The sequence below is a fragment of the Brevundimonas sp. UBA7506 genome (genome assembly GCF_002479495.1).
In the GTDB taxonomy this organism is placed as follows: Bacteria; Pseudomonadota; Alphaproteobacteria; order Caulobacterales; family Caulobacteraceae; genus Brevundimonas.
In genome coordinates this window covers 306685-361800 of sequence record NZ_DLNQ01000005.1, presented here as the reverse complement: position 1 = coordinate 361800, position 55116 = coordinate 306685, and the positions used below count along the sequence as shown (strand labels likewise).

Sequence of the window (55116 nt, the reverse complement as noted above, 5' to 3'; positions counted from 1 at the left end):
GCTACTATGTGGACGACCCCTATTATTACGGTCTTCGCCCCGCGCCGCGCGGTTATCGCTACGTCCACGCCAACAACGACATCCTGCTGATCGCCGTCGCCACGGGCCTGATCGCCAGCGTTCTGCACGACGTCTACTAGGCCAAACGATAGGCCTCCGCTTGCGGCGGAGGCCTATGACGTCAGAACCAGGCCTTGATCCCGACCACGAGGCGCGTCGCATCCACGTCGTCGCCGCGCGCCCTGGCGTAATCGGCGGTGTCGCCGAACGAGCGGCTCCACTGGACCCCGACATAGGGGGCGAACTCCTTGCGGATTTCGTAGCGCAGCCGCAGCCCCGCCGTGACCGATGTCAGACCCGAACCGATCTCCAGTTCGGGGATGTCGCTGGCCGAGAAGGCGACCTCGATCGCCGGTTGCAGGATCCACTTCTGGGTGATGCGCTGGTCATATTCCGCCTCGGCGCGAGCGGTCAGATCGCCCTCGGTCGACAGGAAGGCGGCGGCGCTCATTTCGAACCAGTAGGGCGCGACGCCCTGCACCCCGACCGTCAGATGGGTCGTGTCGTCGCCGTCAGGACGGAAGTCCTGCCGTACGCCCGCCTGCACGTCCCAGAAGGGCGCGACGGCGCGACTGTAGAGGGCCTGAACCTCGGCGTCATGCAGCTTGCCGTCGAAGGCGCCCTCGCCCTCGGTCTTCCACCAGAAGCGGTTGATGTCGCCGCCGGTCCAGCCCTGGGCGTTCCAGCTGTAGCCCTTCTCGCCGTCGCCGAATCCAGCCTCGAGCGTGTCGATCAGGACGGCGGTGGTGCGCACGTCGCCGTTCTCGGCCAGCAGCTGCTTGCGCGACGCCGCCATGACGGCGGGATCGAACAGCAGGTCCGCCGCATGGGCGGGCGCGGCGCGGGCGGCGGCCGGCGGCGGCGTCTCGACCATGCGTCCGCCGACGGCGTCCACGCTGGTCGGGATGTTGGGCGCGCCGCCGGTCATGGCCGACATGTCGTGTCCGGCGTGCGGATCAGTCTGGGTCGGCGCCATGTTGTGACCCGCGTGCGGGTCGGCGGCAGGCGTCTGAGCCGGAGCCCTCTGCATCCCGCTCATGTCATGGCCGGCGTGCGGGTCCGCCGTAGCTGCTGGGGCCGGGCTCATGGCGTGACCGGCATGAGGATCGACCGGGGCCGCTTGGGCGCCGTGCCCCGCAAGGCCGCTCATGTCGTGACCCGCATGGGGATCAGCGGCGGGCGTCTGGACCGGAGCCGCCTGCATCCCGCTCATGTCATGACCAGCGTGCGGGTCCGCCGCCACCGGGGCCGCAGGCGCAGCAGGCCGAGGCGCAGCGGCGCGCGGCTTGGGCGCGGGCCTCGGGCGGGCCTGCTGAGGGCGAGCTTGCGCAGGGCGTGCCGGCGCGGCGTGGGCGCCGTGGCCTCCGTGCCCGCCATGCGTCTGGGCGACGGCGGAACCGGCGGCCAGCATCAGGGGCAGAACCGCGACAGCGGCGAACAGGGCGCGGCTCATCGGGCGGCTCCTTCCAGCGGACGAACCGTGACGACGTTGAACATCCCCGCGTGCATATGCATCAGCAGGTGGCAGTGGAAGGCCCAGTCGCCCGGTGCATTTGCGGTCAGGTCGAAGGTCACCTTGCCCCCCGGCGCCACATTGACCGTGTGCTTCAGCGGCTGATGCCCCTCGTGACCGTTGACCAGCTCGAAGAAGTGGCCGTGCAGGTGGATCGGGTGGGCCATCATGGTGTCGTTGACCAGGGTCACGCGCACCCGCTCGTTCAGCTCGAAGCGGATCGGCTCGACCAGCTCCGAGAACTTGCGCCCGTCAAAGCCCCACATGAAGCGTTCCATATTGCCGGTCAGATGGATCTCCATCAAACGCGACGGCGCGCGCGTGTCCTTGTTCGGCGTCAGCGAGCGCAGGTCGGTATAGACCAGCACCCGGTGATCGACGTCCTGAAGCCCTTGCGGGCGGTCGCCCAGACGGTTGGCGGGCGCGGGCGCGATGGCGTCCACGCCGACCCCGACGGCCATGTCGGCAGGGGCGTTGTTCGGATCGCGCATGCTCATGGCGCCGTGGTCCATCGGCGCGGCGGCGGCGGCCCCGGTGGCGGCGCCGTGAGCAGAATGGTCCATCCCGGCCATACTGCCGTGGTCCATGCCGCCCATGCCCATGTCCTTCATGGTCAGGTTCGGCGCCTTGCGCAGCGGCGGAACTTCCGCCGTCATGCCCAGACGCGGGGCCAGGGTGGCGCGGCCCATGCCCGAACGGTCGATGGCTTCGGAGACGATGGTGTAGGCGCGGTCCTCAGTCGGACGCACGATGACGTCATAGGTCTCGGCGACCGAGATCTGGAACTCGTCCACCTCGACCGGATGCACATGCTCGCCGTCGGCCTGGACCACGGTCATGGCCAGACCCGGAATGCGGACGTTGAAGATCGACATGGCCGAGGCGTTGATGACGCGCAGGCGCACCCGCTCGCCGGGGCGGAACAGGCCGGTCCAGTTCTCTTCAGGGCCATGGCCGTTGACCAGATAGGTATAGGTGGTGCCGTTGACGTCCAGAATGTCGCGCGGGTCCATGCGCATCCCGCCCCACATCCGGCGCTCGGCCAGGTTCATGCCGTCCGACCCGTCCAGCAGGCCAGCCAGCGTGGTCTTCTGCATGTTGAAGTAGCCGGGGCTCTTCTTCAGCTTGGCCAGGATTTCGTGCGGATGCATGAAGCTCCAGTCCGACAGGACCAGAACATGCTCCCGGTCATAGCCGACCGGATCGACGCCCGCCGGGTCGATGACGATGGGGCCATAGTGGCCCATGGCCTCCTGCAGGCCCGAATGGCTGTGATACCAATAGGTGCCCGACTGCTTGATCGGAAAATCATAGACGAAGGTCTCGCGCGGTCTGATGCCGGGGAAGCTGATCCCCGGCACCCCGTCCATCTGGAACGGCAGCAGCAGGCCGTGCCAATGGATCGAGGTGTCCTCGTCCAGGGTGTTGGTCACCGACAGACGCACGTTCTGCCCCTCGCGCATCCGCAGCAGGGGCGCGGGCAGCAGGCCGTTGACGGTGAAGGCATGGCCGGTGCGCCCGCCGACGGTGAAGTTCGAATGACCCACGGTCAGGTCGATGTTCGGCCCCGTCAGCGTCGGCAGGTCGGCGCGCAGGCCCGGCGAACCCGTCTGGGCCCAGGCGGGCATCAGCCCCGAAAGACCAAGCAGTCCGCCGCCCGCGGCCGCGCCGCGCAACAGGGACCTGCGATCGAGAGCCATGCTCGACATAGGGGGGTCATCCTTCTTGTACCGTACCGCGCCTGACGATTTCGACGCGGGCTTCACTGCTATTACGCGGATCAATCCATCGCCCCTTGCGACAGGACGCCACAGACGCGTCTAAGACTACCACGCTCACCGCGAGGGATGGTCGCGAGCGGCGCGTAGAATCATGAAGGGACGCGCTCCAGAGCACGAAATGGGACGCGTGAGGGGGCGCATCGCCATGAAACTGCTTCGACTTTCAACACAGATCCACAAATGGGTCGCGCTGGTGATCGGCATCCAGGTGCTGTTCTGGGTCGGCGGCGGGCTGGTGATGACCGCCATCCCCATCGAGACTGTACGCAGCGAGCATCGCTTCCAGAAGCCGGACTATCCCGCCTTCGCCATCGACGCCCTGGTCCCCGTCCAGACGGCGGCGGACGCTCTGTCGGCCCCGATCGATAAGGCCGAACTGCGCCACACGCCGCGCGGTCCGGCCTGGGTCTTCACGCCCAAGGACGGCGAGCCGGTCATCCTGTCGGCGCTGAATGGACAGCCCTTCCCTGCCTTCCCCCGCGCCGAGGCCCTGCGTCTGGCTCAAGACGCCTATCGCGGCGGCGCCAAGGCGACCAAGGCTGAACTGTTCGCCGAGGCCCCGCGCGAGACGGGCCGCGAGGGGCCGCTGTGGCGCGTCGACTTCAACGATTTCGAACACACCAGGTTCTACCTGTCGCCCGAGACGGGAGAGGTCGTCACCCGGCGCTCCGGCGTCTGGCGCTTCTATGACTTCTTCTGGCGGCTGCACATTCTCGACTTCAAGAACGGCGAGAATTTCAACCATCCGACCCTGATCATCATCACCATCCTGACGCTCAGCATGGTGATCAGCGGCTTCATCCTGTTGTGGATCAAGCTGGCACGCGACTGGACGGTGCATCAGGCCACCCGCCGCAAGCTGGCCCAAAAGGGATAGCGCGAGCTTAGAGGGATGCCGGCGGCGCCAGCATCCCCATCGCCCCGACCAGAGCCAGGATCAGAAGGCCCAGGGTCAGTTCCACGCCGAGGCTGAGCCTCAACCCCGCCAGACCGCCCTGCCCCCGCTCCAGCGCCGGCGTCGAGCGGAACCGATGCAGCGCCGCCAGCCCCAGCATGGCCGCAAAGGCCGCCAGCTTGACCGCCAGCAGACGGCCATAAGGCGTCTCGCTCAGGCTGAAGACCCGCTCGATCCCGACCAGATAGAAGCTGTTGATCAGGCCGGTCACCAGCAGGACGGCGACGCAGATCGTCCCCACCCGCGCAAAGCCGCCCAGCGCCGTCGCCAGCGCGCCTTGAGCCGTCACATCCGCCTCGATCCGCCGCGTCGCCAGCGCCACAAAGGCAAAGACGGCGCCCAGCCAGATCAGGGCGGCGACAGCGTGCAGGATGTCGGCGGTCAGGTGCAGCCAGCGGCCCGGCCCCTCGGTCGCCGCGCCGTGGCCGGTCCAGGCGAAGCTGGCCGCGACCACCAGACCGAGGGCCAGACCCGCCAGCCACAGACCCCGTCCCGGACGCAGCGCCAGAACCGCCAGCAGCAACACCAGCCCCGCTCCGATCCGCACCGCATAGGCCGCGCCCAACGACGTGTCGCCGAGGACGAAGCCGAGGGCCTCCGGGTTCAGCGCCTGATCCAGCGCCCCGGCCATCAGCCCGGTCTGCAGGGCCAGAGCCGCCGTCGCCAGCAGCGCCAGCAGCGCCGCGCTTCCCCCCAGAGCCGGACGCGCCCAACCGGGCACCTGCCCTCCGCAGACCCCGCCGCCGTAAAGGATGAAGGCGGGCAGACCCAGGGCCACGGCGGCCGCCGCGTACTGGGCCGCGCGCAACCCCATCAGCCAGGCCTCCATGCTCAGCGCACGGTGAAGGGAACGGAGCCGGTCATGCGGTGGCCGTCGCTGGAGGCCAGCCGCCAGTTGATCACATAGGCGCCCGCAGCCAGAGCCCGCGCCACGGTCGCGCTCAGGGTCTTGCCGTCCTCGCTGACGGTCGTGCGCAACGGCGTCTTCACGCCCGCGGCGTTGACGACCTCAAAGGTGGAGAAGGCCGGGGCCATCTTCTCGCTGAAGGTCAGGCTGATGACGCGCGGCGAGGCCACGCTTGATCCGGCGACCGGGGTCGAGCTGACCAGACGCGCATGGGCGGCGGCGACGTCGGGCAGCATCAGGGCCGTGGCGACGGCCACAGCAGGCATAAGACGAAACAGGGTCATGGGGCGCTCCAAAGGAAAATCAGCTCTCAAAACCCCTACGCGCCGCCTCGGTCCGTCCCTCGCAAAAGGGGCGTTGACCTTACCATGACGGGAAGGTTTAGAAGGTTCAGGCTGAATAACGACGAAAGGCTCCGCCCATGTCTGACGCCTCCCTGAAAGTCCTCGATCTGCCGGTCCTCGGCATGACCTGCGCCAGCTGTGTCGGCCGAGTCGAGAAGGCCGTCCGCGCCGTGCCCGGCGTCACCGAGGCCAGCGTCAACCTGGCCGCCGAGCGCGCCCATGTGGTGCTGGACGGCGGGTCTCCCGCCGCGGTCGCCGCCGCCATCCGCTCCGCCGGCTATGAGCCGATGGAAGAAGAAGTCGGCTATCCCGTCCGCGAGATGACCTGCGCCAGCTGCGTCGGTCGCGTGGAGAAAGCCCTGGCCGCGGTGCCGGGCGTGCTGAGCGCCAGCGTCAACCTGGCGACCGAGCGCGCCACCGTCCGCTTCCTCTCGGGCGCCGTCGCCTTCCGCGACCTGGCCGCCGCCGTGCAGCAGGCTGGCTATGTGCTGGAGCAACCGGAACAGACCGGCCTCGACGCCGCCGACCGTGAGCAGGCCGCCCGCGCCGCCGAGATCCGCAACCTGGGCCGCGCCGTCCTGATCGCGGGCGGCGCCACCCTGCCCCTGTTCGTGCTGGAGATGGGCTCGCACTTCGTGCCAGGCATGCACCACTGGCTGGAACAGACCATAGGCACGCAGAACTGGCGGATCATCAGCCTCGTCCTGGCCAGCTTCGTCCTGTTCGTTCCGGGCCTGATCTTCTTCCGCAAGGGCGTGCCCGCCCTGCTGCGCCGCGCGCCGGACATGAACTCTCTGGTGGTGCTGGGCGCCAGCGCGGCCTGGGCCTTCTCGACCGTGGCCACCTTCGCCCCCGCCCTGCTGCCTTCCGGCACGGCCAACGTCTATTTCGAGGCCGCCGCCGTCATCGTCACCCTGATCCTGGTCGGACGCTGGATCGAGGCCCGCGCCAAGGGTCAGACCAGCCAGGCCATCCGCCGCCTGATGTCGATGCAGGCCAAGACCGCCCGCATCGTGCGCGACGGCGTCGAACAGGACGTGTCGATCGACACCGTTCAGGCCGGCGACATCATCGTCGTGCGCCCCGGCGAGCGCGTCCCCGTCGACGGCGTGGTGACCGAGGGCTCGTCCTACCTCGACGAATCCATGCTGACCGGCGAACCTATCCCGGTCGAAAAGACCGCAGGCGCCAAGGTCGTCGGCGGCACCCTGAACACGACCGGCGCCTTCCGCTTCGAGGCGCAACAGGTCGGCGCCGAGACCGTATTGGCCCAGATCGTCCGCATGGTCGAAACGGCCCAGGGCGCCAAGCTACCCATTCAGGCCTTGGTCGACCGCATCACCGGCTGGTTCGTCCCGGTCGTCATGGGCGTGGCCGTCCTGACCTTCGCCGTCTGGTATCTGTTCGCGCCCGATCCGGCGCTGGGCATGGCCCTGGTCGCCGCCGTGTCGGTGCTGATCATCGCCTGCCCCTGCGCCATGGGTCTGGCCACCCCTACCTCCATCATGGTGGGCGTCGGCCGCGCCGCCGAACTGGGCGTCCTGTTCCGCAAGGGCGAGGCCCTGCAGGCCCTGCAAGGAGTCAAGGTCATCGCCTTCGACAAAACCGGCACGCTGACGGCGGGCCGTCCCGAGCTGACCGACCTGAGCGTGGCCGAAGGCTTCGCCGAGGATGACGTCCTGGCCCTGGTCGCCGCTGTCGAGGGCCAGTCGGAACATCCTGTCGCACGCGCCATGGTCGAGGCCGCTGCCGGGCGCGGCCTCAGCGTCGCCCGTCCCGAAGAATTCACCTCCGTGCCCGGCAAGGGCGTGGCGGGCGTGGTCGCCGGCCGCCGCATCGAGGTCGGCGCCGACCGCTACATGTTCGAGCTGGGCCACGACGTCGCCGTCTTCGCCGAGGACGCCGCCCGTCTCGGCGACGAGGGCAAGACGCCGCTCTATGCCGCCGTCGATGGCCAGTTGGCCGCCGTCATCGCTGTGGCCGACCCGATCAAGCCGACGACGGCCGCCGCCATCCAGGCCATGCACGACCTGGGGCTGAAGGTGGCGATGATCACCGGCGACAACCGCCGCACCGCCGCCGCCGTCGCCCGTCTGCTGGGCATCGACGAGGTTCACGCCGAGGTCATGCCCGACGGCAAAGTCGCCGCCATCAACGCTCTGAAGGCCGGCGGCCGCCGCGTCGCCTTCGTCGGCGACGGGGTCAACGACGCCCCGGCCCTGGCCTCGGCCGATGTCGGCCTGGCGGTCGGCGGCGGCGCCGACGTGGCCATCGAAAGCGCCGACGTGGTCCTGACCGGTGGCGACCTGCGCGGCGCGGTCAACGCCATCGGCCTGTCGCGCGCCACCATGACCAACATCCGCCAGAACCTGGCCTGGGCCTTCGGCTACAACGTCCTGCTGATCCCGGTCGCGGCGGGCGTCCTCTACCCGGCCTTCGGCTATATGCTGTCGCCCATGCTGGCGGCGGGGGCCATGGCCCTGTCCAGCGTCAGCGTGGTGCTGAACGCCCTGCGCCTGCGCGCCTTCAAGCCCCACATCCACGGAGCCGCCCAATGAATATCGGCAAGGCCTCCCTCGCCACCGGCGTCTCGGCCAAGATGATCCGCTACTACGAGTCCGTTGGCCTGATCCGGCCCTCGGAGCGGACCGAAAGCAACTATCGCGACTTCAACGAGCGCGATCTGAACGACCTGCGCTTCATCCGCCGCGCGCGCAGCCTGGGCTTTTCGGTCGAAGAGATCGCCCGACTGTTGTCGCTGTGGCGCGATCACAACCGGCCCAGCCGCGAGGTGAAGGCCATGGCCGAAAAGCACGTCGCCGACCTCGATGCCCGCATCAAGGAAATGCAGGCCATGGCCGACGCCCTGCGCGACCTGTCTCGCTGCTGCGCCGGCGACGACCGCCCCGACTGCCCCATCCTGTCCGACCTGGCGGGCGCGCCCGCCGCCGCTTCTGAAGGAGCTTCTCAATGATCGCCCTGAACATCCCCAAGATCCGCTGCGAAGGCTGCGTGGCCTCCGTCGAAAAGGCCATCCATTCGGTGGACGCTTCCGCCGTCATCAAGGCTGACATCGACGCCCGCCGCGTCGAGGTGACCACAGAGGCCGACCGTCAGGCCCTGATGACCGCCCTTGCCGACGCCGGCTATCCGGCCGAGGCCGCCTGATCATGAACAGGATGAAGATCGCCACCCTCGCCTTCGGCGCCGCCCTCCTCGGCGGCGCGGGCTTCCTGCTGAACGGCCTGCCGAGCTTGGCTCAGGCCTCGGACATGACCGTCTACAAGAGCGATTCCTGCGGCTGCTGCGGCGGCTGGGTCGAGCATATGCGCAAGGCCGGCTACGCCATCCGCGTCGTCCCGACCGACGACCTGGCCCCGGTCAAGGTCCGCCTGGGCGTGCCGGAATCGCTGTGGAGCTGCCACACCGCTGTCGTCGATGGAAAGGTGATCGAGGGCCACGTTCCGGCCGCCGCCGTCGACGCCTTCCTGAAGGCGCCGGGCGCCGCACGCGGTCTCGGCGTGCCGGGAATGCCCACCGGCTCGCCCGGCATGGAGGCCCCCGGCTACGCCCCCGAACGCTACGACGTCATGCGGTTCGGCGCCGGCCAGACCGCCCGCTTCATGACCTTCGTCGGCGCGGAACGCGCCGGCTCGTAACACCGCTCACGTCATGCAGAGCTGACGAGGCCTCCGGGAGTTCGCTCCCGGAGGCCTTTGGCTGGGTTCTATTCAGGCAAGACCTGCAGATGCGCGGCCAGCTTCTGACGCGCTCGGGCTACGCGCATTTCCACGGCCTTCACCGACAGGCCTAGTATTTCGGCGGCTTCCGCCTGACTCCGCTCCTCGATGGCGGTCAGCAGCAGCGGCTCTTTCAGCTTGGGCGGCAAGGCCGCGATCGCCGCCTGCAACCGCCGCGACCGGGCTGCGGCGTCATGGCGATCCTCGACGCTGGCCTCGCCGTCCGCGACGACCAGGGCCTCCCATGAGTTGATATCAGGACCGCCGAGAAGCAGCCTGCGCACGCGACGGCGGCGGCTCCAGTCGCGGCACTTGTTGATGGCGATGGTTCTCAGCCAGGCTTCAAACGACCGGTTGGGGTCATAGCGACCAATCGCCAGCCAGGACGCCGCATAGGCCTCCTGAACCAGGTCATAGGCCTCCTCGGGGTCGCCGATATACCGGCGCACGAACCGATAGAGCCCCGCCTTGGTCTCGCGCATGAGCGCGTCGAACGCCGCGACGTCGCCGCAGGCGGCTCGCGCTTGCAGAGCCTCGCGTTCCGGCACGGAGACTATCGAGCGTCTGCGGACAGCGCCTCGACCATGCTCCGGTCAAAACGACGCGCCTGGGCGTCAGTCATAACGGACCGCATTTCGAAAATGTGAGCGATGGTGGCTTGCTGCAGATCGCCCATGGCGTCGTGAAAATGATCGACGGCGGGCTGAACCACCCGGCTGTCGCCGTTGCTGACCCTGATCGCCTCGGCCAACTCGCGATTGGCGGCCTGAACCCGTCCCTCCAATGTGAGGCGTTGCTCCGCGAACCTGTCTTCGATGCTGTCGATCTTCCTGTGCTGCTCCGACGAGAGGTCTAGGTCCTTGTGAACGATCTCATGCAAGGACGGCGGCGTCTGCTTGTTGAGAACCCAGGTAGCGCCGGCCCAAGCGCCAATGCCGCTGGCGGCGGCGGCCAGGGCGACCGTCACGGCGATGGATTTCCACGCGACAGCCATCAGCCGACTTCCATACGCGCCAAGGGCGACATCGCGGCCGAAGTGAACACCCTCATCTCCGACGATGACTGCGCGAACTTCGCGCCCAGTCCACCGTTCGCCACCCCGATCAGAAGCGCCATGGCGATCGCAACCGCACGCATCCGCTCGGTCGCCCGCTGCGACTGGATCGCCTTCACCCGGCTCCAGACATCCTCTTCCAGGCGATCAAGCGAAGCGCCTTCGGCCGTGGAAGCACGCGCCAGCCAATATCCCAGATCTTCCATGACCGAAGCCTTTCGCGTCCCCAATGACGAATACGCACCATTGGCGCTCATCCCTCAATACGTCGCAAAGAGGTCTGGTGCGGCCCGCGGTCTGGCCGCGATCAAGCGCCCGAATGGAAAAGTCGCAGCATGGCGCTCGCGACAGCGCCCAGCACGCCGACGCTCGCGATCAATCCAAGGATCAGCACGGCCTTGAAGTGCCGATGAAGAAAGTAGAGAATTTCACCCGCCATCTGCGTTTGCCCAGTGATTGCGGCCCATATTGGCACAATACTGGACAAACGCTGCAACAAGCGTGCGTGAACCTCGTCTTAGACGAGACGGCTCTGCACCACGGCCGCGCCGATGAAGCTGGCGAACAGCGGATGCGGCGCGAACGGGCGGCTCTTCAGCTCCGGGTGGTACTGAACGCCGATGAACCACGGGTGATCCGGGCGCTCGACCGTCTCAGGCAGGACGCCGTCAGGCGACAGGCCCGCGAAAACCAAGCCAGCCTTCTCCTCGATCGCTTCGCGATAGTTGATATTCACCTCGTAGCGGTGACGGTGGCGCTCGCTGATCTCGGTCGCGCCATAGATCTCTGCAATCTTTGAGCCCGACTTGAGGGTGGAGTCATAGGCGCCCAGACGCATGGTGCCGCCCAGGTCGCCGCCTTGCTGACGCAGGACGCGCTGGTTGCCTTGCGTCCACTCGGTCATCAGACCGACGACGGGTTCCTCCGCCGGACCGAACTCGGTGGAGGTCGCCTTGGGGAAGCCCGCCAGGTTTCGGGCGGCCTCGATCACCGCCATCTGCATGCCGAAGCAGATGCCGAAGTAAGGGATCTTGCGTTCACGGGCGAAGCGGGCCGCCTCGATCTTGCCCTCAGCCCCGCGCTCGCCGAAACCGCCGGGGACCAAGATGGCATGGGCGCTTTCCAGCCGCTGGGCGCAGGCTTGCGGATCGCCCTCGAAGGTGTCGGCCTCGACCCAGTCGATGTTGACCTTGACGTTGTTGGCCACGCCGCCGTGGTGCAGGGCCTCGATCAGGGACTTATAGGCGTCCTTCAGGACGGTATATTTGCCGACCACGGCGATGGTGACTTCGCCATCGGGGTGCAGGCGACGGCGCACGATCTCCTGCCAGCCGGTCAGGTCAGGCTGGGGCGCGTCGGTGATGCCGAAGTGGGCCAGGACTTCGCTGTCCAGACCTTCGTGGTGATAGTCCAGCGGCACGGCGTAGATGTCGGCCGAGTCCATCGCCTGGATCACGCCGCTCTCGCGCACGTTGCAGAACTGACCGATCTTGCGCTTTTCCTCCGCCGGGATCGGCTGCTCGCAGCGGCACAGCAGGATGTCCGGCTGGATGCCGATGGAGCGCAGCTCCTTGACCGAATGCTGCGTCGGCTTGGTCTTCATCTCGCCGGCCGTCTTGATGAAGGGCAGCAGGGTCAGATGGACGAAGCAGGACTGGCCGCGCGGCAGGTCCTGTCCCAGCTGGCGGATAGCCTCGAAGAACGGCAAGCCCTCGATATCGCCGACCGTGCCGCCGATCTCCACCAGGACGAAGTCCACGTCCGCGCCGTCGTCGGTCTTGGCCGGGCTGAGGCAGAACTGCTTGATCTGGTCGGTGACGTGCGGAATCACCTGGACGGTCGCGCCCAGATAGTCGCCGCGACGCTCCTTCTCCAGGATGGTCGAATAGATGCGGCCGGTCGTGACGTTGTCGGACTTTGCGGCCGAAACGCCGGTGAACCGCTCATAGTGGCCCAGATCAAGGTCGGTCTCGGCGCCGTCGTCGGTCACGAAGACCTCGCCGTGCTGATAGGGGCTCATCGTCCCCGGATCGACGTTCAGATAGGGGTCCAGCTTGCGCAGGCGGACCTTGTAACCTCGCGCCTGCAAAAGAGCGCCGAGAGCGGCGGAGGCGAGGCCTTTTCCTAGCGAGGAAACCACGCCGCCGGTGATGAACACATAGCGAGCCATGGGCGGACACCTTACTCCATGATTCGCGGCGGGAGCATGGCCCGACGCAAAACAACTGTTGAACATAATAAGAAAGCGCGCCCTGCGGCGCGCTTTCGGGGATTTCGTATCTGTAGGCGGCTTACTGAGCCGGTGCTGGCGCCGGGGCCGGGGCCGGGGCCGAAGCTGCCGGGAGGCTGGCTTCCAGATCGTCCAGCGACGGGGCGGCGGGCGCCGCCGGGGTCGGCGCTGCGGGTTCGGCCGGAGCCGTCTGCTGCTCATTGCCCACGGCGATGGCGCCGACAGCATCGGCGTCGATCACCGAGCGCGAGCCGCGGGCGAAATTGCCGGCGATGGTCAGGCTGATGGCGCAGACGAAGAAGGCGATGGCCAGGATCGAAGTCGCCCGCGTCAGCAGGTTGCCCGCGCCGCGCGCGGTCATGAAGCCCGACGGGCCTCCGCCCATGCCCAGGGCGCCGCCCTCGGAGCGTTGCAGCAGGATCACGGCCGTCAGGGCGACCGAGATCAGGATCATGGCGACGAGCAAAATGGTCTGGAGCATGGTGTCAATCATGTGGGCGCGCAGATGCGCCGATCAAGCGGCGGCGTCTAACACCGATGCGGGACCGGGGCAAACACCGAACGAAACAGGGCGAAGAAATCGCGACGCTTACGCCGCGCGAATGATGCCCAGGAAGTCCCCGGCCTTCAGCGAAGCGCCGCCGACCAGAGCGCCGCCGACTTCGGCCACGTCCAGAATTTCCGCCGCGTTCGACGGCTTGACCGAACCGCCGTACAGGATCGGAGCGACCCGACCGCCCTCGCCCAGCCTGGCGACCATGGCGGCGCGCACGGCGGCGTGCACTTCCTCGATCTGCTCTAGCGTCGGCGTCAGGCCGGTGCCGATGGCCCACACCGGCTCATAGGCCACGGCGAACGCCTTGCCTGAGAGGCTGACCGGCAGAGAGCCCGCGACCTGACGGCTGACGACTTCGACCGCCTGCCCGGCTTCGCGCTCCGCCAGCGTCTCACCGATGCAGATGATGGGCTCCAGACCGGCGGTCAGCGCGGCTTCCACCTTGGCGGCGACATCAGCGTCGGTCTCGCCAAATCCGGCGCGACGTTCGGAGTGACCGAGAATCACCAGAGAGGCTCCAGCATCGACCAGCATGTCGGCCGACACCGAACCAGTGAACGCGCCCGACGCCTCGGCATGGCAGTCCTGGCCGCCCAGTTCGACGGACGTACCAGTCAGAACGCGCCCCATCCGCTCGATCAGCGTCGCGGGCGGGCACAGGGCCACGCGACAGGCCGCAGCCTGCTCCTGCAAGGCTTTCGCCAGAGCCTCAGCCTCACCCAGGCTCGCGCCCAGACCGTTCATTTTCCAGTTGCCGGCGACCAGCTTCACAGATTGTTTCATGGCCGCCTCTTTAGGCGCCGTTGTCGCGGAAGCCAAGATGTTGCGGTCCGTCCGCTTGCGGCGCCCTAGGGACTGCCCCTATACGCCAACGTGGCGCCCCTTTGACGCCGGCCCTCGTCAGGTTTCTGTCTCGATGATCACGCTGTTCCGCAACTTCGCCAAATCGAAATGGGCTGCGGGCCTGTTCGCCCTGCTTATCCTGAGCTTCCTGATCGTGGGCGCCCAGTCGGACGTCTTCTCGAGCTTCGGACCAAAGCACGTCATCGACGCCGGCGACCGCAGCGTCGGCGCCCAGCAGTTCCGCGGCGACTTCGAGCGCGTCCGCGCCAACTTGCAGGAGCAGGCCGGTCGCCCCGTATCGTTCGACGACATGGTCAAGGAGAACATCCACACCCAGTACCTGGAAAGCCAAACCCAGCGCATGGGCTTCCTGGCCTGGGCCTGGAACGCCGGCATCCGCCCCGGCAAGGAACTGGTGCTGAAGGAAATCCGCCGGATTCCGGCCTTCTTCAACCAGGTTTCGGGCCAGTTCGATCAGGACCGTTACGAGCAGGCTCTGGCCGCGCAAGGCATGACCTCGGAGATGCTGGAGCAGGACCTGCGCGACCAGTATGTCGCCAGCCAGTTCGGTGCGGGCGTCTTCGCCGGCGCGCGCGTGCCGCGCATCTATGGCGCCCTGCTCGCCGGTCAGGCGCTGGAAACGCGCGATGGGCGCTGGTTCACTGTGACCCAGGCGATGGCCGGGGCCGCTGGCGCGCCGACCGACGCACAACTGACCGCCTTCCTCAATGAGAACGCCGCCCAGCTGCGCCGTCCCGAATTCCGCATGATCTCGATCGTGCTGTTCAATCCCGGCCCCAACAGCCAGGCAGCGCCGATCACCGAAGAGCGCATTCGCGAGCGTTTCGAGTTCCGCAAGGCCGCACTGTCGAACGCAGAAAAGCGCACCTTCGTGACGCTGACCGTCCCGAACAAGGCCGCCGCCGACCGCGTCGCCGCCGACCTGCGCGCCGGCAAGACCCCGGCCGAGGTCGCCGCCGCCAACAAGATCGAGGTCAGCACCTATAACGACACGCCGCAGAGCGCCCTGGGCGACCCCGCCGTCGGCGCCGCCGTCTTCGCCCTGCCGGCCAACCAGGTCTCCAACCCGATCCAGGGCCGCCTGGGCTTCACCGTCGCCAAGGTGACCGGCGTCACCGCCGGCGCGCCCGCCACGCTGGAAAGCGTCCGCAACGCCCTGGTTCAGGAGCTGCGCGCCGAAGACGTGAAGGGCGAGACCTACGCCAAGGTCGAGAAGTACGAAAAGGCCCGCCAGGAAGGCAAGAACCTGGCCGACGCCGCCCAATCGGTCGGCGCCCGTCTGGTGCAGCTGCCGCCCTTCACCGCTGACGGCCGCCTGCCCGACGGTCAGCCGCTGAACGCGCCGCGTCAGATCTTCGAGTCCGCCTACGCCCTGTCCAAGGGCGGCGAGAGCGACATCATCGACGCCGGCGAAGGGCAGTATTTCGCCGTCCGCGTTGACGACATCCGTCCAGCTTCGCTGCCGACCCTGGCCGAAGTTCGCGCCCCGCTGGCCCAGCAATGGACCCTGCGCGAAAACGCGCGCCGTCTGTCGGCCAAGGCTGAGGAGCTGGCCGGCCGCATTCGCGGCGGCGAGGACATCGCCAAGGTCGCCGCTTCGGCCGGCGCCCAGCTGGCTACGCGCACCGCCGTCCAACAGAGCCAGGCCAGCCAGACCGAACTGGGCGAAGGCGTCCTGCGCGGCCTGTTCGGCCAGGGCAAGGGCCAGGTCTTCACCGGCGCAGCGTCGCAGAACAGCTTCGTGGTCGGTCATGTCGACGCCATTCACGCCGCGGTTCCCGCCCTAGCCGCGCCCCTGGTCGAGCAGGTTCGCCCGCGCCTGACCCAGGCTCTGGCCAACGCCATGGTCGAACAGAGCTTCACCGCGGCCGCCGCGCGCGTGAAGGCCAAGAACGACCCGGCCGCCGCCATCGCGGCCCTGGGCATCGAAGCCCCTGCCGCAACCGCTCCGGCGGCTCCAGCCCCCGCGCCCGCCAAGAAATGAGCGCAGGCGTTGGACACGAAGCTGAACGCGCCGCGTTTGTCTCTGGCCTGAAATCAGGCCGCCCCCAGGTCGTCGTTCGCCGCTTGATCGACGACCTGGAAACGCCCGTCTCGGCCTTCCTCAAGGTCGGTCACGGACGGCCCTACGCCAGCCTGCTGGAATCGGTCGAAGGCGGCGCGGTCAACGGCCGCTATTCGATCGTCACCCTGGCCCCCGACGTCGTCTGGCGCTGCCGTGACGGTCAGGCCGAGATGGCGCGCGGCGAAGCCGTTCTGGCCGACCGGTTCACGCCCGAGGACCGCCCAGCGCTGGAGTCGCTGCGCGCCCTGATCGCCGCCACCCGGTTCGACCTGCCCGACGACCTGCCGCCCATGGCCGCCGGCCTGTTCGGCGTCTTCGGCTACGACATGGTGCGGCTGCTGGAGCCGCTCGGGCCGGCGAACCCCGACCCGTTGAACCTGCCCGACGCCGTCATGGCGCGCCCGTCGCTGGTCGCCATCTTCGACTCGGTGAAGCATGAGATCGTCCTGATCGCCGCCGCTTACCCCGACAGTGCGGCTGATCCCGACACGGCCTTCAGCGCCGCCCTCGCCCGCCTCGACGACTTCGAGGATCGCCTTCGCGGCCCCCTGCCGATCCAGCGCGAGGCCGCGCCGGTTCCTGCCCCAGAATTCCGCTCGCCCGTCGATGCCGCCGGCTTCGACGCCATGGTCGCCAGGGCCAAGGACTACATCGCCGCCGGCGACATCTTCCAGGTCGTGCTGGCGCACCGCTTCTCCGCACCATGGAACCAGGACCCGTTCGCCTTCTATCGGTCCCTGCGTCGCGGCAACCCGTCGCCCTATCTCTTCTTCCTCGACTACGTCGATTTCCAGTTGGCTGGCTCCAGCCCGGAAATCCTGGTCCGGTTGAAGGACGGTCGCGTCACCATCCGTCCGCTCGCTGGCACCCGCCCGCGCGGCGCCACGCCGGAACTGGACAAGGCGCTGGAAGCCGAGCTTCTGGCCGATCCCAAGGAACGCGCCGAACATCTGATGCTGCTCGATCTGGGCCGCAACGATGTGGGCCGCGTCTCATCGCCCGGCTCGGTCGAGGTGACGGAAAGCTTCGTCGTCGAACGCTACAGCCAGGTCATGCACATCGTCTCCAACGTGCACGGCGCCGCTGATCCCAGGCTGGACGCGGTGGATACCCTGCTGGCCGCCCTGCCCGCCGGCACCCTGTCCGGCGCACCCAAGGTTCGCGCTATGGAGATCATCGACGAGTTGGAAACCGAGAAGCGCGGCGTCGGCTATGGCGGCGGCGTGGGCTATATCTCGGCCAATGGCGAGGCGGACATCTGCATCGTCCTGCGCACCGCCATGTTCGCCGACAACAAGATCTTAGTTCAAGCCGGCGCCGGCGTCGTCGCCGACAGCGACCCGGCGGCCGAATACGCCGAAACCCTGGCCAAGGCCCGCGCCCCGATGAAGGCGGCCGAGGACGCGTGGCGATTCACCGCGACGACTCGCGGCCAGGGCGCGAACGGCTCAGTCTAAGGATTGGAAACCGTGGAACCCTGGTCGAACGACACGCCGGGGCCCACGACCATGGTCCCCGCCAGCAGCACCGCCGCCGTCGCGGCGAAGGCGGCCGCCGCCAGCAGGCGTAGCGGCTTGGGTTGCTCTATGACCGGTTCGTTCAACAGGTCGCGGGCGTCGCGGATGGCTTCTAAGCGGGTCAAGACGGATTTCTTCCGATGGCGATGCTCCTGTATCGCGCGGACAGCTTAACGTCCGCTTTCAGTCCGCCTTCGCTTGGCGCGTCGTCACTCCCGTCCTAAGAACCCTGCCATGATCCTCGTCGTCGATAACTACGACAGCTTTACCTACAATCTCGTCCACTACCTCGCGGAGTTGGGCGCCCAGACGCACGTCGTCCGCAACGACGACCTGACGGTGGACGAAGCCTGGGCCCTGAAGCCCGAGGCCGTGCTGCTCTCGCCCGGGCCCTGCGCCCCCGATCAGGCCGGCATCTGCCTGCCCCTGATCACGACCGCGCCGCTGGACATGCCCATCTTTGGCGTCTGCCTGGGCCATCAGGCCATCGGGCAAGCCTTTGGCGGCGACGTCATCCGCGCCAAGACCCTGATGCACGGCAAGACCTCGCCGATCGAGCATGAGGGCCGCAGCGTCTTCGCCGGCCTGCCCTCGCCCTTCACCGCCACCCGCTATCACTCGCTGGCCGTGCGTCGCGAAACCCTCCCGGATGCGCTGGAAGTCACCGCCTGGACCGCCGACGGCGAGATCATGGGTCTGGCCCATCGCACCCGGCCCATCCACGGCGTCCAGTTCCACCCGGAATCCATCGCCACCGAGCATGGCCACGACATGATCGCCAACTTCCTTGACCTGGCGGGCGTCAAGCGGCTGGCCACGGTCTAGACCGATGGATGGTTTCAAGCCTCTGCTGGGCAAGCTGGTGGACGGGCGTGTCCTGACATCGGATGAAGCCCACGCCTTCTTCTCGGCCTGCCTGCGCGGCGAACCGACCCCGTCGCAGGTCGCCGCCGCCATCACGGCCCTGCGCATCCGCGGCGAGACGGTGGACGAAATCGTCGCCTTCGCCACCGCCATGCGCGACGCCGCCCTGTCGTTGGATCACGCCTTCGACGAGGTGATCGACACTTGCGGCACCGGCGGCGACGGCCAGCACACCTATAACGTCTCGACAGCCGCCGCCTTCGTCCTGGCGGGCGCCGGGCTCAAGGTCGCCAAGCACGGCAACCGCGCCATCAGCTCCAAATCCGGCTCCTCCGACGTCCTGGCCGCGCTCGGCGTCAACCTCGACGCCACCGTACCGCAGCAAGCCCGCGCCCTGCATCAGGCCGGCATCGCCTTCCTGTTCGCCCCCACCTATCACGGGGCCATGCGCCACGTCGGGCCGGTGCGCGCCGAGATCGGTTTCCGTACGGTTTTCAATCTTCTGGGCCCGCTTTGTAATCCTGCGCACGCGAACCGTCAGGTCATGGGCGTCTATGATCCCGCCCTGCTGGAGCCTTTGGCCGAGGTGCTGGGCCGCCTCGGCGCCCGCCGCGCCTGGACCGTCCACGGTCAGGGTCTGGACGAACTGACCACCACGGGGCCGACCGAGGTGGCCGAGTGGAAGGACGGCGCCGTCCGCCGCTTCACCGTCACCCCCGCCGACGCCGGCTTGCCGCTGGCGATGCTGGACGACCTGCGCGGCGGCGACGCCGAGCACAATGCAGCGGCGCTGACGGCCTTGCTGGCGGGCGAACGCGGCCCCTACCGCGACATCGTCGTACTGAACGCCGCCGCCGCCCTGGTCGTGGCCGACCGCGCCGGCGAACTGCGCGAAGGCGCCGAACAGGCCGCCGCCGTCATCGACGACGGCCGCGCGGCCCGCGCGCTGGAAACCCTGGTGCGCGTCACCAACACCCCTATCCACCCTGACGAGGCCGCATGACCGACGTTCTGGCGAAGATCGCCGCCTACAAGCGCGACGACGTGGCCGCCCGCAAGGCCGCTGCCTCTCAGGATGCCATCGAGGCTCTCGCCGCCCAGGCCTCGGCCCCGCGCGGCTTCCGCGCCGCTCTGGAACGGGTCGCCGAAGAAACCGGCCGCCCAGCCCTGATCGCCGAGATCAAGAAGGCCAGCCCGTCCAAGGGCCTGATCCGCGCCGACTTCGACCCGCCCGCGCTGGCCAAGGCCTATGAGCGCGGCGGCGCCACCTGCCTGTCTGTCCTGACCGACGGCCCCAGCTTCCAGGGCGACGACGCCTTCCTGGCCGCCGCCCGCGACGCGGTCGCCCCGCCCTGCCTGCGCAAGGACTTCCTGGTCGATCCCTGGCAGGTGGCCGAGAGCCGCGCCCTGGGCGCCGACTGCATCCTCATCATCCTGGCCATGGTCGATGACGCCCTGGCCGCCGACCTGCTGGCCGAGGCCGAGCGCTTCGGCATGGACGCCCTGATCGAGACCCACGACGAGGCCGAAATGGCCCGCGCCTGCAAGCTGGGCGGTGATCTGGTCGGCATCAACAACCGCAGCCTTCGCACGTTCGAGGTCGACCTCGACGCCACCGAGCGCCTGTCGATGCTGAGCCCCGTGAAAGCCCTGCTGGTGGCCGAAAGCGGCATCTTCACCCCCGACGACGTCCAGCGCGTCGCCGACGCCCACGCCCAGGCCATCCTCGTCGGCGAAAGCCTGATGCGTCAGGACGATGTGGAAGCGGCGACGAAGGCTCTGCTGTCGCTGAGTTAACGTCGGATATCGGCCCAGCAGGAAATGTCAGCTTCCGACCCGTCGCGGACGTTGGCGGGGTGCAGCTCTTACCACCTGCGCTCATGGATAAGCACGATTGTCTCAAACAGCTTTCCGTCTGGGTATCTATCAAACTGGCTCGACAGGCGCTGATCGACAGGTGATCCGCCATCGATGCTAACCGTCACTGTAAATCGGCACTCGGGGATGCCGTAATATGATCCACAGGAGACGTCTCGAACGCCAATGAGGGACACGTTGTCGTTTGGACGCTGCTGAAAGCGTGCGGTCCGCTCCGAGTAGCTGGACCAATGCGTCTGAACATATGCGACGACTTCCTCGTTGGTCGGAGCGACTAGCGCTGACGAAATGGGCGCGCTGTGACCCGTCATTCCCGTACAAGCCGCGATCAAACAGCCTGATAACGCGACAGGCGCGTGCGTTCGCACATGACGTCCAACCGGATTGATCATGGGCATCACGGGGTCTCCTGTCTTTCGGATATAAATGTGGAACATCCGCTTCCCATTTTTAGCTGACATCGACGGCGACCGCTTTTCGGCCTGGAGGCCAATGTCCGCTCTGGGCTCCGGTGCCCAGGACCGTAATCGGACCATTGCGGAACTTGACGATAGACTACTTTCAATGTCCCGTTTGTAGGTGCCCAAAACTACACCCCACCATCACCCGATCGTTCGCTGGCTAGACCGAGAGTTCGATCATGAGTTTTACCGTGTGGGAAACTGGCTCGTCCTCATAGTCTCAGTGGGGTTGGTGCCAATGCTGCTTTTCGGAGCTACAGCAGCCACGGTCGCCATTAGTGTGATCTGGGGAGCGCCCTGGTGCTTGCTCTTCGGCTGGAGAGGATATTTTTGGATCCAGCGGTTCGAAGCTCGTGAGCGACGACGGCGCGAGAGACAGAGGCGCAGGCGTCTCAGACACGTCAATGAGGCTGATGAGGGAGCCTCATGAGTCAGTGTTGCAGCTTTCCACCCTTAGCTGACATCCAGAGAAACCGCTTTGAGCGGCAGCGCCCCCTCAACGCGGCCGAGTTGACATTCGGCAAGAACACTTACAGAACATCGACAACGGTTCACGCCTTGTTCTGGAAGCCTTGCGCCCATGCTCACCAAGAAGCAGCACGAACTCCTGATGTTCATTCATGAACGGATTCAGGAAACGGGCGTCTCGCCCTCCTTCGACGAGATGAAGGAGGCGCTGGATCTGGCGTCCAAGTCGGGCATCCACCGCCTGATCACGGCACTGGAGGAGCGCGGCTTCATCCGCCGTCTGGCCCACCGCGCCCGCGCGCTGGAAGTCGTCAAGCTGCCGGAACAGGCCACGGCCGGCGCGCCGCGCGGCCATGCGGGCTTCAAGCCCGGCGTGATCGAGGGCGGCGGCCGTCCCCGCGCCGCTGAGCCGGCTAACGACACCCGCGAACTGGCCCTGATGGGCAAGATCGCCGCCGGCACCCCCATCGACGCCATCGAGCATGAGACCGCCCGCTATCCGGTGCCGGAAGCCATGCTGGGTGCGGGCGAACACTATCTGCTGGAAATCGAGGGCGACTCGATGATCGAGGCGGGCATCCTCAACGGCGACATGGTCATCATCAAATCGACCGCCGACGCCTCGTCCGGCGAGATCGTGGTGGCCCTGGTCGAGGGCGAACAGGCCACGCTGAAGCGCCTGCGCAAGAAGGGCGCCTCCATTGCGCTTGAGCCCGCCAACCGCAACTACGAGACCAAGATCTACGGTTCGGATCAGGTCGCGGTTCAGGGCAAGCTGGTCGGCCTTATCCGCCGCTATCACTGAAGTCGGGATCGGCCTGACGCGTCCAGGGCCTCTGCCCCCGCACGTCAGCCGCCCACACCGCCTGCCACCCCGCCCCGGCGCGCCACAGCTCGACCGAGCCTCCGCGCGCATAGTCCACGCCGTCCAGCACCAGCCGGTCCGCGCATGACGAAGGCAGCGATGGTAGTTCGGCGCGACTGCTGATGACCGAGGCAGACCGGCACAGAACGTCCAGTTGCTCCGCCGTCGGCGCCTTCTTGCCCCACCACAGGGCGACCGGCCCGGCCTCAGGCGCTTCTAGCGCGCAGAACGACCGCTTGCAGATCCAGCCCGCCTCTGGTCTCGGGGTCAGTTCCAACCCGCGCCGCCGCGACCACAGGTCGGCCGCGAACTGACGCACGCCGGGGCGCACCACGACCGCGGCCTCGGCCTGCCGCCAGGCCGCATTGGTCCCACCGTCGCCGATCCACAGATCAGGCGCCGCCGGTCGCGGCCAGATCAGCACCGCCGCCGCCAGCGGCAGACCCAGCCAGCGCAACCGCCCCCGCCACAGACAGATGAACAGGATGCCCAGGAAGGCGACCGGCAGAGCCGCCGCCGGAGCGCTGGCGATGGTCCGAACCGCCCCCGGCAGGCCCGCCGTCCAGTGGCCGATGGCCAGCATCAGATCGACGCCCTTGCCCGCCAGCCACAGGAAGGGCGCGCCCAGCCCCAGCGGCTCCAGCGCCGCGCCCAGCGCCAGCGCCGGCATCAGGATGAAGTCCGCGACCGGCGCCGTGCCCAGGTTGGCGATCAGGCCATAGACGGCGGTGCGGTTGAAATGCTGCATGGCGAACGGCCCGGTCGCCATGCCCGCGACCAGACTGGCGGTGCAGGCGATCAGCAGCCAACTGCCCAGCCTCTGCGCCGCCACGATGGGCCAGGGCGCGGAGATCTCCTTGATCCGGCGCGGCCAGACCTCGGACAGCGCTACCAGAGCCGCTGTCGCCGCAAACGACATCTGGAACCCTGGCGTGACGATGGCCTCGGGTTGCAGCAACAGAACCGTGAAAGCCGCCACCGCCAGGGCGTGCATGGTCACCGCCTGACGATCCAGCAGGATGGCGACAAAGGCGATGGATGCCGTGATCGCCGCCCGCTCGGCGGGCGGCGGCGCGCCCGACACCACCAGATAGGTCCCGACCGCGATCAGCCCCGCGACCGCCGCGACCTTCTTGCCCGACACCCTGAGCGCCAGCCACGGCCAAAGCGCGACGCCCAGCCGCACGGCGAAGAAGACAAAACCGCCGACGATGGCCATGTGCAAGCCCGAGATCGACAGGATATGCGCCAGCCCGGAATCGCGCATGGCGTCCAGATCCTCGCGCCCGATCCAGGTCTCGTGTCCCGTGGTCATGGCGGCGGCGATTCCGCCCGTCCGCTCGCCCAGCCGCGCCACGATCCGCTGCGCCAGGGCATAGCGGGCAGCATTGATCTTCATCGCCATCCGCACCCGCCATGGCGGCTCTGGCAGAGCGGTCGGCCGCGTCTGGCCCAGAGCGAACAGCGTCCCGCCCATGCCCTGGAAGAAAGCATTGCGGCCGAAGTCATAGGCCCCCGGACTGGCCGGCGCCGGCGGCGGATTCAGAATGCCGTAAAGCCGCACCGCCGTCCCCGGCGCCGGCGGCTCGTCCCGCACCGTCGCCCGCAACCGAACCGGCGTCGCCTCGGGCGCCAATCCCCTGATCCGCACCGGCGCCACGACGATTCGCGCGCCGCGCTCGCCGGGGCTGTCGACATCCATGACCCAGGCCTCGACCATGGTCGGTTCGGCCAAGGTCGGCGCGATCGGCCCGCTGACCGCCTCGGTCCTGAGTTTGGCGACCGCCGCCCCGCCGCACAGGCAAGCCAGCATCAAGAGCAGCAGGGTCCAGCGCGGCGCCAGCCCCACCCGCCGCCCTGCCAGCCAGACCCCGCCTGTCAGCCCCGCCGCCAGCATCAGCGGCCATCCCGCCGGCTCGATCTTCAACGCGAAATAGATCGCACACCCGCCGCCAAAGAAGACCGGCGCCCACAATCGCCACCGATCCGTCTGCGCCGCGACCTCGACGCGCCCCCCGTCAAGAACCCTTAAGGCAAGGCTTCGCTTTGGCGCGCGCGGGCGTATAAGGGCCTCCGCAACGGACCCTTCCTGAATGACCTCCCCTTCCTCGACTATCGTCACCCGCTTCGCCCCCTCGCCCACAGGCTACCTGCATATCGGCGGGGCGAGAACCGCGTTATTCAACTGGCTGTACGCCAGGAGCCGGGGCGGGAAATTCCTGATCCGCGTCGAAGACACGGACCGCGAGCGTTCGACCGACGACGCCGTCAAGGCCATCTTCGACGGCCTGTCCTGGCTGGAGCTGTTCGGCGACGAAGAGCCGGTCTTCCAGTTCGCCCGCGCCGACCGCCACCGCGAGGTCGCCGAGCAGTTGCTGGCCTCGGGCCATGCCTATCGCGACTTCCTGACCGCCGACGAAACCAACGCCCTGCGCGACGCCGCCAAGGCCGAGGGCCGCGACTTCGTCTCGCCCTGGCGCGACCGCGAGCCGACCGTCGACGATCTGGCCAAGCCCTCCACCATCCGCTTCCGCCGCCCGCTGGACCAGGCCGTCGTGGTTGATGACGCAGTGCAAGGCAGTGTGCGCTGGGAATCCTCGTCGCTGGACGATCTGGTCATCGTTCGCTCGGACGGCGCCCCGACCTACAACCTGGCCGTGGTGGTGGACGACCACGACATGGGCGTGACCCACGTCATTCGCGGCGACGACCACTTGAACAACGCCGCCCGCCAGAGCCTGATCTATGACGCTCTGGGCTGGACCCGTCCGACCTTCGCCCACATCCCGCTGATCCACGGTCCCGACGGCGCCAAGCTGTCCAAGCGCCACGGCGCCCAGGCGGTTCATGAATACGCCGAGATGGGCTACCTGCCCGAGGCCATGCGCAACTATCTGGCGCGTCTGGGCTGGGCTCACGGTGACCACGAACTGTTCAGCGACGAACAGGCCATCGCGTGGTTCGACCTTCCGGGCATCGGCAAGGCCCCCGCCCGCCTCGACTTCGACAAGCTGGCCCACGTCAACGCCCACTGGATCCGCTTGGCCGAGGACGACCGTCTGGCCAAGCTGACCCTGGACGCCCATCTGGCCGCCGGCCGCGCCCTGCAGCCCGATGATGAGGCCCGCCTGCTGCGCGCCATGCCCTTCGTCAAGGACCGCGCCAAGACCGTCGTGGAACTGGTCGCCCAGACCGAGTTCGTGCTGAAGCAGCGTCCGCTCGCCCTCGATGAGAAAACCCGTGGTTTGCTAAGCGGCGAAGGCGGCGAGCGAATTTCACGACTCCGTGAACGGCTCCGTCTTTTCCAGAGCTGGGACGTTTTCGCCCTCGAAGCCGAACTTAAGGTCTTTGCTGAGGAAGAGGGCGTAGGCTTCGGAAAAATAGGCCCTTCCATGCGCGGCGCTTTGACTGGCGGCTCGGTGTCGCCCGACATCGCGCGGATTCTTGCAGCCCTGGGACGCGACGAAGGTCTGGGGCGCTTGGATGATGCGCTGCAACAGACTAAGTGAACACCCATAACCACGCAGGCCGACGCCTCCCCGCGCCCGGTCGAAGGAAAACAAAAGGGGCCTAGATGACTGAACAAGCGAAACCCGCCGGCACGGCGACCTTCACCTACGGCGACAAGAACGTCGAACTTCCCGTCCTCGCGGGCTCGACCGGACCGGACGTCATCGACATCCGCAAGCTGTACGGCGCGACCGGCGCCTTCACCTTCGACCCGGGCTTCACCTCCACGGCCTCGTGCGAATCGGCTCTGACCTACATCGACGGCGACGCCGGCGTGCTGCTGCACCGCGGCTATCCCATCGACCAGCTGGCCGAGAAGTCGAACTTCATTGAAGTCTGCCACCTGCTGCTGCACGGCGAACTGCCGACCGCCGCCCAGTACGAGAAGTTCGAGCAGAGCGTCACGCGGCACACCATGCTGCACGCCCAGTTCGACCGCTTCTTCGAAGGCTTCCGCCGCGACGCCCACCCCATGTCGATCATGGTCGGCACTGTCGGCGCCCTGTCGGCCTTCTATCACGACAGCCTGGACATCCATGATCCGGTGCAGCGCGACATCTCGGCCATCCGCCTGATCGCCAAGATGCCGACCATCGCCGCCCGCGCCTACAAGTACCACATCGGCCAGCCCTTCATCTCGCCGCGCAACGACCTGTCGTACGCCGAGAACTTCCTGCGCATGTGCTTCGCCGTTCCGGCCGAGGATTATGTGGTCGATCCGGCCCTGGTCCGCGCCATGGACCGCATCTTCACCCTGCACGCCGACCACGAGCAAAACGCCTCGACCTCGACCGTCCGTCTGGCCGGTTCGTCGGGCGCCAACCCGTTCGCCTGTATCGCCGCCGGCATCGCCTGCCTGTGGGGCCCGTCGCACGGCGGCGCTAACGAAGAAGCGCTGAACATGCTCAAGGAAATCGGTACGCCGGACCGCATTCCTGAGTTCATCCAGGGCGTTAAGGACCGCAAGTACAAGCTGATGGGCTTCGGCCACCGCGTGTACAAGAACTACGATCCGCGCGCCAAGGTCATGCAGCAGTCGGCCTATGAAGTGCTGGCGGCTACCGGCCGTGAAAACGATCCGCTGTTCCAGGTCGCCAAGGAACTGGAACGCGTCGCCCTGTCGGACGAATACTTCACCTCGCGCAAGCTGTTCCCGAACGTCGATTTCTATTCGGGCATCACCCTGTCGGCGATGGGCTTCCCGACCACCATGTTCACCGTCCTGTTCGCCCTGGCGCGCACCGTGGGCTGGATCTCGCAGTGGCAAGAAATGATGTCGGATCCGACCCAGAAGATCGGTCGCCCGCGTCAGCTCTACACCGGCCCGACGCAACGCAACTACGTGCCGATCGAACAGCGCGGCTAAGGCCGTGTCAGGTCGAGAAGGCTGCGCCTTCTGACCACGGCCAAATAAAAACGAAGAACGCCGGGGCGAAAGCTCCGGCGTTTTTTGTTCACCCCACGCCGCCGAAACGGCTCCGCCATGCTAGGGAATCAACATGAGCGACCACAAAGACGACGCCCCCGCCGCCGAGACCCCCGCCCAGAAGGCGCTGCGCCTGAAACAGGCCGCCCTGAAAGCGCGCTCCGGCCCGCCCCAGAAGGGCGGCCTGCAGCGCGACAAGTCGATCACGGTAAAGTCCGGCACGAACAAGCCCTGGATGACGCGCTAAGCGGCCGTCTTGGGAGTCCGCTCAGGGTGGAAAGCGGTCTTTCGCCCTAGCGGCCGGGGAAGGACGCTAGGAGGGATGGTTCGTGCGCTCAATCCTCGCGAAAGCGCAACGTGAATTCAACGCGCGATCCCGCGCGGGAATTTCCTCTCAGGCGGGCTTCTGGCTTGGAAGCAGAGGCCAACGCGATCGCACCGAAGCCTTTGCCTTCTGGACGCTCGCTGACGATGCGACAGTCCGCTAGCTTCGATCATCACCGACGGCACAGTTCAGAGTGACGGCGCCATCACGTTCGGTTGGGGTGAAGCTCCTGCCATAGACCGGCGTGCCATCGGCCGCAGTGCCGACGAGTTGCCCGCTAGATGCGCAGCCGCTGACGGCCAGGGCACATCCTAGCGCCGCAATCAACGATCGAACCTTCATGCGCGCCTCCGCTTTGCCGGGAGGCTAGATCAGGGGATAGCGGAGCTCAACCGCGGACGTCGGGAATGTCCACAACGGGTCGAACGCGGACGCGCTTTGAGCCACCACACACACCGACGTTACAGTCTGCACCTTCAGCCCTTTCGAGCCGCAATCACCCGCAGGACGGCGTCAGCCGCCAGTTCCGACGGGTCGTGTCCGCCCCGCCCCATCAGGTCCAGCGCGGCCGTCTGACGCGCAGCCTGATCAGCCGCCGCCTGCGGGTCGGCTAACAGCCGCCCGACCGCCTCGGTCAACTTCTCGGGAGTGGCGTCGTTCTGGATGAACTCGGGCGCGATGCGCTCGTCGGCGGCGATGTTGAACAGGGTGATGTGTTTGGCCGTCACCAGCTTCTTCATCAGCAGATAGGACAGGCCGTCGATCTTGTAGGCGATGACCATGGGCGCACCGGCCAGGGCCAGTTCGGTGGAGACCGTGCCGCTGGTGGCCAGGGCGACATTGGCCGCCTTCATCGCATCATACTTTTCGGCTTCGGGCGCCAGATGGGCGCGGAAGGGCCAGGCGGCGACACGACCCGCGACATCAGCGGCGACGGTGCCGGCGGCGACCACGGCGATCTCCAGCGACGGGTTCGCCGCCTTCAGGCGCTTCACCGTCGCCTCGAAGACGGGCGTCATCCGCGTGATCTCGCTGGGTCGGCTGCCCGGCAGGACCAGCAGCAAGGGCGCATCGGCGGCGATTCCACGGGCGGCGCGGAAACGGGCGCCGTCGGCGCCAGCCATGTCGACATGCAGGGCCTGTGACCCCACGACCGTCGTCGGCAGACCCTCGCGCTCGAACCAGGGCGCGTCAAAGCTGTAGAGCGACAGCAGATGATCGACGCTGGCGGCCAGGGTCTTGGCCCGACCCGGACGCGAGGCCCAGACCTGTGGTCCGACATACTTGATCAGCGGCACGCCGGGCAGCACCTCGCGCAGAGCCTTGGCCACGCGGATAGTGAAGCCCCAGCTGTCGATCAGGACGACCGCGTCGGGCCGCTCGGCCTTGGCCAGTTCGATCGTGTCCGCCACCCGGCGCTTGACTAGACCGTAGGCCTTCAGTCCCTCGATCCAGCCCAGGATGGACAGTTCAGCGATGTCGAACGGGCTGGCGACGCCCTCGGCCGCCATCTTCGGCCCGCCGACGCCAACGAAGGTGACATCCGATCCCAGGCGCGTCTTCAGCGCTTGCGCCAGACCTGCGCCCAGGGCGTCGCCGGACGCCTCAGCGGCCACCAGCATGATCTTCAGCGGACGGCTCATCTTTCCACGCCCCAGACGAACAGGCCCAGCCGATCCGCCGCCTCGACCAGGGCTTCATGGTCGATGATGATCAACCGCCCGGCGAACCCGCCGATGCCGGCCAGCCCGGCGGCGGCCGCCAGCTCGACCGTGCGCGGCCCGATGACCGGCATATCCACCCGCAGGTCCTGGATCGGCTTGGGCGCCTTGCCCAGCGCCCCCTTCAGCGCGCCGGGCGCGCCACGCAGGTCGGCGGGAAGACCCGCGACGCGGCGCAGCATCTCGTCCGTGCCCTCCTGCGCCTCGACCGCGAGAACCAGACCGTCGCAGACGACCGCGCCCTGACCGATATCCAGTTCACCTGATTTTTCAGCGACGTGCAGCGCCTTCCTCAGGTCCTGCAGTTGCTCCCCTGTCGGCGTAACCGCGCCCAAGGCGCCCGGTGCCAAGGCCTCGCCGCCCAGAATGTCGTCGGCGCCCTCGACCGCATATCCCTCGGCCTCGAACACCGACAGGATCTTGCGCAACAGGGCGTCGTCGCCCTTGGCGGCCGCCGCCACGATGCCAGGCAGCAGGGTCGCCCCCTTGAAATCCGGCTTCAGCGTCTTGAAATCAGGCCGGTTCACATAGCCCGCGAAACAGACGGCCTCACAACCCTCGGCCTTCATCGCCTTCAGGATACGGCCGATCTCGGCCATGCCGAACTCTACGCCCGGCCAGCGCACCAGATGCTCGTCGGCGAAGCCCGCCAGACGGATGATGAAGACCGCCCGCCCCTCGGCTTCGCACCGCGTCGCAATACGGATAGGCAGATCACCGGAACCCGCGATCAGGGCCAGCTTGGGCGCCCCAGATTCCGGGCTTGTCATTCCGCGTCCGGCAGGCAGAGCGGCCGCTTGGCGCCGTCGCGGATGAAGGCGACGATCTCCATGATCTCGGGCAGGTCGGCATAGGTCGTTTCGACCCGGTCCAGACGCTCGGCGAAGACGCCCTCGCCCTCGAACAGGTCGCGATAGGCGGCCAGCAGGCGACGCACGGCGTCCTTGCCGTAACCCTTGCGCTTCAGCCCGATCAGGTTGAGGCCGTGCAGGCTGGCGTGGTTGCCCCAGGCCGAGCCATAGGGGATGACGTCGCGCGTCACGGCGGCCAGACCGCCGACGATGGCGCCCTGCCCCACCCGGCCGTTCTGGTGCACGGCGCACAGGCCGCCCAGGAAGACCTTGTCGCCGACCTGGGCGTGGCCGCCCAGGGTGGCGTTGTTGGCCATGACGACATTGTCGCCAACGACGCAGTCGTGGCCGACGTGGGCGCCGGTCATGAACAGGCCGTTCGAGCCGACGCGCGTCACGCCCGTCCCCTGCGGCGTGCCGCGATTGAAGGTGGCGTGCTCGCGGATGACGTTATCGGAGCCGATCTCCAGCCGCACTGGCTCGCCCTTGTAGCCGTTGTGCTGAGGATCGCCGCCGATGACGGCGAAGGGATGGATGACCGTCCGCGCGCCGACACTGGTGTCCTGCTGAACCACCACATGGCTGACCAGCTTGACACCCTCGGCCAGGGTCACACCCGGGCCAACGACGCACCAGGGGCCGATCACGACCCCGTCGGCGATCTGGGCCGAGGCGTCGATGACGGCGGTCGGGTGGATGGTCACTGGGCGGGCTCCGCCACGGTGACGACCATGGCCATGAACTCGGCCTCGGCGGCCAACTTGCCGTCGATGAAGGTCTCGCCGCGGAACTTGTAGGCGTCGCCGCGCGCGCGGATCACCTTGACCTCCATGCGCAACTGGTCGCCCGGACGGGCGGGCTTGCGGAAGCGCACGCCGTCGATCGACATGAACATGATGACCTTGTCGGCCACGGCCACATCCAGCGACTTGGACATCAGCAGGGCGCCGGTCTGGGCCATGGCCTCGACGATCAGGACGCCGGGCATGACCGGGTCGATCGGGAAGTGGCCCGGAAAGAAGGGTTCGTTGTGCGTGACGTTCTTGATGCCGACGATCGAGGTCGCCGCCACGAAATCCTCGGCCTTGTCGACCAGCAGGAAGGGATAGCGGTGCGGCAGGCGACGCATCACCTCGGCGTAGTCGATCTTGTTGTCTTCGCTCATTCTTTCGATTCCTTCGCGCCCTTCTTCTGGGACGCCTGTTTGGACAGCCACACCGTCTCGCGCAAGAACTGGCGCAGCGGCTTGGCGGGATAGCCGGACCAGATCTCTCCCGGCGGAATATCGGCCAGGACGCCGCCGCCGGCCGCGACGCGCGCGCCTTCGCCGATGGAGATGTGGTCGCCCACGCCCGCCCGGCCGCCGAAGATGCAGTTGTCGCCGGTCGTGACCGAGCCTGAGATGCCCGTGTGTGCGGCCATCAGATTATTGCGCCCGATGACGCAGTTGTGGCCGATCATGACCAGATTATCGATCTTGGTGTTCTCGCCGATGACGGTGTCGTCATAGGCGCCCCGGTCGATGCAGGAGTTGGCGCCGACCGTCACCCCGTCCTGCAGGATGACCCGGCCCAACTGCGGAATGTCCACCGGACCGGCCTTCGACCCTGCGGCGCCGAAGCCCGATTCGCCGATCCGCGCGCCGGCCAACAGCTTCACCCGGTCGCCCAGCAGAGCGAAACCAATGGTCACGCCCGGGCTGATCAAGCAGTCGCGGCCGATCTGGACGCCCGGCCCGACGACGGTGTTGGCGCCGATACGCGTGCCGCGCCCGATGCGGACCCCCTCGCCCAGCACCACGCCCGGCTCGATCACCACGGAGTCGTCCTCGGCGGCCTCGGCGGCGGTGATGGCCCGGTCTAGGCGGATCGGTCGGTGCAGCACGGCCGAAGCCCGCGCCCAGCTCGCCTGCGCCTCGTCCGAGACGATGACGGCGGCGCCGGCGGGCGCCAGCTCGACCGCCGATGCCGGCACGATCACGCAGCCGGCTTTCGTTTCAGCCAAGGCGGCCGCGAACTTGCGGTCACCCAGAAACGCAATCGCGCCCCGGTCCGCTGTGGACAGGGGCGCAACGGCCGAGATGACGACTTCGCCGCCCCGGATGACCTCCCCGCCGATGTGCTCGGCGAGGACAGCGACCGTCAGGGGCGACAGGGTCTGAAAGAACCTCGGATCGGGCATGGCCCGTCTTACGACTGCGGCTGCGCCGGAACCGGCATACGGTTGAAGCTGACCGTCGGCAGAGCCGTGTTCAGGCGCTGGATGACCAGCGGCGTCACGTCCATGGCCGGGTTCATGATGAAGACGCTTTCGCGGTCAACCAGGATGCCGCAACCCTTTTCTTGATAGACGGCGACCAGGATCGGCTCGATGGCTTCCGAGATCTTCTTGCGCTGTTCGGCCAGGGTGTAGCGCAGTTCGTTGTCGCGGGTCTGCTCCAGTTGCTGGGCTTCCTGAGCACGCTGCTGCAGGGCCTGACGACGCTGGTTCAGTTGGTCGGCCGGGATGGTGGTCGCGCCCTGCTGCAGGGCCTGATACTCGGTTTGCAACTGCGTGGCGTAAGGGGTGATCTCACCCTGAACTTCCTGCGCCAGTTGCTCCATGCGGGCCTGAACGGCTTGGCCGACGGTCGACTGGGCCAGGGCCTGCTGGTTGAAATAGACGCAGACGCCCGGGATCACCGGGCCGGGGTTGGCCGGACTTTGCGACTGGGCCAGGGCCGACGAGGCGGCCAGCGAAGCGACGGCGAAAGCGCTGATAGCGAACAGTTTCATCTTGAACCTTTGAGCAGTCTGGAAGGCTGCAGTTAGAACTGGGTCGAGGTGGAGAAGCGGAAGGTCTCGGTCTTGTCGTAGTCTTCCTTGGACAGAACCTTGGACAGGTCGAAGCGGATCGGCCCCATCGGCGAACGCCAGTGGATGCTGAGGCCCGCAGCGGCCCTCAGGGCGAGATCGTCCACGATGTTCGGATTGGGGGCGCCTGTGACAGAATCGACCTGATAACGGTCGTCCAGCATGCCCAGGGTGCCGACATCCGCGAACAGCGAGGTCTTGATGCCGTATTCTTCAGGCAGATAGTTCGGCACCGTCAGTTCAACCGTTCCGATGGCGTAGAAGTTGCCGCCCAAGGCGTCGGTCGTCGTCAGGTCGCGTGCGCCCATACCGGCGGTTTCAAAGCCGCGGAAGGTGTTGCCGCCCTTGAAGAACCGATCGTTGATCCGGATGGGATCGCCGTTCCAGCCGCTGACGTAACCGGTCGAGCCTTGCAGGCTGACCACCCATTTCGGCGTGATGCCATAGTACCAGGACGCGTCGGCCTCGGTCTTCAGGTAGTTCACGTCGCCGCCGATACCGGCGAAGTCCTGACGCAGGGACGCCGACCAGCCGCGCGTCGGGCGAACCGGATCATTGGTCCGGTTGACCATCAGCGTGTAGCCCGCCGACGAGTTGAGGAACGACCCCGCCTGATCGCAGAGCGCCGACGACCCGGTGCCGTTGCAGTAGCCGAACGGAATGATGACTTCGTCGGACTTCAGGAAGTACCGCACGCTGAAGCGCGAATAGCCGTTCAACGGATAGCTGAGACGCAAACCGCCGCCGGTCGAGCGATAGTCGTACGAGGAGTACTCGCTCAGATCGTATCGCGTGTGGAACAGATCGAAGCCCGCCCCCACGTCGCGCCCCAGGAACTTCGGCTCGGTGAAGCGGAAGTCGATCTGCTGACGCAGCGAACCCCATTCCGCGCGCGCCACGAAGTTCTGGCCACGACCACGGAAGTTGCGCTCGGTAATGCCCAGGTTCAGGACGAAGGAATCGACCGAGCTGAAGCCGGCGCCGACGGACAGTTCGCCGGTGGGTTGCTCCTCGACGGTGACGTTAACGATCGAACGGTCCGGCGCGCTGCCACGCGTCTCCTCGATCTTGACGTCCTTGAAGAAGCCCAGGGCGCGCAGATTGTTGCGCGAGCGCTCGACCAGCGAGCGGTTGAAGGCGTCGCCCTCGCCCACCATCAGTTCGCGACGAATGACCGAGTCGAGGGTCCGCGTATTGCCGACCACGTTGATGCGATCGATGTAGACGCGCTGACCTTCCTTGATGTTGAAGGTGACGTCGACCTTGTCGGTTTCCGGGTTGGCGCGATAGGTCGGGTTGATCTCGACAAAGGCGTAACCGGCCGAACCCGCCGCGAAGGTCAGGGTGTCGACGGCGCTTTCGATGCGGTCGCTTTCATACAGGTCGCCCGAGCGGATCGGCAGCAGACGCTGCAGGAAGTCGGCGTTCAGACGATCGTTCTCGGTGACGACCTTGACCTCGCCGAAGGTGTAGCGATCGCCCTCGTCCAGCGTCAGCGTCATGCCGAAGGCGCTGTTGTCAGGCTTCAGCTCCGCCACCGACGACAGGATACGGAAGTCGTAATAGCCCCGGTTCGTATAGAATTTCCGCAGCTGCTCACGGTCGTAATCCAGGCGGTTCGGATCGTAGTTGTCGTTCGAGCTGAACAGCCGCCACCAGCTGGACTGCTTGGTGACCATAACCTCACGCAGGTCGCTGTCCGAGAAGGCGGTATTGCCCAGGAAGGTGATCGCGGCGACGCCCGTCTCCGGACCTTCGTCGATCTCGAACACCACATCGACGCGGTTCTGATCCAGTTGCACCAGCTTCGGCGTCACCGTGGCCGAGATCCGGCCCGACAGGCGGTACAGTTCGACGATCTTGCCGACGTCTTCCTGGACGCGGGCGCGCGTGTAGATGCCGCGCGGCTTGATCGTGACCTCGTCGGTCAGCTTCTTGACCGCGAGCGCCTTGTTCCCCTCGAACGTCACCTGATTGATGATCGGGTTTTCCGCGATCTCGACGATCAGGTCGCCGTTCGGCTGCAGGCCCAACTGCACGTTGGCGAACAGGTTCGTCCGGGACAGGGTGCGCACCGCGACGTCGATCGTCGCCGCGTCGATGGTGTCGCCCGGCTGGATCGGCAGGTAGGACAGGACGGTCGTCTGGTCGATGCGCTGGTTGCCGCGTACGAGAATGCGGTTGACCACGCCGCGCTCTTCCGCAGGCGCGGTCACTACGACTTGCGGGTCCTGCGCGGGCGCCGCTCCGGCGACGGGCGCCGTCTGGGCCAGCGCAGGTCCGGCCAGGCCCGCGGCGACAGCCAGGGCCAGGGCGCTGGGTCCAAGGATACGGCCACGGGTTCGGATCATAAGGCGACTGTCGTTCTGAATCATTCGGGGAACCATCGGGGGCTGGCGTCGGCTCACGAGACGAGCCCGCCGAGGAATTTGAAGAGATTGAGTTTCTGCAGGTCGTTCCAGGTCGCGAACAACATTAAACTGGCCAGCAAAGCAAGACCGACACGATATCCCGCCTCCTGAACCCTGGCCGCCACGGGCCTGCGCGCCACCGCCTCATAGGCGTAGAACATCAGATGCCCCCCATCCAACACCGGAACCGGCATCAGATTTAGAAAGCCGATTCCGACCGAAAGTATGGCGGCGAAGCTGGTCAGCGTCAGCAGGAGATTTCCCGCCATTGCCACGGGATCAGGATTGGCGGCCACCGCGGCGTTGGTCAGGGCGCCAGAAGCCTTGGCGATACCCAGGGGGCCGCTGAACTGATCGCCCGATTCACGACCGCTGAAGATCCGACCGATATAGGTGAAGGTGGTGCTCAGGATAGCGCCCGTTTCCTTGACCCCCTGCCCCATGGCGGCGATCGGCCCATAGCGGACATGGCGCACCTCATCGCGACTGGAGCCAAGGCCCAGCCCGACGCGGCCGATCGACACCCGACCGGCGATGGGGTCGTTCTCGACCCGACGCTCAGGCGTGGCGGTCAGCTGAACTTCGGTGCCGGCGCGCTCGACCGTGAAGGCCACCGGATCGCCGCTGCTCAGGGCCACCACGCGCGTGACCTCGCCGCCGTCGGCGATCAGCTTGCCGTTGACGCGGGTGATGAGGTCGCCGGGCAGGAAACCGGCGGCTGCAGCCGGCGATTCCGGCTGCACCTGCACGACCCGCGCGGGACGGAGTTCGACGCCCACCAGGCTGAACAACAGGGTGAAGATGAAGATGGCCAGCACGAAATTGGCGAATGGGCCGCCAGCAACGACTAGGGCGCGCTGCCACAAGGGCTTGAAATACAGGTAATCCCTCTCGGCGCCGTGACCATGCTCGGCCACGACTGCCTTCTTCAGCGCATCCAGCCCGGCCTTGTCCGGCACGCCCGTCGCGTCCAGATCACCGGCGAACTTGACGTAACCGCCCAGCGGCAGCCAGCCCAGACGCCATTCAACGCCGTGCTTGTCGGTACGCTGGAAGATGGCGCGGCCGAAACCGATGGAGAAGCGCTCCATCTTCACGCCGAAGGCGCGGGCCGTCAGAAAGTGTCCCAGTTCGTGAACAGTGACGACCAGGGTCAGCACCAGCAGGAACGGCACGACATAGATTAGGGCTTGCCCGATAATTCCTAGCATGCCGGTCACTGTCTCCGTCGCCCTCAGGCAGCAATCGCGAGCGAAGCGATAATGTCGTTCGCGATCCGTCGAGCCGCCGCGTCCACGGCCAAAGCCGCGTCGCAGGCGTCGTCGGACCCGGAATCCATCCCCGCGTTCGTCGCACGCTCCAAGGTGTCCGCGACGACTGCGGCAATATTGAGAAAGCCCAGCCGACGGTCAAGGAAGGCCAGGGCCGCGACTTCATTGGCCGCATTGAAGACGATGGGCGCCACGCCGCCCGCCGCCAGGGCCTCGCGCGCCAACCGCAGGGCTGGGAACCGCGCCATATCGGGCGCCTCGAAGGTCAAACGACCCAAACCGGCCAGATCCAGCCTGGGCGCGGGCCAGGCCATGCGGTCCGGCCAGGCCAAGGCGCAGGCGATCGGCGTCTTCATGTCCGGCGGACCCATCTGGGCCAGGGTCGAACCATCCACATATTCCACAAGGCTGTGGATGATTGATTCCGGGTGAACCACGACGTCGATCCGGTCGCCGCTCATGGCGAACAGATAAGCCGCCTCGATCAGTTCCAGACCCTTGTTGGCCATGGTGGCGCTGTCGACCGAAATCTTGGCGCCCATGCTCCAGTTCGGATGGGCCACGGCCTGCTCCGGCGTGATCCGGCCCATGGCCTCGCGCGGCAAGGTGCGAAAAGGCCCACCCGACGCCGTCAGCACCAGCTTCGAGACCTGCTCGGGCGCCTCGGCCGGAAAGACCTGGAATATGGCGGAATGTTCGGAATCGACAGGGATCAGCTTGCCGCCGCTGCGCTTGACCCGCTCGATCAGCGCCGGGCCGCAGCAGACCAGACTTTCCTTGTTGGCCAAAGCCAGGGTCGCGCCGGTGCCCGCCGCGGCCCAGGCCGAGCGCAGGCCCGCCGACCCCACGATGGAGGCCATGACCCAGTCCACGGGCCGGGTGGCGGCTTCGACGATGGCTTCAGGGCCAGCAGCGGCCTCGATTTCGGTCCCCGCCAGGGCGTCGCGCAGTTCCGACAGACGGGCCGGATCAGCCGTCACGGCCAGCCTGGGTCGCCAACGTCGGGCCTGTTCGGCCAGACGCGCGATATTATTGCTGCCGGTCAGCACCTCGACCTGAAACGCACCGGATCCGGCCGCCTCGGCCTGGGCCATCAGGTCCAGCGTCGACGTTCCGACCGAGCCGGTCGAACCCAGCACGCTGACCTTGCGGGCGATCATGCGCCCTGCCCCAGCATGAGGACGATGACGCGTCCAGCCGCCACGACCACGACCGCGAACATCAGGCCGTCGACTCGATCCAGCAGGCCGCCGTGGCCGGGAATGATGTTGCCCGCATCCTTGACCCCGAAGCGACGCTTCAGCGCCGATTCCCACAGATCGCCCGCCATGGTGGCCAGAGCTGCCGCCAGACCCAGGACGCCGCCCCAGAAGACGTTCAATCGGCCCATTTCCAGCCAGCCCGCCATGGCGGCGCCGGCGATCATCCCAGCCAGCAGGCCGCCAATAAAGCCGGACCAGGTCTTGTTGGGCGAAAAGCGCGGCCACAGCTTGGGCCCGCCTACGGCGCTGCCCACCAGATAGGCCAGAATGTCCGAGGCCCAAGCCACGGCGAAGACCAGAACGGTCCAGTAGAGGCCCTGCGCGTCGTTCAAATCGCGCAGCCAGATCAGCAGGACGCACGGCCAGCCGAGGTAGAGAACGCCATAGGCCGCGTCCAGCGCCTCGGCGCCGCGCGATCTCGCGAACAATCCCGCCGCCAGAGCGCCGAAGACCAGCAACACCAGCGCCAGTGACATCTGCCCGATGTGCGCCGCGACCACGGCGATGATCAGAGCCAGGGCCACGGCCGTGCCGACCGAACGCCAGAAGCGCGGCGCGCTCATCCGCGCCCACTCGAACGCCAGCAGGCCGCAAGCCGCCACCACCAGGGCGCAGAACCAGCCGCCGCCTGCCCAGGTGGCCAGCACCGCCGCCGGCGCAAGCACCACGGCCGAGGCCGCTCTCAGCCCGATGTCACCGATCTTCAACGCCATCAGCCCGCCGCCGTCTTCGCAGCGGTCACGTCCGGCGAGGCGTCGCGCCCGCCAAATCTACGCTCACGATTGCCAAATACCGACACCGCCTCGCCCAGCGCCTCGCCCCCGTAGTCGGGCCACAGGATGTCCTGGAATACCAGTTCGGCATAGGCGGCTTCCCACAGCAGGAAGTTGGACAGCCGCTGCTCGCCGGAAGTCCGCACGATCAGATCGACCGGCGGGGCACCTGCCGTCGACAGCCCAGCACCGAGGTCCTCCTCGGTGACGTCACCGTCAAACTGTCCGGCGCGAGCCTGATCGACCAGCCGCTGCGCCGCATCGACGAGATCCGCCCGGCCGCCGTAGTTGAAAGCCACCTGCAGCAGGAAGGCCATATTGTGCGCCGTCTGCGCTTCGGCGCGATCGACGATGGCGGCGATATCGCTGGGCAGACCCTTGCGACGACCCAGGACGCGAATGCACACGCCCGCCTCGTCCAGACGCTTCAGATCGCTGCCGACAAAGGCCCGCACCAGACCCATCAGGTCCGACACCTCGTCCGCTGGCCGGCTCCAGTTTTCGGTCGAGAAGCCGAACACGGTCAGACAGCGGATGCCGAAATCCGGCGCCGCCTTGATGGTGCGACGCAGCGCCTGGACCCCCTCGCGGTGACCCATGACGCGCGGCAAACCGCGACGCTCGGCCCAGCGACCGTTGCCGTCCATGATCAGGGCGACGTGACGAGGCCCCTTCTCAGGCGCCGTGGCGACGGTCTCGGCCGACATTGTTAAGATCCCTCCCGACGCGAAGCTGCGTCAGACCTGCATGATCTCGACTTCCTTGGCCTTCAAGGCCTCGTCAATGCGCTTGATGGCCGCGTCGGTGTCCTTCTGGACCTCGGCTTCCATCTTCTTCTGTTCGTCCTGGCTGATCTCGGCGGCCTTTTCAGCCTTCTTGAGATCGTCATTAGCGTCGCGGCGCACGTTGCGCACGGCGATCTTCTGCTGTTCTGCGTACTTGCCGGCCAGCTTGACCAGATCCTTGCGGCGCTCTTCGGTCAGCGGCGGAACCGGAATGCGCAGGGTCTGACCGTCCACGATCGGGTTCAGGCCCAGACCGGCGGCGCGAACAGCCTTCTCGACCGGTCCCACCATGCCCTTGTCCCAGACGTTGACCGAGATCATGCGCGGCTCGGGCACGCTGATGGCGGCCACAGCGTTCAGCGGCGACGTCGAGCCATAGGCCTCGACCTGGACAGGGTCGAGAAGGCCCGCATTGGCCCGACCCGTCCGCAGCCCGGCGTAGTCTTCCTTCAGCGAGGCGACGGACTTGTCCATCCGGTCCCGGTAGGTCTTGAGGTCGGGCTTGGCCATGGTGGTTCCTTGGTCTGGTCGTTCGGAGCGAGAGCCGCTTACGCGGCCTTGTTGGTGATGACGGTGAAGGTGCCGTCGCCGCGCAGGGTCTTGCGCAGCGAGTCTTCCTCACGGATCGAGAAGACGACGATCGGAATGTCGCTGTCGCGCATCAGGGCGATGGCCGAGGCGTCCATGACGCGCAGGTCCTTGGCCAGGACCTCCTGATAGGTCAGCGTCTCATAGCGCGTGGCGTTCGGATCCTTCTTGGGATCGGCGGTATAGACGCCGTCCACGCTGGTGCCCTTCAGCAGGGCGTCGCAGCCCATTTCCGCGGCGCGCAGGGCGGCGCCCGAGTCGGTCGTGAAGAAGGGAGCGCCTACGCCGGCGGCGAAAATCACCACCCGTCCCTTTTCCAGGTGCCGCATGGCGCGACGACGAATGTAAGGCTCGGCGATGGCGGCCATGGGAATGGCGCTCTGGACCCGCGTATCGACGCCGATCTTCTCGAGCGCGCCCTGCATGGCCAGGGCGTTCATGATGGTGGCCAGCATGCCCATGTAGTCAGCGTTGGCGCGATCCATGCCCTCTGCCGCCTTCGACAGGCCGCGGAAGATGTTGCCGCCGCCGATGACGAGGCAAATCTCCACGCCTTCGCGCGCCACCCGCGCCACGGCCGCCGCCACGACATCCACCGTCTTCATGTCGATGCCGTAGGACTGATCCCCCATCAGGACCTCGCCCGAGACCTTCAGCAGGACGCGCTTGTATCGGAAGTCGGAAGGGGCGTCAGGCATGGGTATGGGTCCGTGGATACAGGGGTTACGCATCCGCGCGAGGTGAATCGGCGGCTCATCATAGACGAAGGGCGCGCCGGCCATCAAAGCCGAACGCGCCCTTTTGAAAATTCTTCCCTTTCAGGAAGAAACTTCGGTGTTAGTTGCCGCCGGTCATCGAGGCCACTTCGGCCGCGAAGTCAGGGGTCTCGACCTTCTCGACGCCTTCACCCAGGGCCAGACGGACGAAGCCGGCCAGACGCAGGTTCGAAGAGCCCAGTTCCTTGCCCGAGTTGGCGACCAGTTGTTCGATGGTCACGTCGGGGTCCATGACGAACGGCTGCTTCGACAGCACCACGTCCTTCTGGAACTTGTTGATCTGACCCTCGACGATCTTCTCGATCATGTTGTCGGGGCGACCTTCTTCCTTGGCCTTTTCGATCAGAACGGCACGTTCCTTCTCGATGGCGGCCGGGTCCAGATCGTCGGTGTTCAGCGACAGCGGCGCCGTGGCGGCGACATGCATGGCGATCTTGCGGCCCAGTTCGCGCAGGGCTTCCTGGTCGCCTTCGCCTTCCAGGGCCACCAGCACGCCGATGCGGCCGACGCCCGGCGAGACGGCGTTGTGGACGTAGGTCGAAACCACGCCTTCATCAACGGCCAGACGAGCGGCGCGGCGCAGTTGCATGTTCTCGCCGATGGTGGCGATCAGCTGGGTCACTTCGTCCTGAACCGTGCGGCCGTTTTCCAGGGTCGCGCCGTGGATGGCGTCGACGCCGTCGTGGTGCAGGCCCAGTTGGGCGAACGACTTGGCGGCGTTCTGGAACAGGTCGTTGCGGGCGACGAAATCGGTTTCCGCGTTGAACTCGATGGCGGCGGCGACTTCGCCCTTGCCTTCGGCGCGGACGGCGACGGCGACCAGGCCTTCAGCGGCGACGCGGTCGGCCTTCTTGGCGGCCTTGGACAGGCCCTTGGCGCGCAGCCAGTCGATGGCCGCGTCGATGTCGCCGTTGTTCTCAACCAGCGCCTTCTTGCAGTCCATCATGCCGACGCCCGAACGCTCGCGAAGCTCCTTCACGAGGGCGGCAGTGATCTCGGCCATGTTCTTCTCCTGGAAATTCAAATGAGCGGCCGGGCTTGAATAGCCCGGCCGCATGTCAGTTTGGCGTAGGTCCAATCACCGATCAGACCCCGAGGACGTTTAGCCCTCGACCTTTTCTTCAGTCGTCGCGAGCAGTTCTTCTGCAGCGCCTTCCGTGCCGGCCGGAGCGGCTTCAGCAGCGGCCGGAGCAGCGGCTTCACGCAGCATCGGCTCGACCGGAGCTTCCGAAGCGCCCAGATCGATGCCCGAGGCCGAAGCACCGGCGGCCAGGCCGTCCAGGACGGCGTCGGCGATCAGGTCGCAGTAGGTCTGGATGGCGCGGGCGGCGTCGTCGTTGCCCGGGACCGGGTAGGTGATGCCGTCCGGATCCGAGTTGGTGTCCAGGATGGCGATGATCGGGATGTTCAGCTTGCGGGCTTCCTGGATCGCGATCGACTCTTTGTTGGTGTCGATGACGAACATGATGTCCGGAATCGAACCCATGTCCTTGATGCCACCCAGCGACAGCTCAAGCTTGTCCTTCTCGCGCTGCAGGTTCAGCAGCTCTTTCTTGACGCGGCCTTCGCCGCCGGCGGCCAGGACGGTTTCCAGCTCGCGCAGGCGGGCGATCGAACCCGAGACGGTGCGCCAGTTGGTCAGCGTGCCGCCGAGCCAGCGGTTGTTCATGTAGTACTGGGCGCAGCGCGTGGCGGCTTCGGCGACCGGGCCGGCGGCCTGGCGCTTGGTGCCGACGAACAGGACGCGACCGCCCTTGGCGGCGACGTCGCGAACGGCGACCAGGGCCTGGTGCAGCAGCGGCATCGTCTGCGACAGGTCGATGATGTGGATGTTCGAGCGCGAGCCGAAGATGTAGCGGTCCATCTTCGGGTTCCAGCGGTGCGTCTGGTGGCCGAAGTGAGCGCCAGCTTCCAGCAGCGTACGCATCGAGAATTCAGGCAGAGCCATGATCGTTGTATCCTTTTTCCGATCAAACCTAGCGTGAGCGAGTAAAAGGACCGGGCGGTCCCTCGGAACGGTGCAGACCGGGATGTCTCCCCGGACCGCGCCACGCCCACGTGCGAAGTGCGCGCGCTCTCTAGGCGGATTGATCGGAAAAGGCAAGCCAATCAGTCAGAAGCTGCGCCCATCCACGCGCTTGGCGGTCCAGCCCCACGGTTCCACATCCGTCAGGGTCCGCACATTGATCGCCGCCACCTCGGACCCGTCGGGCGCCACGCCGTAACCGAAGGGCTGAACTCCGCAGGTCCTGCAGAAGCGATGGTCGATCTTGTGGTGGTTGAAGAAGTAGGAGGTCGTCGCCTCCTCCCCCGCTGTCAGCCGGAATGCAGCTCGCGGCGCGAAGGCCAGGACAAAGCCCTTTCGGTAACAGTGCGAACAGTTGCACTCGATCAGGCCCTCCAGCCCGACCTCGACCTCATAGGCCACCGCGCCGCAGTGGCAGGATCCCTTGTGCACGGCCATGTTCGCTCTCCTCCCTCAGGATGTCGGCAGACTGTATTCCAGATCGTAGTTGTGGACGCCGTCCACGATCGTCAGGTGAAAGACCCCGGCGATCCCCGTCAGTTCCCCTGCCCCCGATCCCGGCACGATGGTGATCAGCAGTTCCTGCGCGCCTCGATCCATCAGACCGCGATGCACCAGAGTGAAGGCTCCCTCGCGCCCGTCGATTGCGCCGTGCACCCGGTCGATGGCGACATAGGCGCCCGACCGCTCGGGGCTCATGGTCGCCAGCATCTCGCCAGCGGCGGTTCCCGTCAGGTCGCCGTGAAAGGTCTTGGCCAGAAGCATGCGTCCCGGCGCGTCCGAGGCGGCGCCCTCCGCCGGCTGGACCGGGGTGATGACGACCTCAAAGGTCCCGCGCGCATTCTTCATGACCAGCCCCTCGCTCATCAGGCGTCCTCCAGCATCACAACGCCCGGCGCTGACTTCAACGCCCCGCGCAGGGCCGCATCCAGTCGATAACGACCCGGCAGCTTGATCTCGATCTCAGTGCGCCCGCCCAGCGTGGCCTGAAGCCAGACCTCGCCGCCCTTGCCCTGGGCCCGGGCCCGATCCAGACGCGCCTTCAGCGCCTCGGCGTCGGCCGACTGCGCCGACAGCACCACCCGCAAGCCGATCTGGGTGTCGTCCAGCAGGGTCTCCATCCGGCTGGCGTCATCGCCGAAGAAGCGCACCTCGCCGTCCGCCGACTTGGCCCGCACCTTGACCAGGACCGAAGCGCCGACCTCGAGGATGTCCCGGCAGCGCCGCAGCTGTTCCGGCGGGAACAGGCATTCGAATTCCCCCGTCGGGTCCGAGAAGGTGACGAAGGCGAACTTTTCGCCGCTCTTGGCGCTTGCTCGCTCCTGACGACGACGCACGACGCCCGCCATAAGGAAGGCCTCGTGCCCCGCCTCGGCCAGGCCCTGCGCCTCGGCCACGAAGGTCACGCGCTTGCGTTTCAGCGCCGGGGTCAGATCCTCCAGGGGGTGGCCCGACAGGTAGAAGCCGACCGCCGCCAACTCCTGATCCAGCTTGTCAGGCCCGGCCCAGGGCTCGACGCTCTTCAGGCGTGGCCGCGCGGCCCCCGCCTGATCCGCGCCGAACAGGCTGACCTGCGACGAGGCGCGCTCGGCGGCGACGCTCTGGCAATAGGCGATCAGGGTGTCAGCCTGTTCGAACAACTGGCGGCGATTGGGGTTCAGGCTGTCGAATGCCCCGGCCTTGGCCAGACCTTCCAGCGCCCGCTTGTTGACCGCCTTGGGATCGACCCGCTCCAGGAAGTCGAAGATGTCGGCGAACGGCCCGCCTGCATCGCGCACCTCGACGACGTGCTTCATCGCCTCCAGACCCACGTTGCGGATGGCGCCCAGGGCGTAAAGCACGCTGCCCTGCCCGTCCTTCCACGCCACGTCGAAGTCGGCGGAGGACCGGTTGATGTCAGGAGCCAGCACCGGGATCTCGAACCGCCGGCAGTCCTGATAGAAGACCGCCAGCTTGTCGGTGTTCGACAGGTCGAGGCTCATCGAGGCGGCGAAGAACTCGACCGGATGATTGGCCTTAAGCCAGCCCGTCTGGAACGAGATCAGGGCATAGGCGGCGGCGTGCGACTTGTTGAAGCCGTAGCCCGCGAACTTGGCCACCAGGTCGAAGATGGAGCCCGACTGGGCCTCCGGCACGGACTTCTCGGACGCGCCCTTGACGAAGCGGAGGCGCTGGAAATCCATCTCCTCCTTCTTCTTCTTGCCCATGGCGCGGCGCAGAAGGTCGGCTTCACCCAGGCTGTAGCCCGCCAGGATCTGGGCGATCTTCATCACCTGTTCCTGGTAGATGATGACGCCGTAGGTCTCGGTCAGAACCTCCTTCAGGCTGGGGTGCAGATAGTCCACCTCGGCCCGGCCGAATTTCCGGTCGATATAGGTGTCGATCATCTCCATCGGCCCCGGCCGGTAAAGGGAGATCAGAGCGGTGATTTCCTCGATGGATCCGCAGCGCATCTTGCGCAGGGTGTCGCGCATGCCCTGGGATTCCAGCTGGAACACCCCGACCGTCTGGCCCGAGGCCATCAGCTCATAGGTCTTGGGGTCGTCCAGCGGCAGCAGGTTCCATTCCGGCGCCGCGCCGCGCCGTTCCAGATACTCGCGCGCCCGGTCCAGCACCGTCAGGGTCTTCAGGCCCAGGAAGTCGAACTTCACCAGACCCGCCGGCTCGACCCACTTCATGTTGAACTGGCTGGCCGGAATGGTCGATCGCGGGTCCTGATAGAGCGGCACCAGCTCGGTCAGCGGCCGGTCGCCGATGACGATGCCGGCGGCGTGGGTCGAGGCGTTACGATACAGCCCCTCCAGCTCCAGCGCCGTTTCCAGCAGGGTCTTGACCGCCGGTTCGGCGTCGCGCGCCTCCTTCAGGCGCGGCTCCAGATCGATCGCCTGGGCCAGGGTCACCGGGTTGGCCGGGTTGTTCGGCACCATCTTGCAGAGCCGGTCCACCTGCCCCAGCGGCATCTGCAGCACCCGACCGACGTCGCGCAGCACGGCCCGCGCCTGCAGGGTGCCGAAGGTGATGATCTGGGCCACCCGGTCCTTGCCGTAGTGGTCCTGCACGTAGTCGATCACCTCTTCCCGCCGCTCCTGGCAGAAATCGATGTCGAAATCGGGCATGGAGACCCGTTCGGGGTTCAGGAACCGCTCGAACAGCAGGCCGAACCGCAGCGGGTCCAGATCGGTGATGGTCAGCGACCAGGCCACCAGCGAGCCGGCGCCGGAGCCCCGCCCCGGCCCCACCGGAATGCCGTGCACCTTGGCCCACTTGATGAAGTCCGAAACGATCAGGAAGTAGCCGGGGAACCCCATCTGCTGGATGATCCCCACCTCCCATTCGAGACGGTTCCAGTAGTCTTCCTCGGGCGCATAGGCCTTGTTCTTCTCAAGCCTTAGCTTCAGCCCTTCGCGCGCCTGGTGCGCCAGTTCGTCGGCCTCGGAGCGCCCGGCCCCAGTGTCGAAGCGCGGCAGGATCGGCGCCCGGGTCTGGACCAGGAAGGCGCAGCGACGGGCGATGTCGATAGTGTTGTCGCAGGCCTCGGGCAGGTCCGCGAACAGGGTCCGCATGACCTCGGCCGTCTTGAACCAGTGCTCGCCGGTGATGCGGCGCCGGTCTTCCTGACCGGTGAAGGCGCCGTCGGAGATGCACAGCAAGGCGTCGTGCGACTTCGCCTGCGCCGCCTTGGCGTAATAGACGTCGTTGGTGGCGACCAAGGGCGCCTCGTTGGCGTAGGCCCAGTCGACCAGGCCCTTCTCCGCCGCCGGCTCCTGCGGCAGGCCATGGCGTTGCAGCTCGACATAGAAGCGGTCGCCGAAGACGCGCTGCATTTCCGCCAGCGCCGCCTGGGCCTCGGCAGGCTTGTTCTGGACGAAAAGGGGATCAACCGGTCCATCGGGACCGCCCGACAGCAGGATCAGCCCCTCGGACTTATCCACAACCTGCACCCAGGGCACGCCGGGCTCGGACATTTCGCCCGCGTCGAGGTAGGCGGCGGAGGACAGGGCGCACAGGTTGAGCCACCCCTGCTCGTTCTGGACCAGCAGCACCACGGTCGGAGTCTTGGCCCAGCGTTCCGCGATCTGCCCGCCGATGCCCAGCACCGGCACGGCGCAGGCCACGATGGGCTGAACGCCCGCGTCCTTAGCAGTCTGACTGAACTCCAGAGCGCCGAACAGATTGGCGCGGTCGGCGACGGCGACAGCCGGCATTCCAGCGTCCGCCGCCATCTTGCCGATCTTGCCGGCCTTGATCGCCCCCTCCAGCAGGGAATAGGCGCTGCGGACCCGCAGATGGACAAAGCCCTGACTATTCGTCGTTTCCGCCAACACAAACTCCGCTGATCCCGATCGACGAGACCTCTCATATCCGACCGCCATGCGGTCGGGCTGTGATCATGCAGGGAGTCGATGCGGCGATCACGCCACCAGGAAAGACGCCTGCCAGATCATCCAGACGAAGCCGCCGCACGACGCAAGCGACAGCATATCCCTCACCCAGCGCGACATCGGTTTATCCCCAGCTCGGTTGTTCCTGAAACGTTCTATATTCCCCCTTTGTTCTCATTGCAAGCGCCCGAATGAAAACCCCGCCGTGGCGAGACGCCCTCGCCTTTCCCATGTTGGAGGACACAGAGATTCAAGGAGCCGCCCATGTCGTCGCGCCTTCTGCCCCTCGTCGCCGTGATCCTGACGGCGGCCTGTTCACCGGGCGAAGCGCCCGCCAGCGCCGCGCCGCTGGAGCCGCCCCCGCCCGGCTTTCAGACGGCGATCTTCGCGGGAGGCTGCTTCTGGACCGAGGAAAAGGCGTTCGACGGCCTGCCTGGCGTGCGCTCGGCGGTGTCAGGGTTTGTCGGCGGCACGCGACCCAACCCGACGTATGAGCAGGTGGTGCGCGGAGGGATGGGCTATCGCGAGGTTGTGCTGGTGACGTTCGACCCGGCCGTGGTCAGCTATCGCGCCCTGGTCGACCGCTTCTGGCGCACAATCGACCCGACCGACGCCACCGGACAGGTCTGCGATCAGGGCCCCTCCTACGTCTCGGCGGTCTATGCCACCGAGGCCCAGACGGCGACGGCGCTGGCGTCGCGAGCGGCCGCACAAGCTGCGTTGGGCGCCAAGGGCTCGGGCTTCCTTACCCCAGTCTATCCGGCCATGCGCTTCTGGCCCGCCGGTCCCGAGCATCAGGACTTCGCCAAGCGACACCCGGCCCGATACGAAGCGTACCGCATCGGCTGCGGGCGCAGCGCCCGACTGCGGGCCCTGTGGGGTGCCGCCGCGGTAGGCTAATAGGTCTGGGCCTCGGCGGCGCGTTCTTCCAGATGGCCGTCCTTCAGGGCGAAGACGCGGTCCATGTGGCCGGCCAGCTCCATGTTGTGGGTGGCGATCAGGGCGGCGACGCCCGTGGTCTTGGCCAGTTCGCGCAGGGCCTCAAACACCGCATGGCTGTTGGCGGGGTCCAGGTTGCCGGTCGGTTCGTCAGCCAGCAGCAGGCGCGGGCTGTTGGCCAGCGAGCGGGCGATGGCGACCCGCTGCTGCTCGCCGCCCGACAGTTGGGCCGGCTGGTGGGTGAAACGCTCGCCCAGACCCAGGCTAGTCAGCAGGGCCTCGGCCCGGCGACGCGCCTCAGCCTCGGAATGACCCGCGATGCGCATCGGCAGGGCCACATTATCCCGCGCATCAAATTCCGGCAGCAGGTGATGGAATTGATAGACGAAACCGATCCGTGACAGGCGTAGGCGCGTGCGCGCCCGCTCGTCCAGCCCGCCGACGTCCTCGCCGTCGATCACCACCTGCCCGCTGGTCGGCCGTTCCAGCAGACCGGCGGCGTGCAGCAAGCTCGATTTGCCCGAGCCGGACGGGCCGATCAGGCCCACGACCTCGCCCGGCATGATGTCCAGATCGACGCCCTTCAGCACCGTGAGGCCGCCGGAAGCGGTCGGATAGGTGCGGGTGATCCCACGCAGGCTGAGCGTCAGTTTCTTGTTCAGCGGACTATTCAAAGCGCAGGGCCTCCACCGGGTCGATCCGCGACGCGTTCCACGACGGCGGCAGGCTGGCGAGGCAGCTCATAAAGAAGGAGAAGAGCGCCACCCAGGTCACGTCCCACGGATCGACCAGGGCCGGAATGGCGTCCAGCATATAAACGTCGGCGTTGAACAGCTGGACCCCCAACAGGGCTTCAAGGAAGTGCTGGATCGCGCCGATGTTCAGACAGAACAGCAGGCCCAGTACCAGCCCGGCGATGGTGCCGCCGATGCCGATGGCCGCGCCCGAGACGAAGAATATGCGCAGGATCGACGAGGGGCTGGCCCCCACGGTACGCAGGATGGCGATGTCGCGGGTCTTGTTCTTCACCAGCATGACGATGCCGGAAATGATGTTCATGGCGGCGATGGCGACGACCAGGCCCAGAATGATGCTCATGGCGACGCGCTCGACCTTCAGCGCGCCCCAGAAGGCGGCCAGACGGACCCGCCAGTCGGTGACGATGCTGCCGGGTCCGGCGGCCTGCTGCACAGGCGTCAGCAGGGTCTCGACCTGGTCCGGTTCAGCCACCTTCATCTCGATCACGTCCCAGACCCCCTCCTTGCCGAAGAAGAGCTGGGCCTGTTCCAGAGGCATGAAGATGAAGGCGCGGTCGTAGTCCGCCGTGCCTGAGCTGAAGATGCCGCCGACGCGGTAGGTCTTTTCCAGACCGCCCAGATTGCCGAAGGCGCTGTCGGCGCCGGTCGGCGAATAGATGGAAATGGCGCTACCGACTCTCAGCCCCATCTGGTCGGCCAGAGCCTTGCCGATCAGAATGTTGTCGCCGCCGTATTCGCCACGGCCGAAGGATGCGATCTCCTCAGGCTTCAGGCTGTCATAGACGAACCTGGTCGAGGCCAGGTCCTGAGGCCGCACGCCGCGCACGACGCCGCCCGTCATCTGGCCGCCTGCACGGAACATGGCGGGGGATTCTGTCAGCGGCGACACCGAGACCACGCCGGGCACGTCGGAAATCCGCTTCAGCGTCGCCTCGCGGTCGGGCGAAGTGAGCACCGGCCCCTGGACATACATATGCCCGTTGAACGACAGCATCCGGCCCAGCAGTTCGCTGCGGAAGCCGGCCATGATGCTCATCACGCTGATCAGCACCGCCACGGCCAGCATGATGCCGACGAAGCTGATGATGGCGATCAGGGCGACCCCGCCCTCCTTGCGCTTGGCGCGAAGGTAGCGAAGCGCCAGTCCGATCTCCCAGGCGGAGAAGGGACCGGCGGGTTTCACGGCGGGCGGCGTGGAGGCCGTCGCGGCGTCGGTCATTGCGTCAGCAGCTCCAGGGCGGCGTCGAGCGACAGGGTTTGCTTCTCGCCGGTGGCGCGGCGCTTCAGTTCGACCACGCCGTCAGCCAGGCCCTTGGGCCCGATGGTCAGTTGCCACGGCACGCCGATCAGGTCAGCGGTGGCGAACTTGCCGCCCGGACGCTCGTCAGTGTCGTCGTAGAGGACGTCCTTGCCCAGGGCTTCCAGCTTGGCCACAGCCTCTTCACAGGCGGCCGAGACAGCTTCATCGCTGGCGCGAAGGTTGATCACCACCACGTCGAACGGAGCGACCGAGTCCGGCCAGATGATGCCGCCGGCGTCGTGGCTGGCCTCGATGATGGCGCCCAGCAGGCGCGACACGCCGACGCCGTAGCTGCCCATGTGGACCTCGGTGTCCTGACCGTCCGGTCCGGCGACCTTGGCCTTCATCGGGGCCGAGTATTTCGTGCCGAAGTAGAAGATGTGGCCGACCTCGATGCCGCGCGCCGACAGGCGGTCGCCCTCGGCGGCCTGGGCCTCGAACTGGGCCGCGTCGTGCATTTCCTCGGTCGCGGCATAGAGGGCCGTGCGCTCGTTGAACACGCCTTCCAACTGCTCGACGCTGAGGTTGTGGCCCGGCGCGTCCATCTCGACCAGCTTGCGGTCGCAGAAGACCTCGCTCTCGCCGGTCTCGGCCAGGACGATGAACTCGTGGCTCAGGTCGCCGCCGATCGGGCCGGTGTCGGCGCGCATCGGCACGGCCTTCAGGCCCAGGCGCGAGAAGGTGTTCAGATAGGCGGCGAACATGCGCTTGTAGGCGATGCGGGCCGAAGCCTCGTCCAGATCGAAGGAATAGGCGTCCTTCATCAGGAACTCGCGACCGCGCATGACGCCGAAGCGCGGACGGCGCTCGTCGCGGAACTTCCACTGGATATGGAAGAGGTTCAGCGGCAGGGCCTTGTAGCTCTTGACGTAGGCCCGGAAGATATCCGTGACCATTTCCTCGTTGGTCGGCCCGTACAGCAGCTCGCGCTCATGACGGTCGGTGATGCGCAGCATCTCGGGACCATAGGCGTCATAGCGCCCAGACTCACGCCACAGGTCGGCCAGTTGCAGCGTCGGCATCAGCAGCTCGACGGCGCCGGCCTTGACCTGCTCCTCGCGGACGACGCCTTCGATCTTGCGCAGGACCCGCAGGCCCAGCGGCAGCCAGGCGTAGATGCCGGCGGCCTCCTGCTTGATCATGCCCGCGCGCAGCATCAGCTGATGCGACACGATCTGGGCGTCGGAGGGGGCTTCTTTCAGGGTCGGCAGGAAGTAGCGCGACAGGCGCATGGCGGGAATCTCTGCAAAATCAGTCTGGCCCGAGTTTTAACCGGGCGAATGGGGCGAAAGCTAGAGCGCGGGACCGCGGCTGAAGTCCGGCAGCGGCATCCACCCCGTCCAGACGATGAAGACGATGAAGGCCCAGACGATGGCCGAGACCCAGGTCGTGGTGATGAATTTCTTCTTCAGCTGCGGATTGGCGGGCGCACCCCACTGGCTGCCGTCGGTCGGCGGCGTCTCGGCCTGCTTGGACGATCCCAGCGGCAGGATCGTGAACAGCACGATCCACCACGAGGTCAGATACAGCGCCACCAGGGTAAAGGGGCCGAGAGGCATGGGCGGTCATCCATCGGTTCGGGCGCCTTCCGCATTCCGTCCGCCTCGATGGCGGGCTAAGGGAATGGCGCGAAACAAGGACGCCGTCATGCCACAGATCACCCTGGAACACTCCCCCCATTTCGACGGGACAGATTGGCGCGCCCTGGCGCTGGAAATCCATAGGCTGTGCGTGGACCTGGTCGGCGCCACGATGCCCGCCTGCAAGACGCGCATCGTGCGCTGCGACGACCTGATCATCGCCGACGGCGACCCAGCTCAGGCCATGGTCCACTGCGACCTGCGCATCCTGACCGGACGGACGCAGGAACAGAAGACGGCTCTGGGCGAGGCGGTGCAGGCGGCGATGCTGGCGGGGATCAAACCCTATGCCGGTCCTGCCCAGATCTCGGTCGAGATCGGGGCGTTGGACAAGGACAATTATCGCAAGGTCGCGCTGGGCGGCTGACCCCTTCCCTCTCCCACTGGGAGAGGGCTTGAGCCTCCAAGAGCGTAGCGATTGGTCAGGCGAAAGGGTGAGGGCCGAAGGCGTCCGTCGGCGTCAGCCGCAGCGCAGCGGCTTACGCCGACGGATATCGCCAACCCTCATCCGGCCCTTCGGGCCACCTTCTCCCATCGGGAGAAGGGTTCACTTCTACGGATGCGGTCGCCCGATGCCATAGCGGGCCGCCCAGTAGGGCAGGATGTCGTCGTCCTGCAGGAAGCGGGCGCCGGTCTCTTCGCTGACCTGGGCGTCGGGCCAGTCGAACTCGCCGTCCAGCACCAGCAGCGGGCAGCTCTGATTGGCCTCCCCCACCTCGGCCACCACGGCGGCGCGCGGACGGGGGTGATCCAGATGCGTAACCTGAACCTGCTCGCGCAGGCGCGGATAGAGGCCGAGCACCCCCTCGATCCGGGCGCCGGGCGGGCAGTACCAGGGCCCGCCCTGATCGTCGAACCAGTCGGGGTTCAGCAGATAAAGCCGGTCCGCCATTACAGACGCAGGATCACGGTTTCGACGATGGGGCGACGATCCCAGACCTGCTGGCTGGCCTTCTTCAGGGCGCGACTGACGGCCTGTTCGACCACCAGCTCGTCATCGAGCGCCTCGCCCTTCAGTCCGCGAACGGCGCGTTCGGCGCGCTCGGCCAGATCGTCGAGGATGTCTCCCAGAGGACGGTCCGCATCGCCCGGCAGGCCGATGCCGCGCACGTCGATGTCGCTGACAATCTTGCCGCGCTTATCCATGGCGAAGCTGACGACCAGGACGCCGTTTGACGCCGCGTGACGACGCTCGCGCAGGGCCTCGCCCGCCTCCTCGACCAGCATGCCGCCGTCGACGAACAGACGGCCCGAGGGCACTTCGTCAATGATGCCGGCCGGTCCGGGGGCCAGACGCACCATGTCGCCGTTGCGCGGCGTCACGGTTTCGGGGACCTGCATGTCCTTGGCCAGAAGGGCGTGCTCCATCAGGTGACGGCGCATGCCGTGGGTCGGCACCGCGATCCGCGGACGCGCCCAGCTGTACATCTCGCGCAGTTCGTCACGGCACGGGTGGCCCGAGACGTGGATGCCGGGATGGTCCTTCTCGGTGTAGAGGCGCACGCCCCGGTCGGCCATCTTGTCCTGCAGGCGGCCGATCGACAGCTCGTTGCCCGGAATGACCCGCGACGAGAAGATGCAGTGGTCGCCCTTGCCCAGCTTGATGAAGGGGTGCGTGCCCTCGGCCACGCGCGACAGGGCGGCGCGGACCTCGCCCTGGCTGCCGGTGCAGAGATACAGGATCTCGTCCTCGGGCCAGACGCGGGCTTCCTGTTCGCTGAGGAAAGGCTTCACGTCGCTCAACATGCCGACCGACTTGGCGGCGGCGGTGATGCGGTGCATCGAGCGCCCGGCCAGGGCCACGCGGCGACCGGCGGCCTCGGCGGCGCGTATCACGCTGTCCATGCGCGCGACGTTGGAGGCGAAGCAGCCCACGGCGACGCGGCCTTTCAGGTCCTTGATCAGGGCGGCCAGGGCCACCTTCACGTCGCCTTCCGAACCGGCCACGCCGTCCACGAAGACATTGGTGCTGTCGCAGACCATGGCCAGCACGCCCTCGTCGCCGAGACGCTGGATCGTCTCGACGTCGGTGCGCTCGCCCACGACCGGATCATTGTCGATCTTCCAGTCGCCAGTGTGCAGGACCGTGCCCAGCGGGGTCTTGATGGCCAGGCCGTTCGGCTCGGCGATCGAGTGGGTGATGGTGACGAAGGTCACGTCGAACGGACCCAGGTTCAGGTCGCCGCCCAGCGGGATCTCGTTCAGCTCGACATCATCGAGGATGTTGGCGTCGCGCAGCTTCTCGCGGATCAAATAGGCGGTGAAGGGCGTCGCATACAGCGGCGCCTTGATGCGCGGCCACAGCCAGCCCAGGGCCCCGATGTGGTCTTCGTGGGCGTGCGTGAGCACGATGCCCAGGATGTTCTCGCCTTCCAGGAAGGTCGGATCGGGCACGATCACGTCCACGCCGGGCGTGGAGGGGTCGCCGAAGGTCACGCCGACGTCGACGATGATCCACTTGCGGTCATGCGCCGGGCCGAAACCATAGGCGTTCAGGTTCATGCCGACCTCGTTCGAGCCGCCCAGCGGCAGGAAGACGAGTTCGTCGTTTTGAGTTTTCTTTGTCATACGTCCCTAGAGGTGGGTATTCCGCCGCCAGATTTCGAGTAGGCCGCGGATGGTCAGGTCCGGATCGAACCGGTCGATTGATTGTGTGGAGCCTTCAAACAGCGAGGCGACGCCGCCGGTGCCGACAACCGTCATGGGCTTGCCCCACTCGGTCTTGATGCGGTCCACCAGGCCCTCGATCAGGGCGATATAGCCCCAGAAGACGCCTGATTGCATGGAGGTGACGGTGTCGCGCCCGATGACCACATCGGGGCGTTGAATGGCGATGCGCGGCAGCTTGGCCGCCGCTTCGTGCAGGGCCTGCAGCGACAGGTTGATGCCCGGCGCGATCAGACCGCCCTCGAAGGCCCCCTGCCCCAGCTCGGCCCCGCCGGACACCACGTCGAAGGTCGTGGCCGTGCCGCTGTCGATCAGCAGCAGATCGCCCTCATAGACCTGCAGCGCGCCGATGGCGTTAACCAGGCGGTCGGCCCCCGCCTCGCTGGGCTTGGGAATGCGCACCTCGATGCCGAGGTTGACGTTCTCGCCGATCACCAGGGGCTCAACGGCTATATAGCGTCGCGCCAGATTGCGCAGGTTGAAGATCGACTGAGGCACCACGCTGGAGATGATGCAGCCGTCGAGGTCCTTCATCGAAAGACCCTTGCCGCGCATCTCGAACAGCTGATGCAGCCAGACGGCGTATTCGTCGGCCGTGCGCATGGCGTCGGTGGCCGTGCGCCACTGGGCGATCCACTCATTGCCGTCGTGGACGGCGAACAGGGTGTTGGTGTTGCCTTGCTCGATCGCCAGCAGCATCAGGCGGCCTCTCCAAAAAAGACGTCGCCGGC

The 55116-nt window shown here is 66.9% G+C and carries 56 protein-coding genes (2 of these 56 cut by a window edge); 17 read left to right on the top strand and 39 right to left on the bottom strand.

The window, feature by feature from the left end:
- Positions 1 to 140, top strand: partial view of an RcnB family protein gene (locus B3K53_RS03565; protein WP_292082716.1) — the final stretch only. The gene continues 412 nt to the left of window position 1, outside the view; only the last 140 of its 552 coding nucleotides appear in the window; its start codon lies off the left edge, out of view; it ends in the stop codon at positions 138 to 140.
- 41 nt (positions 141 to 181) lie between these two features.
- Here B3K53_RS03565 and B3K53_RS03560 read toward each other — a convergent pair whose 3' ends face one another.
- Together B3K53_RS03560 and B3K53_RS03555 are read right to left on the bottom strand one after the other, a co-directional pair.
- Entirely contained in the window at positions 182 to 1513 is a 1332-nt protein-coding gene (locus B3K53_RS03560) for a copper resistance protein B (RefSeq protein ID WP_292082715.1), read from the bottom strand.
- On the bottom strand, positions 1510 to 3282 hold the full coding sequence (locus tag B3K53_RS03555) for a copper resistance system multicopper oxidase (RefSeq protein ID WP_409515772.1): 1773 nt from the start codon (positions 3280 to 3282) through the stop codon (positions 1510 to 1512). The genes B3K53_RS03560 and B3K53_RS03555 overlap by 4 nt, the downstream gene beginning before the upstream one ends.
- 217 nt (positions 3283 to 3499) lie before the next feature.
- Between B3K53_RS03555 and B3K53_RS03550 the strand changes: the two genes are divergently transcribed.
- Positions 3500 to 4231 carry a PepSY domain-containing protein gene (locus tag B3K53_RS03550; protein WP_292082713.1) on the top strand — a complete coding sequence of 244 codons (732 nt, stop codon included), beginning with the start codon at positions 3500 to 3502 and terminating at the stop codon, positions 4229 to 4231.
- A 7-nt stretch (positions 4232 to 4238) separates the two neighbouring features.
- Here the strand turns inward: B3K53_RS03550 and copD are convergent, their stop codons facing one another.
- Both copD and copC read right to left on the bottom strand, forming a co-directional pair.
- Positions 4239 to 5138 carry a copper homeostasis membrane protein CopD gene (gene copD, locus B3K53_RS03545; RefSeq protein WP_292082711.1) on the bottom strand — a complete coding sequence of 300 codons (900 nt, stop codon included), beginning with the start codon at positions 5136 to 5138 and terminating at the stop codon, positions 4239 to 4241.
- 2 nt (positions 5139 to 5140) lie between these two features.
- A complete protein-coding gene (gene copC, locus B3K53_RS03540) occupies positions 5141 to 5500 on the bottom strand; it encodes a copper homeostasis periplasmic binding protein CopC (RefSeq protein WP_292082710.1) in 360 nt (119 codons plus the stop codon).
- Between the two features lie 137 nt (positions 5501 to 5637).
- Between copC and B3K53_RS03535 the strand changes: the two genes are divergently transcribed.
- From B3K53_RS03535 to B3K53_RS03520, 4 genes are read left to right on the top strand one after another with little or no spacing between them, the layout of a single operon-like run.
- Positions 5638 to 8118, top strand: coding sequence for a heavy metal translocating P-type ATPase (locus tag B3K53_RS03535; RefSeq protein ID WP_292082709.1), 2481 nt, complete (start codon positions 5638 to 5640; stop codon positions 8116 to 8118).
- The gene (gene cueR / locus B3K53_RS03530; protein ID WP_292082708.1) at positions 8115 to 8534 is read left to right on the top strand and encodes a Cu(I)-responsive transcriptional regulator; all 420 of its coding nucleotides are present in this window, start codon (positions 8115 to 8117) and stop codon (positions 8532 to 8534) included. Before B3K53_RS03535 ends, cueR begins: the two co-directional genes overlap by 4 nt.
- Entirely contained in the window at positions 8531 to 8728 is a 198-nt protein-coding gene (locus tag B3K53_RS03525) for a heavy-metal-associated domain-containing protein (protein ID WP_292082707.1), read from the top strand. Before cueR ends, B3K53_RS03525 begins: the two co-directional genes overlap by 4 nt.
- Positions 8729 to 8730: 2 nt before the next feature.
- Positions 8731 to 9219, top strand: a complete 489-nt coding sequence (locus tag B3K53_RS03520; protein WP_292082706.1) for a DUF411 domain-containing protein — start codon at positions 8731 to 8733, stop codon at positions 9217 to 9219.
- Positions 9220 to 9287: 68 nt separating this feature from the next.
- Here the strand turns inward: B3K53_RS03520 and B3K53_RS03515 are convergent, their stop codons facing one another.
- From B3K53_RS03515 to tpiA, 7 genes are all read right to left on the bottom strand, one after another.
- Positions 9288 to 9848, bottom strand: a complete 561-nt coding sequence (locus B3K53_RS03515; RefSeq protein ID WP_292082705.1) for an RNA polymerase sigma factor — start codon at positions 9846 to 9848, stop codon at positions 9288 to 9290.
- Between the two features lie 5 nt (positions 9849 to 9853).
- Positions 9854 to 10267, bottom strand: a complete 414-nt coding sequence (locus B3K53_RS03510; protein WP_313101992.1) for a Spy/CpxP family protein refolding chaperone — start codon at positions 10265 to 10267, stop codon at positions 9854 to 9856.
- Between the two features lie 26 nt (positions 10268 to 10293).
- Positions 10294 to 10560 (bottom strand): hypothetical protein, encoded by a 267-nt coding sequence (locus B3K53_RS03505; RefSeq protein WP_292082703.1) that lies wholly within the window; start codon positions 10558 to 10560, stop codon positions 10294 to 10296.
- Positions 10561 to 10661: 101 nt separating this feature from the next.
- Positions 10662 to 10793 carry a hypothetical protein gene (locus B3K53_RS03500; RefSeq protein WP_292082702.1) on the bottom strand — a complete coding sequence of 44 codons (132 nt, stop codon included), beginning with the start codon at positions 10791 to 10793 and terminating at the stop codon, positions 10662 to 10664.
- A gap of 78 nt (positions 10794 to 10871) precedes the next feature.
- The gene (locus tag B3K53_RS03495; RefSeq protein ID WP_292082700.1) at positions 10872 to 12524 is read right to left on the bottom strand and encodes a CTP synthase; all 1653 of its coding nucleotides are present in this window, start codon (positions 12522 to 12524) and stop codon (positions 10872 to 10874) included.
- Between the two features lie 121 nt (positions 12525 to 12645).
- Positions 12646 to 13065 (bottom strand): preprotein translocase subunit SecG, encoded by a 420-nt coding sequence (gene secG / locus B3K53_RS03490; protein WP_313412851.1) that lies wholly within the window; start codon positions 13063 to 13065, stop codon positions 12646 to 12648.
- Between the two features lie 108 nt (positions 13066 to 13173).
- On the bottom strand, positions 13174 to 13923 hold the full coding sequence (gene tpiA, locus B3K53_RS03485; RefSeq protein WP_292082698.1) for a triose-phosphate isomerase: 750 nt from the start codon (positions 13921 to 13923) through the stop codon (positions 13174 to 13176).
- A 133-nt stretch (positions 13924 to 14056) separates the two neighbouring features.
- Between tpiA and B3K53_RS03480 the strand changes: the two genes are divergently transcribed.
- The gene (locus B3K53_RS03480) at positions 14057 to 15988 is read left to right on the top strand and encodes a peptidylprolyl isomerase (protein ID WP_292082697.1); all 1932 of its coding nucleotides are present in this window, start codon (positions 14057 to 14059) and stop codon (positions 15986 to 15988) included.
- Positions 15985 to 17526 (top strand): anthranilate synthase component I, encoded by a 1542-nt coding sequence (gene trpE / locus B3K53_RS03475; protein ID WP_292082696.1) that lies wholly within the window; start codon positions 15985 to 15987, stop codon positions 17524 to 17526. Before B3K53_RS03480 ends, trpE begins: the two co-directional genes overlap by 4 nt.
- Here trpE and B3K53_RS03470 read toward each other — a convergent pair.
- Positions 17523 to 17711 carry a hypothetical protein gene (locus B3K53_RS03470; protein ID WP_292082695.1) on the bottom strand — a complete coding sequence of 63 codons (189 nt, stop codon included), beginning with the start codon at positions 17709 to 17711 and terminating at the stop codon, positions 17523 to 17525. The genes trpE and B3K53_RS03470 overlap by 4 nt on opposite strands.
- A gap of 109 nt (positions 17712 to 17820) precedes the next feature.
- On the opposite strand from B3K53_RS03470, the gene B3K53_RS03465 reads away from it, so the two are divergent.
- The 4 genes from B3K53_RS03465 to lexA all read left to right on the top strand — a co-directional run bounded on the left by B3K53_RS03465 (position 17821) and on the right by lexA (position 22062).
- Positions 17821 to 18411, top strand: a complete 591-nt coding sequence (locus B3K53_RS03465; RefSeq protein WP_292082694.1) for an anthranilate synthase component II — start codon at positions 17821 to 17823, stop codon at positions 18409 to 18411.
- A 4-nt stretch (positions 18412 to 18415) separates the two neighbouring features.
- A complete protein-coding gene (trpD, locus tag B3K53_RS03460) occupies positions 18416 to 19453 on the top strand; it encodes an anthranilate phosphoribosyltransferase (RefSeq protein ID WP_292082693.1) in 1038 nt (345 codons plus the stop codon).
- Positions 19450 to 20247 carry an indole-3-glycerol phosphate synthase TrpC gene (trpC, locus tag B3K53_RS03455; RefSeq protein ID WP_292082691.1) on the top strand — a complete coding sequence of 266 codons (798 nt, stop codon included), beginning with the start codon at positions 19450 to 19452 and terminating at the stop codon, positions 20245 to 20247. Before trpD ends, trpC begins: the two co-directional genes overlap by 4 nt.
- Before the next feature lie 1122 nt (positions 20248 to 21369).
- Positions 21370 to 22062 (top strand): transcriptional repressor LexA, encoded by a 693-nt coding sequence (gene lexA / locus B3K53_RS03450; protein ID WP_292082690.1) that lies wholly within the window; start codon positions 21370 to 21372, stop codon positions 22060 to 22062.
- Here lexA and B3K53_RS03445 read toward each other — a convergent pair.
- The gene (locus B3K53_RS03445; RefSeq protein WP_292082689.1) at positions 22043 to 24097 is read right to left on the bottom strand and encodes a ComEC/Rec2 family competence protein; all 2055 of its coding nucleotides are present in this window, start codon (positions 24095 to 24097) and stop codon (positions 22043 to 22045) included. The genes lexA and B3K53_RS03445 overlap by 20 nt on opposite strands.
- A gap of 118 nt (positions 24098 to 24215) precedes the next feature.
- Between B3K53_RS03445 and gltX the strand changes: the two genes are divergently transcribed.
- From gltX to B3K53_RS03430, 3 genes are all read left to right on the top strand, one after another.
- Complete coding sequence (gltX, locus tag B3K53_RS03440) at positions 24216 to 25631, top strand: glutamate--tRNA ligase (RefSeq protein WP_292082688.1); 1416 nt, start codon at positions 24216 to 24218, stop codon at positions 25629 to 25631.
- Positions 25632 to 25696: 65 nt separating this feature from the next.
- On the top strand, positions 25697 to 26998 hold the full coding sequence (gene gltA, locus B3K53_RS03435) for a citrate synthase (RefSeq protein WP_292082687.1): 1302 nt from the start codon (positions 25697 to 25699) through the stop codon (positions 26996 to 26998).
- 133 nt (positions 26999 to 27131) lie between these two features.
- The gene (locus B3K53_RS03430) at positions 27132 to 27305 is read left to right on the top strand and encodes a hypothetical protein (protein ID WP_292082686.1); all 174 of its coding nucleotides are present in this window, start codon (positions 27132 to 27134) and stop codon (positions 27303 to 27305) included.
- 554 nt (positions 27306 to 27859) lie between these two features.
- Here the strand turns inward: B3K53_RS03430 and lpxB are convergent.
- From lpxB to dnaE, 18 genes are all read right to left on the bottom strand, one after another.
- Entirely contained in the window at positions 27860 to 29026 is a 1167-nt protein-coding gene (gene lpxB / locus B3K53_RS03425) for a lipid-A-disaccharide synthase (RefSeq protein WP_292082685.1), read from the bottom strand.
- Positions 29023 to 29874 (bottom strand): UDP-2,3-diacylglucosamine diphosphatase, encoded by an 852-nt coding sequence (lpxI, locus tag B3K53_RS03420; protein WP_292082684.1) that lies wholly within the window; start codon positions 29872 to 29874, stop codon positions 29023 to 29025. The genes lpxB and lpxI overlap by 4 nt, the downstream gene beginning before the upstream one ends.
- Positions 29871 to 30659, bottom strand: coding sequence for an acyl-ACP--UDP-N-acetylglucosamine O-acyltransferase (gene lpxA, locus B3K53_RS03415; RefSeq protein ID WP_292082683.1), 789 nt, complete (start codon positions 30657 to 30659; stop codon positions 29871 to 29873). Before lpxA ends, lpxI begins: the two co-directional genes overlap by 4 nt.
- Positions 30656 to 31120 carry a 3-hydroxyacyl-ACP dehydratase FabZ gene (gene fabZ, locus B3K53_RS03410; RefSeq protein WP_025977361.1) on the bottom strand — a complete coding sequence of 155 codons (465 nt, stop codon included), beginning with the start codon at positions 31118 to 31120 and terminating at the stop codon, positions 30656 to 30658. The genes lpxA and fabZ overlap by 4 nt, the downstream gene beginning before the upstream one ends.
- Positions 31117 to 32136, bottom strand: coding sequence for a UDP-3-O-(3-hydroxymyristoyl)glucosamine N-acyltransferase (gene lpxD / locus B3K53_RS03405; RefSeq protein WP_292082680.1), 1020 nt, complete (start codon positions 32134 to 32136; stop codon positions 31117 to 31119). The genes fabZ and lpxD overlap by 4 nt, the downstream gene beginning before the upstream one ends.
- 8 nt (positions 32137 to 32144) lie before the next feature.
- Complete coding sequence (locus B3K53_RS03400; RefSeq protein ID WP_292082679.1) at positions 32145 to 32729, bottom strand: OmpH family outer membrane protein; 585 nt, start codon at positions 32727 to 32729, stop codon at positions 32145 to 32147.
- Positions 32730 to 32761: 32 nt separating this feature from the next.
- Positions 32762 to 35158, bottom strand: coding sequence for an outer membrane protein assembly factor BamA (gene bamA / locus B3K53_RS03395; RefSeq protein ID WP_292082678.1), 2397 nt, complete (start codon positions 35156 to 35158; stop codon positions 32762 to 32764).
- A 53-nt stretch (positions 35159 to 35211) separates the two neighbouring features.
- A complete protein-coding gene (locus B3K53_RS03390; RefSeq protein WP_292082677.1) occupies positions 35212 to 36429 on the bottom strand; it encodes a M50 family metallopeptidase in 1218 nt (405 codons plus the stop codon).
- 23 nt (positions 36430 to 36452) lie between these two features.
- Positions 36453 to 37649 carry a 1-deoxy-D-xylulose-5-phosphate reductoisomerase gene (dxr, locus tag B3K53_RS03385; RefSeq protein ID WP_292082676.1) on the bottom strand — a complete coding sequence of 399 codons (1197 nt, stop codon included), beginning with the start codon at positions 37647 to 37649 and terminating at the stop codon, positions 36453 to 36455.
- Positions 37646 to 38464, bottom strand: a complete 819-nt coding sequence (locus B3K53_RS03380) for a phosphatidate cytidylyltransferase (RefSeq protein ID WP_292082675.1) — start codon at positions 38462 to 38464, stop codon at positions 37646 to 37648. The genes dxr and B3K53_RS03380 overlap by 4 nt, the downstream gene beginning before the upstream one ends.
- Positions 38464 to 39231, bottom strand: a complete 768-nt coding sequence (gene uppS, locus B3K53_RS03375; protein ID WP_292082674.1) for a polyprenyl diphosphate synthase — start codon at positions 39229 to 39231, stop codon at positions 38464 to 38466. The genes B3K53_RS03380 and uppS overlap by 1 nt, the downstream gene beginning before the upstream one ends.
- Before the next feature lie 30 nt (positions 39232 to 39261).
- A complete protein-coding gene (frr, locus tag B3K53_RS03370) occupies positions 39262 to 39819 on the bottom strand; it encodes a ribosome recycling factor (RefSeq protein ID WP_292082673.1) in 558 nt (185 codons plus the stop codon).
- Positions 39820 to 39857: 38 nt separating this feature from the next.
- Positions 39858 to 40595: a UMP kinase gene (gene pyrH, locus B3K53_RS03365; protein ID WP_292082671.1), complete on the bottom strand. Its 738-nt coding sequence runs from the start codon at positions 40593 to 40595 to the stop codon at positions 39858 to 39860.
- Positions 40596 to 40734: 139 nt separating this feature from the next.
- On the bottom strand, positions 40735 to 41676 hold the full coding sequence (gene tsf, locus B3K53_RS03360; RefSeq protein ID WP_292082670.1) for a translation elongation factor Ts: 942 nt from the start codon (positions 41674 to 41676) through the stop codon (positions 40735 to 40737).
- Positions 41677 to 41775: 99 nt separating this feature from the next.
- Positions 41776 to 42621, bottom strand: coding sequence for a 30S ribosomal protein S2 (gene rpsB / locus B3K53_RS03355; RefSeq protein WP_292082669.1), 846 nt, complete (start codon positions 42619 to 42621; stop codon positions 41776 to 41778).
- Positions 42622 to 42786: 165 nt separating this feature from the next.
- Positions 42787 to 43137, bottom strand: coding sequence for a GFA family protein (locus B3K53_RS03350; protein ID WP_292082668.1), 351 nt, complete (start codon positions 43135 to 43137; stop codon positions 42787 to 42789).
- Positions 43138 to 43152: 15 nt separating this feature from the next.
- Positions 43153 to 43566, bottom strand: coding sequence for a DUF3224 domain-containing protein (locus B3K53_RS03345; RefSeq protein ID WP_292082667.1), 414 nt, complete (start codon positions 43564 to 43566; stop codon positions 43153 to 43155).
- Entirely contained in the window at positions 43566 to 47021 is a 3456-nt protein-coding gene (gene dnaE, locus B3K53_RS03340; protein WP_292082666.1) for a DNA polymerase III subunit alpha, read from the bottom strand. The genes B3K53_RS03345 and dnaE overlap by 1 nt, the downstream gene beginning before the upstream one ends.
- Positions 47022 to 47345: 324 nt before the next feature.
- Here dnaE and msrA point away from each other — a divergent pair, with 324 nt between their 5' ends.
- Positions 47346 to 47981 (top strand): peptide-methionine (S)-S-oxide reductase MsrA, encoded by a 636-nt coding sequence (gene msrA / locus B3K53_RS03335; RefSeq protein WP_292082665.1) that lies wholly within the window; start codon positions 47346 to 47348, stop codon positions 47979 to 47981.
- Here msrA and B3K53_RS03330 read toward each other — a convergent pair.
- From B3K53_RS03330 to B3K53_RS03315, 4 genes are read right to left on the bottom strand one after another with little or no spacing between them, the layout of a single operon-like run.
- Positions 47978 to 48694, bottom strand: coding sequence for an ABC transporter ATP-binding protein (locus B3K53_RS03330; protein ID WP_292082664.1), 717 nt, complete (start codon positions 48692 to 48694; stop codon positions 47978 to 47980). The genes msrA and B3K53_RS03330 overlap by 4 nt on opposite strands.
- Positions 48687 to 49997 (bottom strand): lipoprotein-releasing ABC transporter permease subunit, encoded by a 1311-nt coding sequence (locus B3K53_RS03325; RefSeq protein ID WP_292082663.1) that lies wholly within the window; start codon positions 49995 to 49997, stop codon positions 48687 to 48689. Before B3K53_RS03325 ends, B3K53_RS03330 begins: the two co-directional genes overlap by 8 nt.
- Positions 49994 to 51310 (bottom strand): proline--tRNA ligase, encoded by a 1317-nt coding sequence (proS, locus tag B3K53_RS03320; protein ID WP_292082662.1) that lies wholly within the window; start codon positions 51308 to 51310, stop codon positions 49994 to 49996. Before proS ends, B3K53_RS03325 begins: the two co-directional genes overlap by 4 nt.
- A 60-nt stretch (positions 51311 to 51370) precedes the next feature.
- Entirely contained in the window at positions 51371 to 51637 is a 267-nt protein-coding gene (locus B3K53_RS03315) for a DUF1467 family protein (protein ID WP_292082661.1), read from the bottom strand.
- An 88-nt stretch (positions 51638 to 51725) separates the two neighbouring features.
- On the opposite strand from B3K53_RS03315, the gene B3K53_RS03310 reads away from it, so the two are divergent.
- On the top strand, positions 51726 to 52085 hold the full coding sequence (locus B3K53_RS03310; protein ID WP_292082660.1) for a 5-carboxymethyl-2-hydroxymuconate Delta-isomerase: 360 nt from the start codon (positions 51726 to 51728) through the stop codon (positions 52083 to 52085).
- A 186-nt stretch (positions 52086 to 52271) separates the two neighbouring features.
- Here the strand turns inward: B3K53_RS03310 and B3K53_RS03305 are convergent, their stop codons facing one another.
- The 4 genes in view from B3K53_RS03305 to B3K53_RS03290 are tightly spaced (at most 6 nt apart) and all read right to left on the bottom strand, a layout consistent with a single transcriptional unit that may run on beyond the window.
- The gene (locus B3K53_RS03305) at positions 52272 to 52610 is read right to left on the bottom strand and encodes a DUF3088 family protein (protein ID WP_292082659.1); all 339 of its coding nucleotides are present in this window, start codon (positions 52608 to 52610) and stop codon (positions 52272 to 52274) included.
- Entirely contained in the window at positions 52610 to 54286 is a 1677-nt protein-coding gene (locus B3K53_RS03300) for a ribonuclease J (RefSeq protein WP_292082657.1), read from the bottom strand. Before B3K53_RS03300 ends, B3K53_RS03305 begins: the two co-directional genes overlap by 1 nt.
- 6 nt (positions 54287 to 54292) lie before the next feature.
- Positions 54293 to 55087 (bottom strand): type III pantothenate kinase, encoded by a 795-nt coding sequence (locus B3K53_RS03295; protein WP_292083360.1) that lies wholly within the window; start codon positions 55085 to 55087, stop codon positions 54293 to 54295.
- Positions 55084 to 55116, bottom strand: the 3' end of a protein-coding gene (locus B3K53_RS03290) for a biotin--[acetyl-CoA-carboxylase] ligase (protein ID WP_292082656.1). 729 nt of this gene lie beyond the right edge of the window; only the last 33 of its 762 coding nucleotides appear in the window; its start codon lies off the right edge, out of view; the stop codon is at positions 55084 to 55086. Before B3K53_RS03290 ends, B3K53_RS03295 begins: the two co-directional genes overlap by 4 nt.

What these genes read in the sequence shown, in the direction of transcription:
- B3K53_RS03350 (WP_292082668.1), bottom strand. Translation starts at nt 43,137, where the DNA reads ATGGCCGTGCACAAGGGATCCTGCCACTGCGGCGCGGTGGCCTATGAG.
- B3K53_RS03465 (WP_292082694.1), top strand. Translation starts at nt 17,821, where the DNA reads ATGATCCTCGTCGTCGATAACTACGACAGCTTTACCTACAATCTCGTC.
- pyrH (WP_292082671.1), bottom strand. Translation starts at nt 40,595, where the DNA reads ATGCCTGACGCCCCTTCCGACTTCCGATACAAGCGCGTCCTGCTGAAG.
- copD (WP_292082711.1), bottom strand. Translation starts at nt 5,138, where the DNA reads ATGGAGGCCTGGCTGATGGGGTTGCGCGCGGCCCAGTACGCGGCGGCC.
- bamA (WP_292082678.1), bottom strand. Translation starts at nt 35,158, where the DNA reads ATGATCCGAACCCGTGGCCGTATCCTTGGACCCAGCGCCCTGGCCCTG.
- cueR (WP_292082708.1), top strand. Translation starts at nt 8,115, where the DNA reads ATGAATATCGGCAAGGCCTCCCTCGCCACCGGCGTCTCGGCCAAGATG.
- B3K53_RS03520 (WP_292082706.1), top strand. Translation starts at nt 8,731, where the DNA reads ATGAACAGGATGAAGATCGCCACCCTCGCCTTCGGCGCCGCCCTCCTC.
- B3K53_RS03430 (WP_292082686.1), top strand. Translation starts at nt 27,132, where the DNA reads ATGAGCGACCACAAAGACGACGCCCCCGCCGCCGAGACCCCCGCCCAG.
- B3K53_RS03310 (WP_292082660.1), top strand. Translation starts at nt 51,726, where the DNA reads ATGCCACAGATCACCCTGGAACACTCCCCCCATTTCGACGGGACAGAT.
- B3K53_RS03380 (WP_292082675.1), bottom strand. Translation starts at nt 38,464, where the DNA reads ATGGCGTTGAAGATCGGTGACATCGGGCTGAGAGCGGCCTCGGCCGTG.
- B3K53_RS03305 (WP_292082659.1), bottom strand. Translation starts at nt 52,610, where the DNA reads ATGGCGGACCGGCTTTATCTGCTGAACCCCGACTGGTTCGACGATCAG.
- B3K53_RS03505 (WP_292082703.1), bottom strand. Translation starts at nt 10,560, where the DNA reads ATGGAAGATCTGGGATATTGGCTGGCGCGTGCTTCCACGGCCGAAGGC.
- B3K53_RS03345 (WP_292082667.1), bottom strand. Translation starts at nt 43,566, where the DNA reads ATGAGCGAGGGGCTGGTCATGAAGAATGCGCGCGGGACCTTTGAGGTC.
- B3K53_RS03315 (WP_292082661.1), bottom strand. Translation starts at nt 51,637, where the DNA reads ATGCCTCTCGGCCCCTTTACCCTGGTGGCGCTGTATCTGACCTCGTGG.
- B3K53_RS03325 (WP_292082663.1), bottom strand. Translation starts at nt 49,997, where the DNA reads ATGACCGACGCCGCGACGGCCTCCACGCCGCCCGCCGTGAAACCCGCC.
- frr (WP_292082673.1), bottom strand. Translation starts at nt 39,819, where the DNA reads ATGGCCAAGCCCGACCTCAAGACCTACCGGGACCGGATGGACAAGTCC.
- B3K53_RS03555 (WP_409515772.1), bottom strand. Translation starts at nt 3,282, where the DNA reads ATGTCGAGCATGGCTCTCGATCGCAGGTCCCTGTTGCGCGGCGCGGCC.
- lexA (WP_292082690.1), top strand. Translation starts at nt 21,370, where the DNA reads ATGCTCACCAAGAAGCAGCACGAACTCCTGATGTTCATTCATGAACGG.
- fabZ (WP_025977361.1), bottom strand. Translation starts at nt 31,120, where the DNA reads ATGAGCGAAGACAACAAGATCGACTACGCCGAGGTGATGCGTCGCCTG.
- B3K53_RS03550 (WP_292082713.1), top strand. Translation starts at nt 3,500, where the DNA reads ATGAAACTGCTTCGACTTTCAACACAGATCCACAAATGGGTCGCGCTG.
- secG (WP_313412851.1), bottom strand. Translation starts at nt 13,065, where the DNA reads ATGCTCCAGACCATTTTGCTCGTCGCCATGATCCTGATCTCGGTCGCC.
- B3K53_RS03300 (WP_292082657.1), bottom strand. Translation starts at nt 54,286, where the DNA reads ATGACAAAGAAAACTCAAAACGACGAACTCGTCTTCCTGCCGCTGGGC.
- trpC (WP_292082691.1), top strand. Translation starts at nt 19,450, where the DNA reads ATGACCGACGTTCTGGCGAAGATCGCCGCCTACAAGCGCGACGACGTG.
- B3K53_RS03480 (WP_292082697.1), top strand. Translation starts at nt 14,057, where the DNA reads ATGATCACGCTGTTCCGCAACTTCGCCAAATCGAAATGGGCTGCGGGC.
- proS (WP_292082662.1), bottom strand. Translation starts at nt 51,310, where the DNA reads ATGCGCCTGTCGCGCTACTTCCTGCCGACCCTGAAAGAAGCCCCCTCC.
- B3K53_RS03495 (WP_292082700.1), bottom strand. Translation starts at nt 12,524, where the DNA reads ATGGCTCGCTATGTGTTCATCACCGGCGGCGTGGTTTCCTCGCTAGGA.
- trpD (WP_292082693.1), top strand. Translation starts at nt 18,416, where the DNA reads ATGGATGGTTTCAAGCCTCTGCTGGGCAAGCTGGTGGACGGGCGTGTC.
- copC (WP_292082710.1), bottom strand. Translation starts at nt 5,500, where the DNA reads ATGACCCTGTTTCGTCTTATGCCTGCTGTGGCCGTCGCCACGGCCCTG.
- B3K53_RS03500 (WP_292082702.1), bottom strand. Translation starts at nt 10,793, where the DNA reads ATGGCGGGTGAAATTCTCTACTTTCTTCATCGGCACTTCAAGGCCGTG.
- B3K53_RS03560 (WP_292082715.1), bottom strand. Translation starts at nt 1,513, where the DNA reads ATGAGCCGCGCCCTGTTCGCCGCTGTCGCGGTTCTGCCCCTGATGCTG.
- B3K53_RS03535 (WP_292082709.1), top strand. Translation starts at nt 5,638, where the DNA reads ATGTCTGACGCCTCCCTGAAAGTCCTCGATCTGCCGGTCCTCGGCATG.
- B3K53_RS03390 (WP_292082677.1), bottom strand. Translation starts at nt 36,429, where the DNA reads ATGCTAGGAATTATCGGGCAAGCCCTAATCTATGTCGTGCCGTTCCTG.
- tpiA (WP_292082698.1), bottom strand. Translation starts at nt 13,923, where the DNA reads ATGAAACAATCTGTGAAGCTGGTCGCCGGCAACTGGAAAATGAACGGT.
- msrA (WP_292082665.1), top strand. Translation starts at nt 47,346, where the DNA reads ATGTCGTCGCGCCTTCTGCCCCTCGTCGCCGTGATCCTGACGGCGGCC.
- lpxD (WP_292082680.1), bottom strand. Translation starts at nt 32,136, where the DNA reads ATGCCCGATCCGAGGTTCTTTCAGACCCTGTCGCCCCTGACGGTCGCT.
- rpsB (WP_292082669.1), bottom strand. Translation starts at nt 42,621, where the DNA reads ATGGCTCTGCCTGAATTCTCGATGCGTACGCTGCTGGAAGCTGGCGCT.
- uppS (WP_292082674.1), bottom strand. Translation starts at nt 39,231, where the DNA reads ATGTCGGCCGAGACCGTCGCCACGGCGCCTGAGAAGGGGCCTCGTCAC.
- B3K53_RS03525 (WP_292082707.1), top strand. Translation starts at nt 8,531, where the DNA reads ATGATCGCCCTGAACATCCCCAAGATCCGCTGCGAAGGCTGCGTGGCC.
- gltA (WP_292082687.1), top strand. Translation starts at nt 25,697, where the DNA reads ATGACTGAACAAGCGAAACCCGCCGGCACGGCGACCTTCACCTACGGC.
- lpxI (WP_292082684.1), bottom strand. Translation starts at nt 29,874, where the DNA reads ATGACAAGCCCGGAATCTGGGGCGCCCAAGCTGGCCCTGATCGCGGGT.
- gltX (WP_292082688.1), top strand. Translation starts at nt 24,216, where the DNA reads ATGACCTCCCCTTCCTCGACTATCGTCACCCGCTTCGCCCCCTCGCCC.
- trpE (WP_292082696.1), top strand. Translation starts at nt 15,985, where the DNA reads ATGAGCGCAGGCGTTGGACACGAAGCTGAACGCGCCGCGTTTGTCTCT.
- B3K53_RS03400 (WP_292082679.1), bottom strand. Translation starts at nt 32,729, where the DNA reads ATGAAACTGTTCGCTATCAGCGCTTTCGCCGTCGCTTCGCTGGCCGCC.
- dxr (WP_292082676.1), bottom strand. Translation starts at nt 37,649, where the DNA reads ATGATCGCCCGCAAGGTCAGCGTGCTGGGTTCGACCGGCTCGGTCGGA.
- lpxB (WP_292082685.1), bottom strand. Translation starts at nt 29,026, where the DNA reads ATGAGCCGTCCGCTGAAGATCATGCTGGTGGCCGCTGAGGCGTCCGGC.
- tsf (WP_292082670.1), bottom strand. Translation starts at nt 41,676, where the DNA reads ATGGCCGAGATCACTGCCGCCCTCGTGAAGGAGCTTCGCGAGCGTTCG.